Annotated in this window: 40 protein-coding genes (1 of these 40 running past the window's edge); 16 read left to right on the forward strand and 24 right to left on the reverse strand. The window is 63.8% G+C overall.

What is annotated here, in order from left to right:
* Positions 1 to 170 carry the beginning of an SCO family protein gene (locus tag BM338_RS20580; protein ID WP_090454441.1) on the reverse strand. The gene continues 445 nt to the left of window position 1, outside the view, so only the first 170 of its 615 coding nucleotides appear in the window; the start codon lies at positions 168 to 170; the stop codon falls past the left edge of the window.
* Between the two features lie 72 nt (positions 171 to 242).
* Between BM338_RS20580 and BM338_RS20585 the strand changes: the two genes are divergently transcribed.
* Entirely contained in the window at positions 243 to 620 is a 378-nt protein-coding gene (locus BM338_RS20585; protein WP_090454443.1) for a DUF423 domain-containing protein, read from the forward strand.
* Position 621: 1 nt separating this feature from the next.
* Here the strand turns inward: BM338_RS20585 and BM338_RS20590 are convergent, their stop codons facing one another.
* From BM338_RS20590 to BM338_RS20610, 5 genes are all read right to left on the reverse strand, one after another.
* Positions 622 to 1,392 (reverse strand): CPBP family glutamic-type intramembrane protease, encoded by a 771-nt coding sequence (locus tag BM338_RS20590; protein ID WP_090454445.1) that lies wholly within the window; start codon positions 1,390 to 1,392, stop codon positions 622 to 624.
* A gap of 9 nt (positions 1,393 to 1,401) precedes the next feature.
* The gene (locus BM338_RS20595) at positions 1,402 to 1,776 is read right to left on the reverse strand and encodes a DUF3887 domain-containing protein (protein ID WP_090454447.1); all 375 of its coding nucleotides are present in this window, start codon (positions 1,774 to 1,776) and stop codon (positions 1,402 to 1,404) included.
* Between the two features lie 33 nt (positions 1,777 to 1,809).
* Entirely contained in the window at positions 1,810 to 2,001 is a 192-nt protein-coding gene (locus tag BM338_RS20600) for a type II toxin-antitoxin system antitoxin (RefSeq protein WP_090454449.1), read from the reverse strand.
* Positions 2,002 to 2,012: 11 nt separating this feature from the next.
* Positions 2,013 to 2,885: an SPFH domain-containing protein gene (locus BM338_RS20605; protein WP_090454451.1), complete on the reverse strand. Its 873-nt coding sequence runs from the start codon at positions 2,883 to 2,885 to the stop codon at positions 2,013 to 2,015.
* Positions 2,886 to 2,946: 61 nt separating this feature from the next.
* Positions 2,947 to 4,464, reverse strand: coding sequence for a transglutaminase-like domain-containing protein (locus BM338_RS20610; RefSeq protein WP_090454454.1), 1,518 nt, complete (start codon positions 4,462 to 4,464; stop codon positions 2,947 to 2,949).
* A gap of 135 nt (positions 4,465 to 4,599) precedes the next feature.
* Here BM338_RS20610 and purT point away from each other — a divergent pair, with 135 nt between their 5' ends.
* Together purT and BM338_RS20620 are read left to right on the forward strand one after the other, a co-directional pair.
* Positions 4,600 to 5,781 carry a formate-dependent phosphoribosylglycinamide formyltransferase gene (gene purT, locus BM338_RS20615; RefSeq protein ID WP_090454456.1) on the forward strand — a complete coding sequence of 394 codons (1,182 nt, stop codon included), beginning with the start codon at positions 4,600 to 4,602 and terminating at the stop codon, positions 5,779 to 5,781.
* A gap of 88 nt (positions 5,782 to 5,869) precedes the next feature.
* Entirely contained in the window at positions 5,870 to 7,384 is a 1,515-nt protein-coding gene (locus BM338_RS20620) for an FMN-binding glutamate synthase family protein (protein ID WP_090454459.1), read from the forward strand.
* Between the two features lie 9 nt (positions 7,385 to 7,393).
* Here the strand turns inward: BM338_RS20620 and BM338_RS20625 are convergent, their stop codons facing one another.
* The 4 genes from BM338_RS20625 to BM338_RS20640 all read right to left on the reverse strand — a co-directional run bounded on the left by BM338_RS20625 (position 7,394) and on the right by BM338_RS20640 (position 10,102).
* Positions 7,394 to 8,104, reverse strand: coding sequence for an arginyltransferase (locus BM338_RS20625; protein ID WP_090454462.1), 711 nt, complete (start codon positions 8,102 to 8,104; stop codon positions 7,394 to 7,396).
* Positions 8,105 to 8,174: 70 nt separating this feature from the next.
* Entirely contained in the window at positions 8,175 to 8,567 is a 393-nt protein-coding gene (locus tag BM338_RS20630; RefSeq protein ID WP_090454465.1) for a DUF2007 domain-containing protein, read from the reverse strand.
* A 33-nt stretch (positions 8,568 to 8,600) separates the two neighbouring features.
* On the reverse strand, positions 8,601 to 9,464 hold the full coding sequence (gene tesB, locus BM338_RS20635; protein ID WP_090454467.1) for an acyl-CoA thioesterase II: 864 nt from the start codon (positions 9,462 to 9,464) through the stop codon (positions 8,601 to 8,603).
* Between the two features lie 62 nt (positions 9,465 to 9,526).
* Entirely contained in the window at positions 9,527 to 10,102 is a 576-nt protein-coding gene (locus BM338_RS20640; protein WP_090454469.1) for an N-acetylmuramoyl-L-alanine amidase, read from the reverse strand.
* 64 nt (positions 10,103 to 10,166) lie between these two features.
* Between BM338_RS20640 and BM338_RS20645 the strand changes: the two genes are divergently transcribed.
* The 3 genes from BM338_RS20645 (at position 10,167) to BM338_RS20655 (ending at position 13,348) form a co-directional block, all read left to right on the forward strand.
* The gene (locus BM338_RS20645; protein WP_090454471.1) at positions 10,167 to 10,694 is read left to right on the forward strand and encodes an alpha/beta family hydrolase; all 528 of its coding nucleotides are present in this window, start codon (positions 10,167 to 10,169) and stop codon (positions 10,692 to 10,694) included.
* A complete protein-coding gene (gene rlmKL / locus BM338_RS20650; RefSeq protein WP_090454473.1) occupies positions 10,691 to 12,877 on the forward strand; it encodes a bifunctional 23S rRNA (guanine(2069)-N(7))-methyltransferase RlmK/23S rRNA (guanine(2445)-N(2))-methyltransferase RlmL in 2,187 nt (728 codons plus the stop codon). The genes BM338_RS20645 and rlmKL overlap by 4 nt, the downstream gene beginning before the upstream one ends.
* 63 nt (positions 12,878 to 12,940) lie before the next feature.
* The gene (locus BM338_RS20655) at positions 12,941 to 13,348 is read left to right on the forward strand and encodes a hypothetical protein (RefSeq protein ID WP_090454475.1); all 408 of its coding nucleotides are present in this window, start codon (positions 12,941 to 12,943) and stop codon (positions 13,346 to 13,348) included.
* A gap of 69 nt (positions 13,349 to 13,417) precedes the next feature.
* On the opposite strand, the gene BM338_RS20660 is transcribed toward BM338_RS20655, so the two are convergent.
* Positions 13,418 to 13,870, reverse strand: a complete 453-nt coding sequence (locus tag BM338_RS20660) for a DUF6491 family protein (RefSeq protein ID WP_090454477.1) — start codon at positions 13,868 to 13,870, stop codon at positions 13,418 to 13,420.
* 209 nt (positions 13,871 to 14,079) lie between these two features.
* On the opposite strand from BM338_RS20660, the gene egtB reads away from it, so the two are divergent.
* Together egtB and egtD are read left to right on the forward strand one after the other, a co-directional pair.
* Positions 14,080 to 15,330 (forward strand): ergothioneine biosynthesis protein EgtB, encoded by a 1,251-nt coding sequence (egtB, locus tag BM338_RS20665; protein WP_255367400.1) that lies wholly within the window; start codon positions 14,080 to 14,082, stop codon positions 15,328 to 15,330.
* Positions 15,331 to 15,342: 12 nt separating this feature from the next.
* The gene (egtD, locus tag BM338_RS20670) at positions 15,343 to 16,332 is read left to right on the forward strand and encodes an L-histidine N(alpha)-methyltransferase (RefSeq protein WP_090454479.1); all 990 of its coding nucleotides are present in this window, start codon (positions 15,343 to 15,345) and stop codon (positions 16,330 to 16,332) included.
* Positions 16,333 to 16,655: 323 nt separating this feature from the next.
* Here egtD and mfd read toward each other — a convergent pair whose 3' ends face one another.
* The gene (gene mfd / locus BM338_RS20675; protein ID WP_090454481.1) at positions 16,656 to 20,108 is read right to left on the reverse strand and encodes a transcription-repair coupling factor; all 3,453 of its coding nucleotides are present in this window, start codon (positions 20,106 to 20,108) and stop codon (positions 16,656 to 16,658) included.
* A 111-nt stretch (positions 20,109 to 20,219) separates the two neighbouring features.
* Positions 20,220 to 20,831 carry a GNAT family N-acetyltransferase gene (locus BM338_RS20680; RefSeq protein WP_090454559.1) on the reverse strand — a complete coding sequence of 204 codons (612 nt, stop codon included), beginning with the start codon at positions 20,829 to 20,831 and terminating at the stop codon, positions 20,220 to 20,222.
* 213 nt (positions 20,832 to 21,044) lie between these two features.
* Between BM338_RS20680 and BM338_RS20685 the strand changes: the two genes are divergently transcribed.
* A complete protein-coding gene (locus BM338_RS20685; protein ID WP_090454483.1) occupies positions 21,045 to 21,428 on the forward strand; it encodes an MmcQ/YjbR family DNA-binding protein in 384 nt (127 codons plus the stop codon).
* 31 nt (positions 21,429 to 21,459) lie between these two features.
* Entirely contained in the window at positions 21,460 to 21,849 is a 390-nt protein-coding gene (locus tag BM338_RS20690; RefSeq protein WP_090454486.1) for a VOC family protein, read from the forward strand.
* Between the two features lies 1 nt (position 21,850).
* Here BM338_RS20690 and BM338_RS20695 read toward each other — a convergent pair whose 3' ends face one another.
* From BM338_RS20695 to rlmJ, 3 genes are all read right to left on the reverse strand, one after another.
* Positions 21,851 to 22,759: a cation diffusion facilitator family transporter gene (locus BM338_RS20695; RefSeq protein ID WP_090454488.1), complete on the reverse strand. Its 909-nt coding sequence runs from the start codon at positions 22,757 to 22,759 to the stop codon at positions 21,851 to 21,853.
* A 52-nt stretch (positions 22,760 to 22,811) separates the two neighbouring features.
* Positions 22,812 to 23,324 (reverse strand): Slp family lipoprotein, encoded by a 513-nt coding sequence (locus BM338_RS20700; RefSeq protein ID WP_090454491.1) that lies wholly within the window; start codon positions 23,322 to 23,324, stop codon positions 22,812 to 22,814.
* Between the two features lie 111 nt (positions 23,325 to 23,435).
* A complete protein-coding gene (gene rlmJ, locus BM338_RS20705; RefSeq protein ID WP_090454493.1) occupies positions 23,436 to 24,323 on the reverse strand; it encodes a 23S rRNA (adenine(2030)-N(6))-methyltransferase RlmJ in 888 nt (295 codons plus the stop codon).
* 954 nt (positions 24,324 to 25,277) lie between these two features.
* Between rlmJ and BM338_RS20710 the strand changes: the two genes are divergently transcribed.
* From BM338_RS20710 to BM338_RS20720, 3 genes are read left to right on the forward strand one after another with little or no spacing between them, the layout of a single operon-like run.
* Positions 25,278 to 26,996 carry a copper resistance system multicopper oxidase gene (locus BM338_RS20710; protein WP_090454496.1) on the forward strand — a complete coding sequence of 573 codons (1,719 nt, stop codon included), beginning with the start codon at positions 25,278 to 25,280 and terminating at the stop codon, positions 26,994 to 26,996.
* A gap of 11 nt (positions 26,997 to 27,007) precedes the next feature.
* Positions 27,008 to 27,973 carry a copper resistance protein B gene (locus tag BM338_RS20715; RefSeq protein ID WP_255367401.1) on the forward strand — a complete coding sequence of 322 codons (966 nt, stop codon included), beginning with the start codon at positions 27,008 to 27,010 and terminating at the stop codon, positions 27,971 to 27,973.
* Positions 27,974 to 27,982: 9 nt separating this feature from the next.
* A complete protein-coding gene (locus BM338_RS20720; protein WP_090454500.1) occupies positions 27,983 to 28,573 on the forward strand; it encodes a c-type cytochrome in 591 nt (196 codons plus the stop codon).
* 472 nt (positions 28,574 to 29,045) lie between these two features.
* Here BM338_RS20720 and BM338_RS20725 read toward each other — a convergent pair whose 3' ends face one another.
* Together BM338_RS20725 and BM338_RS20730 are read right to left on the reverse strand one after the other, a co-directional pair.
* Positions 29,046 to 29,687, reverse strand: a complete 642-nt coding sequence (locus BM338_RS20725; RefSeq protein ID WP_090454502.1) for an NAD(P)-dependent oxidoreductase — start codon at positions 29,685 to 29,687, stop codon at positions 29,046 to 29,048.
* Positions 29,688 to 29,742: 55 nt separating this feature from the next.
* The gene (locus tag BM338_RS20730) at positions 29,743 to 30,636 is read right to left on the reverse strand and encodes an MBL fold metallo-hydrolase (RefSeq protein WP_090454504.1); all 894 of its coding nucleotides are present in this window, start codon (positions 30,634 to 30,636) and stop codon (positions 29,743 to 29,745) included.
* A 117-nt stretch (positions 30,637 to 30,753) separates the two neighbouring features.
* Between BM338_RS20730 and BM338_RS20735 the strand changes: the two genes are divergently transcribed.
* A complete protein-coding gene (locus tag BM338_RS20735) occupies positions 30,754 to 31,644 on the forward strand; it encodes a LysR family transcriptional regulator (RefSeq protein ID WP_090454506.1) in 891 nt (296 codons plus the stop codon).
* Positions 31,645 to 32,256: 612 nt separating this feature from the next.
* On the opposite strand, the gene BM338_RS20740 is transcribed toward BM338_RS20735, so the two are convergent.
* Complete coding sequence (locus BM338_RS20740; RefSeq protein WP_090454508.1) at positions 32,257 to 33,186, reverse strand: DMT family transporter; 930 nt, start codon at positions 33,184 to 33,186, stop codon at positions 32,257 to 32,259.
* A 116-nt stretch (positions 33,187 to 33,302) separates the two neighbouring features.
* Positions 33,303 to 33,767, reverse strand: a complete 465-nt coding sequence (locus BM338_RS20745) for a PadR family transcriptional regulator (protein WP_255367402.1) — start codon at positions 33,765 to 33,767, stop codon at positions 33,303 to 33,305.
* Between BM338_RS20745 and BM338_RS21845 the strand changes: the two genes are divergently transcribed.
* Both BM338_RS21845 and BM338_RS20750 read left to right on the forward strand, forming a co-directional pair.
* Positions 33,756 to 34,010 (forward strand): hypothetical protein, encoded by a 255-nt coding sequence (locus tag BM338_RS21845; RefSeq protein ID WP_255367403.1) that lies wholly within the window; start codon positions 33,756 to 33,758, stop codon positions 34,008 to 34,010. The genes BM338_RS20745 and BM338_RS21845 overlap by 12 nt on opposite strands.
* A gap of 142 nt (positions 34,011 to 34,152) precedes the next feature.
* Entirely contained in the window at positions 34,153 to 36,024 is a 1,872-nt protein-coding gene (locus BM338_RS20750) for an ABC transporter ATP-binding protein (protein WP_090454562.1), read from the forward strand.
* 143 nt (positions 36,025 to 36,167) lie between these two features.
* On the opposite strand, the gene BM338_RS20755 is transcribed toward BM338_RS20750, so the two are convergent.
* From BM338_RS20755 to BM338_RS20770, 4 genes are all read right to left on the reverse strand, one after another.
* Positions 36,168 to 38,315: an AsmA family protein gene (locus BM338_RS20755; protein ID WP_090454512.1), complete on the reverse strand. Its 2,148-nt coding sequence runs from the start codon at positions 38,313 to 38,315 to the stop codon at positions 36,168 to 36,170.
* Between the two features lie 193 nt (positions 38,316 to 38,508).
* Positions 38,509 to 39,102: a class I SAM-dependent methyltransferase gene (locus tag BM338_RS20760; protein WP_090454514.1), complete on the reverse strand. Its 594-nt coding sequence runs from the start codon at positions 39,100 to 39,102 to the stop codon at positions 38,509 to 38,511.
* Between the two features lie 131 nt (positions 39,103 to 39,233).
* Positions 39,234 to 40,181 (reverse strand): peptidylprolyl isomerase, encoded by a 948-nt coding sequence (locus tag BM338_RS20765; RefSeq protein WP_090454516.1) that lies wholly within the window; start codon positions 40,179 to 40,181, stop codon positions 39,234 to 39,236.
* 571 nt (positions 40,182 to 40,752) lie between these two features.
* Positions 40,753 to 41,850: an alginate lyase family protein gene (locus tag BM338_RS20770; RefSeq protein WP_218156407.1), complete on the reverse strand. Its 1,098-nt coding sequence runs from the start codon at positions 41,848 to 41,850 to the stop codon at positions 40,753 to 40,755.
* Between the last annotated feature and the right edge of the window lie 258 nt (positions 41,851 to 42,108).

Raw genomic sequence — 42,108 nt, forward strand, 5'->3', positions numbered from 1 at the left:
GTTACTGCCTTGCCGTGATCGTCGGTGAGCTTGAAGTCGAGATCCGGCATGTGGCCGGTGACATCGGTCAGGCGCCATGGGGCCGGTTCGCCGCGATGGCAGGCAGCGAGCAGCGTGGTGCAGGCGAGCAGGGCCAGCAGGAGCAGGGTGCGGGTCAGGCGGGGCTTCATGCGAGAATCGTGAGCGGTCATTTCATCAGCATACGACACCGGTCCTGCCGGTGCGCCGAGGAACCGTTCCCGATGCGACAACCTGTCAGTCTTTTCGCTGGCCTGCTGGTGGGCCTGGCAGGTGCCAGCGCAGTGGCCTTGGGTGCGTTCGGAGCTCATGCGTTGCGTGATGTGCTGGACGTTCGCGGCAGCGAGTTGTGGCATACCGCGGTGAGCTATCACTTCTGGCATGCCCTCGCGTTGGCGCTTGCAAGCTTTGCCGCTGCCGGGCGTAGGCGAAGCGTCGCCATGGCGGCTTTCGCGCTGGGTATCGTGCTCTTTAGCGGCAGTCTCTATGCGCTGGCGCTTGGTGCGCCGCGCTGGTGCGGCGCAATCACGCCCTTGGGTGGTTTAGCCTTTATCGTTGGCTGGATCGCGCTGGGTTTGGGGCTGGCACGACGCAATGCATGAGCTAGGCCGTTCCCAGCACTAGCGGGGAGGCAACGTGCAGTATGAGATCTGCACAGAAATGCGCGAGCATCGCGTGCTCAAGGCCGAACTTCCAGAACAACCCGCCACAAACCAGGCCGACCAAACTGTTGAGAAAAATGATCTGGCCAATCGCAAACGGCGTATGCGCTATGCCGGTGGAAAAAGCGAACGGCAGGTGACCCGCGCCGAATAACAGGGCGGCGAGCACGATGGCGACGATGAACATCCATGAACGAGCTTGCTGTCTCCGGGGCCAGGCCAGTAGCCATACGAGCAGGCTGACCGATCCCAGCCGGCACAAGATCTCTTCGGCAGTGCCTCCATAAAGCGAAGCCAGGGCGCCGCGCCAGGTCTGTCCGATGGTATCGAGGACGCGCGGTGTCGGAGGAGGTTGAATCTGCTCAATGCCAGCCACGGCTATTCCGGCCAGAACACCTAGTAGCGCCGCCAACATCCAGTGCGTCCGCCGCGCAGGCATGGGTTGCCGGTAGATCCAGGCGCGCAGCCAGGGGGCATCGAGACCATGCCCGCCACCTAGATAAAGTCCCAACCAGGCAAACAGCCACGTCAACACACCGGTTTGCGCTGCCCCAATCGCGATGGCCTTCCACAGCGGTATCCGCAGCGGCGCGGGCGTCATAGCGATTAGATACGGAAAGAGCGCGGGTGTGGCCAGCGCCGCAGCCACGCCAAGCCACAGTGCAAGTTTGAGGTGAGGGCCGCGTACGACAGATTCGGTCGGACTGGACATGGCTGTGACTCAATGATGTGGCTTGATGAAAAAACCGGTGATCTTGCCGTCCGCGGCGCAGGTTACTTGGGCGTCGATCATTTGCTGGCCGTAATGCAGCGGGGTCAGTACGACAGAGTGCTCGCCGAGCTGAGTGGTCTGTACCGGTTCGCGTGCACCGCGTTCGCCGAACTGCGGCGGTATGGCTTGCCATACCTGAGACAGCGTATCGGCGCTGAGCTTGGCTTTCATCGTTGTGTCGAAGTCCACAGTAGCGCCCGCGTAGTCGCCGCGATCCAGTGCATCGAGCAGACGCGTCGAAGCGGTTTCGCAAGGCGTTTCGCCGTGAGCGGCACCCATGAATGCGCTCAAGCTAAGGCAGACAGCTAGTCCGAACAGTTTCATGTGGACTCCCCCTGAGAGTCGTTGGGTTAGTTATCAGGTTGATTCGTCATCGTCGACGGGCTCGCTGGGGCGGGGCTTGAGGCGTCCGCCCTTGCGCAGCGCGTCGCGCAGCACGTATTCGATCTGCGCGTTCACGCTGCGCAATTCGTCATCGGCCCAGCGCTGCATCGCCTCCAGCACGGCGGCGCTGATGCGCAGCGGATAGGCTTTCTTTTCGGCGGGCACTCGTGAACCGCTCAGCCGCTGTAGAGCGTGCCGGCGTTGACCACCGGTTGCGTCGCGCGGTCACCACACAGCACGACCAGCAAGTTGCTCACCATCGCCGCTTTGCGCTCCTCGTCGAGCTCGACCACACCTTGCTGGCGCAGCCGTTCCAACGCCATGGCCACCATGCCGACGGCGCCTTCCACGATGCGTTCGCGCGCGGCCACGATGGCATTGGCCTGCTGGCGCTGCAGCATGGCCTGAGCAATTTCCTGTGCGTAGGCGAGATGGCTGATGCGCGCTTCGATCACGCTGACACCGGCTTTTTCCAGGCGCGCCTGGATTTCGTCGCGCAGATGGTTGTTGATCACTTCGCCATGGCTACGCAGCGAGGGCTTGCCGTCGTCGTGCGCATCGTAGGGATAGTTCTGCGCCATCTGGCGTAGCGCCGATTCGCTCTGGATATGCACGAAGTTCTCGTAGTCATCCACGCAGAACACGGCCTCGGCGGTATCCACTACCTGCCACACCACGACCGCGGCAATCTCGATCGGATTGCCATCGCTATCGTTGACCTTGAGCTTGCTGCTCTCGAAATTGCGCACGCGCAGCGACACGCGGCGCCGGCTGTAGAAGGGGTTGGTCCAGCGCAGGCCTTCGTTGCGCACGGTGCCGGCGTATTTGCCGAAGAGCTGCACCACCTGACCTTCATTCGGTGCGACCTGGAAAAAGCCTTTGGTGAAAAGCCCGGCGAGCGCGATCAGCACCAGGCCGCCGAAGAAGCGCGACGCGGGCAGCTCGTGCCCCGCGGCGGAGAGCAGCAAAACTGCGCCGCCGCCGGCCAACAGCAGGCAGAACAGGATGAAAGGAATACCGGCGACGGAAAAACCTTGACGTTCGTTCATGACGACACCTCCCTAGATAGGGAGGATTGGATATCAAACTGATATCACATGCAAGTACCTATCAGCCGCCTCCGTTTCCGCCCAAGGCGGGTGGGGCAACCGCGCCGGCCGGTGCGGGACTCATGAACTCCCAGGAAGGCATCACGTCTTCGATCTGCATGCTGCTGAACAGGTCGGTGGCGGAGAAGAAGTGCCATGGGTCGCCATCACCGCTGTCCAGTGCGATGTGGGTGCTGTCGAAACGACGCAGCGCAGCGTCGTAGCTCTGCCAGCGCCCATCGATCCAGGCCTGCACCCAGGCGTGCGGTACGAACACTCGTGACGTATTGGCGTAGCGGTCGGCGTAGACCATGCCGGTGACCACGCGAGCGGGAATGCCTTCGGCGCGCGCCATGGCGGCGAGCAGCACGGAATACTCGGTGCAGTCGCCCTGGCGTGTGCCCACCACTTCCAGCGCCGAGGCATAGCCGACATCCAGGCCATGCTGGGTGATGTAGTGGCTGACGAAGCTGCGCAGGCGACGGATTTTCTGGCGATTGCTAGTGGCACTGCCCACGGCCTGCCGGGCCAGATCGCGGATGGCTGGCGCGTCCGATTGCAGCCAGGAGTTGGCTTGCAGATCCTCCGGCTGCGGCGGGCGCTGCCCGCCGGCATAGGCGGGACCGATATCGATCTGCCACTCGTTGTCGGCCAGCCGGCGCACGCGCTGCTCATCGGTATTGATGATCGGCTGTGAGCTGCCACTGCCTTCGATGCGCACGCGATAGCGCAGGAAGGATTCGCGCAGGTTGGGGGTGAGCGGTCGTGGCGCATCCACCATTGCCGCGCGAAACATGTCGACGTCCTGCACCGGCGCCATGGCGCAGGTCTGGTCGCAGGCCAGCATTTCCAACTGGCGGCCGAGCATGGAGATGATGCCTTTGCGCGCCTGGCCGTGATCATCCAGCCACAGATCCAGGATCTGGTCGCCACGCGTCTGGTGCAGGCGCTGGCGCTGGTGGTTGAGCATTTCCGTGCCGCCCGGCAGCTTCACCTGTTCGTTGCCGATCACCTCGATCGCCACATCCATGACTTGCTGGCTGGCCGGATCGAACATCTGCAGTTGATATTGCAGGCCGGGCTGGCGGCTGGCGGCCAGCATGGCGCGCCGCTGGCCATCGTTGAGCAGGGCACCGGCGGGCCAGTACAGCGAGCTTTCCCGCGTCGCGCCGCCCACGGTGGTAGTGACCTTGTAGCTGCCGTCGGACTGGCGCTGGCCATCGATCACGCTGTCCATGGCCGACATCGAGGTGCGCGAGGCGAAGGCCAGCGGCTCTCCGTCAGTGCTTTCCACGCTGCGGATCATGTTGCTGAGGGGGATGCTCCTACCGGTGCGGTTGAGCATGATCGACAGCGTCTGGGTGGTAGTCACCATGCCTTGGCCGCTTTCGCGGTCGATCTTCAGATGGCCGATCTTGCGGCCACCGAGCAGCACGCTCATCCAGGTGGTGTCGACGGTGGGTGCTGCCGTACTGGCCACGGCCCAAGGGACGGGGCACAGCAACAGCACCAGCAAAAGCATGGCGATCAGTCGGCGCATGTGCGTTATCCGTGGGGACGGCAAGCACAGTGAATGCCGACTTAAGGCCGGCGTCAATGCGCAGTGCAGCGAGGTTTCGCCGGCCTCCTGACGGCCCGCTTACAATGGCTCTTTTATCCGCCCCCGGAGCCCCTGATGAAGCCGTTTGGCACGCCCCTTTCCGACCATACCCTGCGCGTGCTCCTGCTTGGCTCCGGCGAGCTGGGTAAAGAGGTGGCGATCGAGCTGCAGCGCTATGCGGTTGAGGTGATCGCGGTCGACCGTTATGCCCATGCCCCGGCCATGCAGGTGGCGCACCGCAGCCATGTGATCGACATGCTGGACGGCGCCGCCTTGCGCGTGCTGATCGCGCAGGAAAAACCAGATCTGGTCGTGCCGGAGATCGAGGCCATCCACACCCCCACGCTGGTGGAGCTGGAAAAGGAAGGCCTGAAAGTGATCCCCACCGCGCGCGCTGCGTGGCTCACCATGGATCGCGAAGGCATTCGCCGGCTGGCGGCGGAGGAGCTGGGCCTGCCGACCTCGCGCTACCGCTTCTGCGACGATGAGGCGGAGTACCGCGAAGCGGCGAAGACCATCGGCCTGCCTTTCGTGATCAAGCCGGTGATGAGCTCTTCCGGCAAAGGCCAGAGCGTGGTGCGCACCGAGGCCGAACTTCAGCATGCCTGGGACTACGCGCAATCCGGCGGCCGCGCCGGCAAAGGCCGGGTGATCGTCGAAGGCTTCGTCGATTTCGATTATGAGATCACCTTGCTCACGGTGCGGCACAAGGGTGGCACCAGCTTCTGCGCTCCGATCGGCCATCGCCAGGAAGACGGCGACTATCGCGAATCGTGGCAGCCGCAGCCAATGAGCGACAAGGCGATGGTCGAAGCACAGCGTCAGGCCTCGGCGATCACCGGTGCTCTGGGCGGCTGGGGTGTGTTCGGTGTGGAGTTCTTCGTGAAGGGCGACAGCGTGATCTTCTCCGAGGTCAGCCCGCGTCCGCACGATACCGGTCTGGTCACGCTGATCTCGCAGGACCTGTCGGAATTCGCATTGCACGCGCGCGCCATTCTGGGATTGCCGATTCCGGCGATCCGTCAGTTGGGCCCCGCAGCATCGTGCGCAGTACTGGTTGAAGGCGATGGCGAAGCGCCGCGCTATCACGGTGTGGCTGAAGCGCTGGCCGAACCCGACACGCAGCTGCGTATCTTCGGCAAGCCTGCGGTCAAGGGCCGCCGTCGTATGGCGGTGACGCTTGCACGCGATGAGAGCATCGAGGCGGCCAAGGCCAAGGCCATTCGCGCCGCAGGAAAGTTGCGCGTAGAACTCTGAAACAGGGTTGCCGGTTATGCGAGCATGACCGACAACTTCATCCAACCCACGGCGCGGATCGATCCGTGCTCATAGGCAGGGAGCAGGTATGCAGACATCGGCGTTCGCGCATTGGCTGGTAGTCCTGGTGGAAACGCTGGCGGCACTTTTCATGGTGCTGCTTGCGGTAGCGGTGATGGTGGTGCTGGTGGTGTGGCTGGTGGACCGCAACCAGACGGCCAACTCGGTGTTGCGCAACTTTCCAGTCATCGGGCACTTCCGTTACTGGTTTCTGCATTTGGGTGAGTTCTTCCGTCAGTACCTGTATTCCAGCGATCGCGAAGAAATGCCATTCAACCGCGCGCAACGCACCTGGGTGTATCGCGCGGCGAAGAATGTGGATAACACCAATGCCTTCGGTTCCAGTCGCGACCTGCGCGCGGAAGGTGTGCCGTTCTTCGTCAACGCGCCATTCCCTTCACTGGGCGAACAGCACGTCAAGCCGAAGCCGGTGACGCTGGGACCGTATGCGCGCGAGCCCTACAGCCACGCTGCGTTCTTCAACATCTCCGCGATGAGTTTCGGTGCGCTCTCCGCGCCAGCGGTACGTGCGCTGTCCATTGGTGCGGCCAAGGCCGGCATCTGGATGGATACAGGTGAGGGGGGTCTTGCGCCGTATCACCTCGAAGGCGGCTGCGACATCATTTTCGAGATTGGCACCGCCAAGTACGGTGTGCGCACGCCCGACGGCAAGCTGGACGACCAGAAGCTGCTGGCGATCTGTGCGCATCCGCAGGTGAAGATGGTCAGCATCAAACTAGGGCAGGGTGCCAAGCCGGGCATGGGTGGCTTGCTGCCCGGCGTCAAGGTGACGCCGGAAATCGCCGCCATCCGCGGCATCCCGGTGGGCGAGGACTCGCAGAGTCCCAACCGCCATCTCGACATCGGCAATGTAACGGAGCTGATGAATGCGGTCCGTCATATTCGTGACCTCACCGGCAAGCCCACCGGCTTCAAGGCGGTGATGGGTGGCCTGGACTGGATCGACGAGCTGTGTGAGGAAGTGCATCGCCGCGGTATCGAGAGCGCGCCTGATTTCATCATCGTCGACGGTTCTGAGGGCGGCACCGGTGCCGCGCCGCAAACCTTGATGGAAGGTGTCGGCCTGCCGCTGCGCGAATCGTTGCCGGCGCTGGTGAACACATTGATTCGACACGGACTGCGTGACCGCATCAAAGTGATCTGCTCGGGCAAGTGCATCACGGCGTACGATGTGGCGTGGGCGCTCTCGATGGGCGCGGATTTCGTCAACTCCGCGCGCGGCTTCATGCTGGCGCTGGGCTGCATCCAGTCGCTGCAGTGCAACCGCAATACCTGTCCCACTGGCATCACCACGCAGAACACCAAGCTGCAGCGCGGCCTCGTCGTCACTGACAAGAGCGAGCGCGTTTATCACTACGCCAAAAATGTGATGCAGGAGGTCGGCATCATCGCGCACAGCTGTGGCGTGGAAGAACCGCGCCAGCTCGACCGCACGCATTGCCGCGTGATGGGTGACGACGGCGTGTCGGTGCCGCTGGTGAAATTGTTTCCCTATCCGCAGACACCCGCGTCGCGGGTATAAGCCACGCCGTCAGGGCTGCTGCATATCCGCCCAGCCCTCGATGGTGCGGATCTGCAGCGGCTGGAAGCGGCGCTTGTAGTCCATCTTGGGGTGGCCTTCGATCCAGAAGCCCAGATAGATCCAGGGCAGGCCTCGGCGGCGGGCCAGCTCCACCTGCTGCAGGATGGCGAAGGTGCCCAGGCTGCGCGCCGTCTCGTCGGGATCGAAGAAGGTGTAGACCGCCGACAGGCCGTGCAGGCAGACATCCGTCACGGCCACGCCGAGCAGGCGCGCACCTAGGCGGAATTCCAGGAACAGGGTGGGGCTCCACGGCGCGGTCAAGAAGCGTCGGAAATCGCTGGCGTCAGCTTCGTCCATGCCGCCACCGGGATGGCGATGGCGCAGGTAGCGTTCGTACAGCGCGTGGCGCTCGGCGTTGTAGCCGGCCATGGATTCGATCACTTGCAAGTCGGCGTTGCGTTTAAGACAGCGGCGCTGCGAGCGGTCGGGACGGAAGCGCTCGGCGTCGATCCGGCACGGCGTGCAGGCACGGCAGCTGGAGCAGTATGGGAAATACAGATGGCCGCCCGCCCGGCGGAAGCCGCGCTCCAGCGCCGGCCCATATAACTGGTCCAGCTGCGGCGCGGCCGGATCGATCACCAGGTTCTGCGCCGTGCGGTCGGCAAAGTAGCCGCAAGCGTGGGGCAAGGTCTGGAACAGTCGGACGCGGTCGGAGCGCATGCGCTGATTCTATGACCGCAACGGTCGACTGTGACAAGCGTCTCGTTTCGGCTTGAACGGTCCTGGCCGGCTAGAGCACGCCCATATAGCGCAGCATCAGGACCACAAAGGCCCCGGCCACAGCCAGCATTACTATCCGGCGGGCGCGGACGGCCACACTCTGCCGGCGCAGATCCGGGCTGGGGTTGCGCGCCATGGCCAGTTCCTCGGCGTGGCGGATCACTGGCTCAATGCCCAGCTCGCGCAGCAGGGCGCGGGCACGGGTGTAGTCGTCGGCCCTGGTGATCCACACCTGCGGCCAGCGGTCCCGGTTTTCCTTGCGCTGCGAGTAGCTGAAGCGCTCGTAGCTGGGTTTATTCCAGTTGGAGCGGTTGGTGACCGTGCTTTCGATGCCGTGCTCGTTGAGCAGGGCGATCACACGGTCGATGTTTTCGGGGCGGGGCGATGTATAGAGCTGGCGCATGGCGGTATTTTAGCGCCGCTGGCGCTCAACAGCTCAGCCGCGCAGGCGAATCAGTCCTTCCTGTGCGGTGGAAGCCACCAGCCGGCCGTCGCGGCTGAAGATCTGGCCGCGCGCCAGCCCGCGCGAACCCTGGGCAGTCGGGCTGTCGAACGAGTACAGCAGCCATTCGTCCACGCGGAAGGGGCGGTGGAACCACAGCGCATGGTCCAGGCTCGCCATCTGCACGTTGTGCGTGTAGTACGAGATGCCGTGCGGCAGGGTGGCGGTACCGATCAGGTTGAAGTCCGAGGCGTAAGCCAGCAGTGCGCGGTGCAGCACTGGCGAGTCATCCACCGGCGCGGTGAGCCGGAACCAGATGTGCTGGTAGGGCGGCCGCTTGCTGGGGTGCAGCTTGTTCTGCGGCCACACGTGGCGGAACTCGATGGGTGCGTCCACGCCCAGCCAGCGCTGCAGTTTCTCCGGCAGCTTGGCCAGCTTTTCGGGCGGCAGCGGCTGCATCGGTTCGATGTCTTCCGGCGCCGGCACTTCCGGCATGGGGGTCTGGTGCTCGAAACCCTCTTCCTCGATCTGGAACGAGACCGAGCCGTTCAAGATCGGCTGGCCGTGTTGGATCGCCACCACCCGGCGCGAGGAAAAAGTGCCGCCGTCGCGGGTGCGCTCCACGTTGTAGACGATGGGCGCGTTAATATCGCCGGCACGCAGGAAATAGGCATGCAGCGAATGCGCGGCACGCCCCTGGTCGACGGTCTGCTGGGCGGCCGACAAGGCCTGGCCGAGCACCTGCCCGCCGAACACGAAATGCGTGCCGATGTCACGGCTCTGGCCGCGGAACAGGTTGTCTTCCAGGCGTTCGAGTTGCAGCAGGTCGACCAGTTCGCGGACGTGGTTTTCCGTCATGGCGGGGGGATCCGGGTGATGGGCGCGATCGGCCGCGCGGCAGGCGGCGATTATAGCCGGCGCTAGCCTTGCGCCGGCCTGGCCGGAAGCCGATGCAGCCCATTGCCTTCCAGCACTACCGGCCACGGAAACAGCGGGCCGGGATCGAGCTTGCGCGGCACTTCCAGCGCGGGATCGTCGCTGGCCGGCAGGCGGGCCGTATCCAGATCCTCATGCCCGGCGATATCGCGCAGGTTGGGGAACTCGACGCGCAACCGTGCCAGCACTGCCCGCAGGGCGTCGATCTGAGCGGCCGGGTAGGGCTCGGTCATGGTCTGGTGGCGGGAATCCCACCAATGCGGGTAGCGCCCCAGGTTCACCAGTTCGATGCCGATCGAGTTCGGGTTGTGGCCGCGTACGTGGTTGGCCACGCGCGTCCCGGGCACATAGCGGTACACCGCGCCATCGCGATCGATGTAGTAATGCCCGCAATTGCCGGCGCCGCTGGGGTGCAATACGCGCTCGCCGTATTCACGGGCAGTGGCTAGGTCGGGGAGTTCGGTGCAGTGAATGACCACCAATTCCACCGCATCGACGGAGCGTTCGGGCAGACAATCGACGTAGGGCAGGGGCTGGTCGTGGATGTTGAGCGTGGACATGCGGGCGAGTCTCGCACGCGGCCAGCTATCATGTGCAGCCTTGTAGCTGTCCCCGGAGACCGCGATGCGCGGCCAGATCATTCTTTCCCACGGTTCGGATTCCGGTCCGGATGCCACCAAGGTCAGCGTGCTGGCCGCACTGGCCGAAGCGCTGGGCTGGTCCACGCAGCGGCTCGATTACCGCGATGACGACCGTCACGGGCACGCCGGCTCGGTAGCGCCGCGCATCGCCCGCCTGCGCGCCGCGATGGAGCCGCTCGTGGCACCACCGGTGCTGGTGGGTTCGAGCATGGGTGCTTTCGTGTCCGGGCTGGCTTCGCTGGAGCGTCCGGTGGCCGGGCTGTTCCTGCTGGCGACGCCAGCGGCGATTCCTGGTTTCGAATCGGCATTCGACCTGCGCCTGGACGTGCCCACCGTGCTGATCCACGGCTGGCGCGACGAGGTATGCCCGCTGGATGAAATGTACGAGTTCGCCGGGCGCCGGCAGCTGCCCTTGCTGATACTGGATGATGACCATCGGCTCAGCGCCAGCGTGCACACGATCTCGCAGCAGTTCCGCATGTTCCTGGAACAGTTGGCGGTGGCCGCGTGAGCGCCTACTTCGCTACCTGCCCCAAGGGCCTGGAATATCTGCTGCGCGACGAGCTGATCGCGCTGGGTGCCGCCGATGTGCGCGAGGTACTGGCTGGCGTGCATTTCTCCGGCACGCTGGAAACCGCTTATCGCGCCTGTCTGTGGTCGCGCCTGGCCAGCCGCGTGTTGTTGCCGCTGGCGGAGTTCGACGCCGCGACGGATGACGCGCTTTACGCCGGTGTGCAGAACATCGACTGGTCCACGCACCTCGCCGCCCATGCCACGCTCGCCGTGGATGCAGGCACTGCGATGAGCAAACTCACGCACAGTCAGTTCATCGCCCAGCGCGTGAAAGATGCCGTGGTCGACCAGTTCCGCCAGCGCGACGGCTCGCGTCCGGGCGTGGATACCGAAGAGCCTGACGTGCGCATCAACCTGCGTCTTCGTCGCGACCGCGCCACCTTGTCGCTCGACCTCGCCGGTTCGCCGCTGCATCGCCGCGGTTGGCGCGAAGTACAGGGCGAAGCGCCGCTGAAGGAAAATCTGGCCGCCGCCATGCTGCTGCGCGCGCGCTGGCCGGAAATGTATGCACAAGGCGGCGCCTTGCTCGATCCGATGTGCGGTTCCGGCACCTTGCTGATCGAAGGCGCGTTGATGGTGGCTGACGTGGCGCCCGGTATGCGTCGCGATTACTTCGGCTTCCTTGGCTGGCAGCAACATGACATTGCCTTGTGGCGAGGTCTGCTGGAAGAAGCTCGCCAACGTGCCGATACAGGTCTGCGCGCCTTGCGCAGCTGCTTCTTCGGCAGCGATGCCGATGCCCGCATGGTGCAGACCGCCAAACGCAATGCGCAGGAAGCCGGCGTGGCCGGTTTCTTTACCCTGGACAAGCACGACGCCTTGCACGTATCGCCGCCACCCGGCGTGACGAGCGGGTTGGTGATCACCAATCCGCCTTACGGCGAGCGCCTGGGCGAACGCGAGGAGATGCCCCGGCTCTACCGTGCCTTGGGCGAAACCTTGCGCGCGCGCTTCGCGGGTTGGCGCGCCGCCGTGTTGGCGGGCGATGCCGAACTGGGGCGTGCTATGCCGTTGCGTGCCGACAAGAAATACGCGCTCTACAACGGTGCGCTGGAAACCGTGCTGTTGTTGTTCGAACTGCATGCGCGCGACGAAACTCTGCGCGAAGCCAAGCCGCTGTCGGCCGGCGCGCAGATGCTCAAGAACCGTCTGGAGAAAAACACCAAGCATCTGCGCAAGCGTTTGGAGCGCGAAGAGATCCATTGCTGGCGCGCCTACGACCAGGACATGCCCGAATACGCGGCGGCCATCGATGTCTATGGCAACGCCAAGGGCGACGTCTGGCTGCATATCCAGGAGTACCGCGCTCCCGCGGAAATTCCCGCCGAGACGGCGCGCCAGCGTCTGCGCGAGATCGTGCGCGTGGCGGGCGAAGTATTCGGCGTGTCGCGCGACCGCGTCGCGCTGAAGACCCGCGAACGCGGCAAGGGTGGTTCCAAGTACGGCCACTTCGACCAGCGCGGCGAGTTCATCGAAGTGGAAGAGGGTGGGCTCGGTTTCCTGGTCAATCTCACCGATTACCTGGATACGGGGCTATTCCTGGATCATCGACTGGTGCGAGCCAAGCTGCGCGAGCTGGCCGACGGGCGGCGCTTCCTGAATCTGTTTGCCTACACCGCCACGGCTAGTGTCTATGCCGCCGCTGGTGGTGCGCGTGACACGACCAGTGTGGATTTGTCCGGGACTTATCTGGATTGGGCTTCGCGCAATCTGTCCCTGAACGGATTCACCGGTACCAAGCACCGGCTGATGCAGTCCGATGCGATGGAATTCCTGCAGCGCGAACGCGAACGCTATGGCTTGATCTATGTCGATCCGCCCACGTTCTCCAATTCCAAGCGTGCCGAGGATTTCGACGTACAGCGCGATCATGTGCGCCTGTTGATGGCCTGCGCAGAGCGGCTGACGAGCGACGGGATCATCGTGTTCTCCAACAATTTCCGGCGTTTCATACTTGACCGGAATGCGTTGGAAGAGCGGTTCCAGATCGAGGATTGGAGTGCCGCCAGCATCCCCTTCGACTTTGCCCGCCGGTCCGACATTCACGGTTGCTGGCTGCTGCGGCTTCACCGCGCTGACGCCGGGGTGAATCCGTGGAGTACCGCGCGTATTAAAAAGTAAACCTTTCAGTTCACATTAAGCGCGTCAGGCCCAGCATAAAGTCGTACTTCACGGAGGTGTGTCATGACCAAGCGTTTTAGTGGTGCAGGCAAGCTGATGGCCCTCGGCCTGGCGATGGCAGCTGCTGTAGCGGCTCCGATGGCTGCATCCGCGCACGATGGCTGGGGCGGTGGTTACCGTGGCGGCTATCACGGTGGCTATCACGGCGGTTACTACCGCGGCGGCGGCGGGCATTGGTCCGGCGGTCGCTGGGTGGCCGGCGCGATCGTTACCGGCGTTGTCGCTGGAGTGGTCGCTGACGCGCTGCGTCCGGCGCCGGTGTACTACGGTCCCCCGGTGGTCTATCGCCAGCCGGCAACGGTGTACTACGAAGACGAGCCGGTGGTGACCCGCCGCGTCGTGGAAACCCGTACGGTGACGTATGACGACGGTTACCGCAGCACGCGCTATATCCGCGACGACGGTTATTGATCTTCAGTAAGGTTCGTTAAAAAGCCCGGCCTTTGGCCGGGCTTTTTTATGCCTCAACGATCGTCGCACTCAGGGATGAGGTGGCGGCACGGTAGGCTGGTCGGCGCCGCTGCCGTGATGGATGGCTTTCTTTTCAAGTTGTTTGAACTGACTCTTGTCGATCTTGCTTACCGACTGGATCGCGCACGGCGGCTGGTGCGGTAATGAGTGCACCGTCTCGCCGGTTTCGCCGCAGATCGCGCCCATGCCGGCGGCCTGATTGGACTCGTTTGCCCTGAAGCGCAGGCTCTGGCCCATGCCGAGCCGCGGGCACTCCGACTGCAGCTTGATCAGGTAATAGTTAGGGCCGTTGCTGACGATCGCGGTGCGCGTATCTACGACGTACCACGCGTTGATGCGGTCCGGGCGCATGCAGTCGCTGACTGGGCGCAGGGGCTGGTGCGTTTCCGCCGGGTTGTCGGCGTGCGCCCATCCACTGGCGGCGGCTATCGCAACGACCAGTAGGGTGGTGATAGTTTTCATGGGACCACCTCGTGAGTTGAGTGAAACTCCATGGACTGCTGTGGTACTGCGCCCGCATTTGAGCGTCGTGTGACAGGTGCCTGTCAAGCATCTGCCATCGTCGTATCACGCAATGTGAACGAGGGCTCCGGCAAGGTAGCGGCCATGCGGTCCCGGCGACTTTCCCCACTCACCGATATGGCCCGGCAGGCGATGGACGGAGGTCGCTCGTGACCCTCTCCGATACGGCCTTGCGGGCGGAAAGCTTGCTGCAGCGCTTCCGCCAGGTGCGGGCGCGCAGCTTGGCCTTGTGCCAGGGCCTCAGCGCCGAGGACATGATGGTGCAGTCCATGCCCGACGCCAGCCCGGCGAAGTGGCACCTGGCGCATACCACCTGGTTCTTCGAACAGTTCGTGCTGGGGCGGGATCCGGCTTTCCGGCCACGCCACCCCGAGTGGCATTACCTGTTCAACTCCTACTACCAGACCGTCGGCCCGATGCACGCGCGGCCACAGCGCGGGCTGCTCTCACGCCCCAGCCTGGATGAGGTGCTTGGCTACCGCCAGCGGGTCGAGGCAGCCATGGAGGAACGGCTATCGCGCGAACTCGAACCCGCGCTGGCCGGCATCGTCGAACTCGGCCTGCAGCACGAACAGCAACATCAGGAATTGTTGCTTACCGATATCAAGCACGCGCTGTGGATGAACCCGCTGCGGCCCGCGTATGACGACAGCCTGGTGGCCAACTCGCCAGGTACGTCCGCCGCACTGAGTTACGTCGCTGGCCGCGACGGCATCGTGGAGATCGGTCACGCCGGCGATGGTTTCGCCTTCGACAACGAGGGCCCGCGCCACCGCACTTTGTTGCAACCACACCAACTTGCCAATCGTCCGGTCAGCAACGCGGAATACCGCATGTTCGTGCAGGACGGCGGCTACCGCGAACCGCTGCTATGGCTCTCCGATGGCTGGGCCACTGTGCAAACGGAAGGCTGGCGGCAGCCGCTGTACTGGCAGGACGACCTGGATAGCGCTTTCACCCTGGGTGGCGTGCAGGCGTTCGATCCGGCGGCGCCGGTCGCCCACCTCAGTTACTACGAAGCCGACGCCTTTGCTCGCTGGGCCGATGCACGGCTGCCCACCGAGGCCGAGTGGGAGAGCGCTGCCGAGCACCTGCCGGTGCGCGGCCATCTGTTGGACGAGCGGCCGCATCATCCACGCGCCGCCTCCGGCGAAGGCCTGCTGCAGATGTATGGCGACGTGTGGGAATGGACCGCTTCGCCCTATGTCAGCTATCCCGGCTTCAAGCCATTGCCCGGCGCGCTGGGCGAATACAACGGCAAGTTCATGAGCGGTCAGTGGGTCCTGCGCGGGGGCTCCTGTGCCACGCCGCATGACCATATCCGCGCCAGCTACCGCAACTTTTTTCCGCCACAGGCCCGCTGGCAGTTCGCCGGCCTGCGCTTGGCCCGCGATCGGTGAGAGAACGTATCGATGAGTCTGCAAGCTTTTGAACCGCGCGACGACGACCGTCGCCCACCCGCCAGCGAACTGCTGGAAATCGTCCAGCGCGGTCTACGCGCCAAGTTGAAACAGCTGCCGTCGTGGCTGTTCTACGACGAACGTGGCTCGCAATTGTTCGAGCAGATCTGCGAACAGCCCGAGTACTACCTGACGCGTGCCGAGATCGCCTTGCTCGACGTGCACGCGGCGGAGATCGCCGACGTGCTTGGCCCCGATGTGCGCCTGGTCGAATACGGCAGCGGCAACGCGATCAAGACGCGCCTGCTGCTCGAACATCTATCGTCGCCAGTGTCCTACGTGCCGGTGGAAATCGCCTCGGCTTCGCTGAAGGCAAGCGTTGAGCGCATGGCCGAGCAGTTTCCACGCTTGCCCATGCAACCACTGTATGCCGACTTCACTCGGCCGCTGCGTCTGCCCATTCCGCCGCGCGCCCCGCGCCGCACGATTGTCTATTTCCCCGGTTCCACCATCGGCAACTTCGAGCAGCGCGACGCGATCCAGCTGCTGCGCAAGATGCGCGACGAGATGGGTATGGCCGGCGGCATCCTGGTCGGCGCGGATCTAAAGAAAGACGTGGCATTGATCGAAGCGGCTTATAACGATCGCGCCGGCGTCACCGCCGAGTTCACTCTAAACATGCTGGCGCGAATCAATCGCGAGCTGGGCAGCAATTTCAATCTCGATGCCTTCCGCCATCGCTCGCACTACAACCCGCTGGCGGGGCGCATCGAGACGCACATCATCAGTTTGTGCGAGCAGAAGGTGCGCATTGGACGCATGCAGGCCAGCTTTGCCGAAGGTGAGGCGATGCTGGTGGAATACAGCTGCAAGTATTCGCCTACGGATTTTGCGGCGATAGCGGCCAAGGCCGGCCTGGAGGTTGCGCAGGTTTGGTTCGATCCGGAGGTGCTTTTCAGCGTGCAGTATTTGGTGCGAAAGGGTCCTGCGGTGCAGGCGTAGTTCGACGGTCCCTGCGACATTCCTTCCTACTCGTCATTCCGGCGGAGGCCGGAATCCAGTAGTGAAGCGCTTCGATGGTCGCGTCTGCGTGCCCTGGCTCGCCTGCCGCGGGCTTCCGAACCGCTGCCGCGGCTCGGGTCACTTTCTCTTTGCTGGCCCACGCACCCGCAGGAGTGGGTGCGAACAGCGCAGCTGGCCCGAAGGGCGGAGGGCATGGATGCCCGGAGTAAAGAGAAAGTAACCAAAGAGAAATGGCCTGAAGTGCAGGCGGTGTGCTCTGTAGCTACGTCTTTTCCGGTGTCAGGCTTTGGGATGGTTTTCTTTCAGCCCGGCCGCCGTGCTCCGAGCGCCACCAGCACTTCCTGCGCGGCGCGGATACGCTCGCTGGCGCCGGGTAGTTCCAGGATCACCCTGAGCTTGTCCTGGCCGTCCAGCTTGTATACGCGTGGCTGGCTCTGGATCAGGCGGATGATCGCCATCGGCTCTACCTCGGGTTTCTCGCGGAAGGTGATGCGGCCGCCGTTGGCGCCGAAGTCGAGCTTGCGAATACCCAATGGTGTAGCCATCAGCTTGAGATCTGCTACGGCGAATAGGTGCTTGGTGGCATCTGGCAGCAGGCCGAAGCGATCGATCATCTCCACCTGCAGGTCACGCAGGGCATCCTGGTTGCGTGCGCTGGCGATGCGTTTGTACAGGGTCAGGCGCGTGTGTACGTCGGGCAGGTAGTCGTCGGGGATCAGCGCCGGGAGGTGCAATTCCACTTCGGTCTCGTGCTCTGAACTGAGATCGAAATCGGGCACCTTGCCGGACTTGAGTGCGCGCACCGCGCGTTCCAGCAATTCGGTGTAGAGGCCGAAGCCGATCTCCTGAATCTGTCCGGACTGCTCATCGCCCAGCAGTTCGCCGGCACCGCGGATTTCCAGATCGTGCGTGGCCAGCGTGAAGCCCGCACCGAGTTCTTCCAGCGAAGCCAGTGCTTCCAGTCGCTTTTCCGCATCGGCCGTCATCGCCTTGCGATCAGGTACGACCAGATACGCATAAGCACGGTGATGCGAGCGACCCACACGTCCGCGCAGCTGATGCAGCTGGGCCAGGCCGAAGCGGTCGGCGCGGTTGATGACGATGGTGTTGGCGGTCGGAATATCGATGCCGGTTTCGATAATGGTGGTACACACCAGCACGTTGAAGCGCTGGCGATGGAAGTCCGCCATCACCTGTTCCAGCTCGCGCTCGGCCATCTGGCCGTGGGCAATGCCGATGCGCGCTTCGGGAATCAATTCCCCCAGTTCGCGCGCGCTGCGCTCGATGCTGTCCACTTCGTTATGCAGGAAATACACCTGTCCACCGCGCTGCAGCTCGCGCTGGAATGCCTCGCGGATGGTCGCCGGGTCCCACACCGAGACAAAGGTGCGCACGGCCATGCGGTGTGCGGGCGGCGTGGCGATCAGCGATAGATCGCGCAGGCCGCTCATCGCCATATTGAGCGTGCGCGGGATCGGCGTGGCGGTCATGGTGAGCAGGTCCACTTCCGCGCGCAGCTTTTTCAGCTGCTCTTTCTGGCGCACACCGAAGCGCTGCTCTTCGTCCACGATCACCAAACCAAGTTGCTTGAACTTGATGTCCGGCTGCAGCAGCTTGTGCGTGCCGATGATCACGTCGATCTGGCCATCGGCCAGTCGCTTGAGCGCGTCGTTCACTTCCTTGGTGGATTTGAAGCGCGAGAGTACGTCCACGCGCACCGGCCAGTCGGCGAAGCGGTCGGCGAAGTTGCGATAGTGCTGCTGAGCGAGCAGGGTGGTGGGCACCAGCACGGCGACCTGCTTGCCAGCAGTAGCCGCGGCGAAGGCGGCGCGCAGCGCTACCTCGGTCTTGCCGAAGCCCACGTCGCCGCAGATCACACGATCCATCGCGCGTGGCGCGGCAAGGTCACCCAGCACGGCCTCGATGGCCTGTTCCTGGTCTGGCGTTTCTTCGAACGGGAAGCTGGAGCCGAATTCTTCCACCAGCTGGCGGTCGATCGGCAATGACTCGCCACCGCGTGCTTCGCGCTGCGCATAAATCGCCAGCAGTTCGGCGGCAACGTCGCGCACCTTCTCCGCCGCTTTCTTACGCGCACGCTCCCACGCATCGCCACCCAGTGAATGCAGCGGCGCCAGTTCCGGCGCGGTGCCGGTGTAGCGGCTGACCAGGCCGAGCTGCGCCACCGGCACGTAGAGCTTGTCGCCCTTGGCGTATTCGATGGTGAGGAACTCGCCCTCCATCCCACCCAGCTCCATCGAAACCAGACCCTGGTAGCGACCCACGCCATGATCGACATGCACGATGGGCGCGCCGATGGTCAGCTCGGTGAGGTCGCGGATGATGCTGTCGGGATCACGTGCCGCGCCGCGTCGCCGCTTGCGCTCGCTGCGCACACGCTCGCCGTACAACTCGCGCTCGGTCAGTACGGTGATGGCCGGCTGCGTGAGTGCGAAGCCCTGTTCCAGCGTGGCTATAGTGATGGCGAATTTCGCGCCGCTCGCCGGCACGAAGCTTTGCCAGCCTTCGATGTTGTCCGGCTTCAATCCGGCGGCAGCCAGGGTTTCGATCAACGCTTCGCGCCGGCCGGCCGAATCGGCGGCAATCAGCACGCGGCCCGGATAGCTGGCCATGAAATGCCGCAGCGAAGTGCCCGGTTCCTCACCCTTGCGATTGAGCGGAAGCTCCGGCGCCGGCTGTGTGCCTATCGCTACGGCATGCTCGTGACCGCTTTCCACGATTTCCACGCGCAGACGCCGGTTGAGCTGCTCGCGCAGCTGCTCCGGTGGCAGATAGATTTCCGCGGGCGGCAGCACCGGACGTTCGATGTCGTGCGCGCGCTGGTCGTAGCGTTCGCCGGTCTGGTTCCAGAATTGATCGGCCGCATCCAGCGCGCCTTCGCCAAGCACGAACACGGCGTTGTCGGCGAGGTAGTCGAACAGCGTGGCCGTCTGCTTGAAGAACAGCGGCAAGTAATACTCGATGCCGCCCGGTGTCACGCCTTCCTTCATGTCCTGGTAGAGCGGACAGCGGCGGATATCGATGGGGAAGCGCTCGCGCAGGTTGCCGCGGAATTCTTTGGCGGCCTCTTCAGTCAGCGGGAATTCGCGTGCGGGCAACAGCTCCACACGATCCACCGTATGCTGCGAGCGCTGGGTTTCCGGATCGAAGCTGCGGATCGATTCGACTTCGTCGTCGAACAACTCGATGCGGTACGGCTCGACCGTGCCCATCGGGAAAATATCGATCAGCGCGCCGCGCACGGCGAAGTCGCCCGGCTCAGCCACCTGCGGCACATGGCGATAGCCGGCCGCTTCCAGCCGGCGCTGCTCGGCGGAGAGATCGAGCTTCTGCCCCTTCTTCAACACCAGTCCCGCGCCCGTGATATGGCTATGCGGGGCGATGCGCTGCATCAGGGTGGCGATCGGCACCACCAGCACGCCGCTCTGTGTCGATGGCAGGCTGAACAGGGTGGCGATGCGCTGCGAGACGATCTCCGGGTGCGGACTGAAGATGTCGTAGGGCAGGGTTTCCCAATCCGGGAAATGCAGCACCGGCAAGCCGCCGGCGAAGATGCGCAACTCATCCTCCAGCGCATGTGCACGCTGGGTGTCGCGTGTCACCGCCACCAGCAGGCCGCTATGCGAACGGGCTGCCTCGGCCACCAGCAGGGCGCGGGCTGAGCCGTGGGGCGGCGTCCAGTAACGGCGCTGCTTGGGCGTGGTGGGAAGGGGTGGATGCGGGATCAGGCTGGGCATGGGCAACGCTGCGTTCCGGGGCGCCGCCGTAGGCCGCGCCGGTGAAAGCGGGCAAGTGTAACGCGACCGCCCCGGAAGACCGGGGCGGCGCGCATACAAAACCAGAAGGAGTTAAAGGCGCAGCGAGATCTGCGCGGTACCGGGTTCGTCCGGCATCAGGCGCCGGGTGAAGCCCAGCTCCTTGCACAGCTCGAGCATCGGGCGGTTTTCCTGCAGAACATAGCCCCAGATCTCCGACAAACCACGGCGGCGGCAATCGTCGACCAAGCGCTGCAGTAGCAGCGCGCCCAGACCGAGGCGGGTCCAGTCCTGCTCCACCAGCACCGAGAACTCGGCGCTGTCGGCTGCCTCATCCACGTAGATGCGGCCCACGCCGCGCATCTCGGCCGGCCGCTCTGACTCGTCCATCAGCACATAAGCGGTCTCGATCTGCGGATCGATGCGGCACAGGCGCTGCGCCATCGGCGCCGGCAGTTCCGACATGGCATGCAGGAAGCGGCGTCGGATGTCCTCAGGCGACAGCCGCCTGAAGCAGCGTTGCAGGGCGGCGACGTCACCCGGCTCGATGGTGCGCAGGCACAACTCGCGTCCGTCGCGAGTCGTCACCTGCTCGCCCTTGGCCGGGGCGGTGGCCGTGGTGAGCTGGGGCCGGCCAAAGCGCTCGCGGCTGCGCGGTGGCAGTGGGCGCTTGGTGGCGTTGGCGAGATCGGAGAGAGGGATCATGAGCATGTCCATACTTTACCGTACTGTGTGCAGTGCAGCATGAATGAAGCCCCACGGTTTAGCCCTATTTCATGCGGCTTTGCGACGCAGTCCGTGCCCGCGATGTTGCGGCCCCGCATGGTTCGGCAGCCCGGCCGGGGCAGACAGCGCCGGACCCGGCCGTCAGAATGCTCCACCCGGCCGTCGGCCGGCGTCAGCAGGGAGTGAACGGCGATGGGCAAGACAGGCAAGGGCCTCACGGTGAAGCAGCTGGAAGCGCTCTGCGGGCATTGGCCAGGGGTTACCCGCGACATCAAGTGGGGCGCAGACCTGGTGTTTAGCGTCGGCGGCAAGATGTTCGTGGTCACCCCGGCAGATGGCTCGGAAGGCGGTCGCTTCTCCCTCAAGGTTGCCGACGAGCGCTTTCTGGAGCTTACCGACCAGCCCGGCATGGCGCCGTCGCCGTACTTGGCGCGGGCGCACTGGATCGCGGTCATCGAGCCGCGGCGCTTCGACACGCCCGAACTGGAGGCGCTCGTCCGCGCCTCCTACACCCTGGTGCGCTCCAAACTCACCAAGAAACTGCAGGCCGAACTGGCACAACTGCCGCCAACCTGATCCCACCGGTCTAATCCAACTCGGAGCACTCATGAAGCAACATATTGGCGGCCTCGCCCTGGTCGTGGCCGACTACGACGAGGCGATCGCCTGGTACACGCGCGTACTCGGTTTTGAATTGCTGGAAGACACCAAGCTGGGCGAAGACAAGCGCTGGGTGCTGCTGGCACCGCCCGGCTCGCAGGAAACACGCTTGCTGTTGGCGAAGGCCGCCACATCCGAGCAACAGGCCAGCGTCGGCAACCAGGCCGGTGGCCGGGTCTTCCTGTTCCTGCATACCGACGATTTCTGGCGCGACTACCGGCGCATGCAGGCGGCTGGCGCCGTGTTCTGCGAAGAACCGCGCGAAGAGGTCTATGGCACCGTGGTGGTGTTCCAGGACTTGTACGGCAACAAGTGGGACTTGCTGCAGCGCAAGTGATTCAGTCGGTCAGGTCCGGCTCGAAGAAACTCCACAGCACATCCGGAAACTGCGCCTTCATCGCGCGCTCCACTGCGTTGATGTTGTGGATCAGCGTGCGGTTGTCCACCGTAGGATTCATGCGGGCCTTGACCGACACCATCACGTCGGGGCCCAGCTGCAACGTGATCAGGTTGAGTACCACTTCCACCTCGGGGCGCGCGTTGAGAAAGCTCAATAGCTCCTCGCGACGGCGCGGCTCGACGCCCTGGCCGATCAACAGTGCTTTCACTTCCACCGCCACGGCGATGGCGACCACCACCAGCAGTACGCCGATAGCAATCGTGCCAAGCGCATCGAACACTAGGTTGCCGGTAAGGATGGTTGCCAACACCGCGAGCAGCGCCAGGGCCAGGCCGAGCAGGGCGGCCATGTCTTCGCCGAAGATCACCAGCAGTTCGCTCGAACGCGTCTCGCGGAACCACTGCCACAGGCTGCGGCCTTCGCGCGCCTTGTTCACTTCCTGCATGCAGCCGCGCATGGAAATGCCTTCCATGACGAGACCGAACACCAGCACGCCCACCGCCAGCCACGGCCGCTGCAACGGCTCGGGCGAGCCGAGCTTGTGCACGCCTTCGTAGATCGAGAACACACCGCCCACACTGAACAACAGGATCGCCACCAGGAACGACCAGAAATATAGCGCGCGTCCCCATCCCAGTGGGTATTCCTCGGTCGGCGCGCGCCGTGCCTGGCGCATACCGAACAACAGCAGGCCTTGATTGCCACAATCAGCCAGCGAATGCACCGCCTCGGCCAACATGGCGCTGGAACCCGTGAGAATCGCCGCCGCGAGCTTGCTGACGAAAATGGCGAAGTTGGCGCCGAGCGCGAGCAGGATCGCCTTCGTCGAATTGGCGTGGCCGGACATCGAGTTCCTTTCCTTGAAACAGTGCGTGTCAAATCATGCCCGGCGGGCAGACTCAGCGGATACCCACGCCCAGGCCAACGCCGAAGTGCACATTGTTCTTGCCGCTATCCATCTCGCTGGCCGTCCACACATGCGATTGCCCCACGCCGACCAGCGGGAACACATAGCTGGCCTCGCCAACTTTGCCCGCACGGCTGCCGGTAAGGCGGCCCTGCACGGTCATCAAGGCGCCGTCCGGGTAATTCAGCGGCTCGACGAAGCCCGGCATGATCGCGATAAAGCGGCCGGTGCCGCTGTCGCCAGCCTTGGGCCGTTGCGAGCCATCCAATGGGAAAGCCAGCATTTCGATCTCGCTGCGATCGGCCAGCGTATGCACAGACACGATGCGGCCGCCCCAGACCACATCGGCATTGGCATAACGCTCGGGCGCCTCGGCCACATTGAACGGCGCGGCGGCGATGGTGCCGGTGGCCTTGTAGATGGGCGCCGGCGCACAAGCCGCGAGCCACAGCAGCGAAGCGGGCAGGGCCGCGCGAAGGAGTGATTTGGCAAGGAAGGCGCGCATGATCGATCTCCGGTTCGCTTTATCGAGGGACGACACACAAAGCTTAGCCTCCGCCGCACACGTGCGGTAGACGCCCTGTAGGAGCGCACCCCGTGCGCTCCTACCTATCAGTCAGCTGGCGGTGGAATCTGCCATGAGCCAGTCCAGATGCCAGGTGGCCGGACGTTCTTTCGACAGCAGGCGACTCATGGCGCGCAAGGGTTCGCGCAATGCTTCGTCCAGCTTCCACGGCGCGTTGAGAATCACCATGCCCGAGCCGTTGAGGCGCAGCGGCGAGTCGTCAGGATGCACCAGCAACTCGGCGCGCAGCACGCGGCGCGCGCCGCAGCGTTGCGCCCAGCGCAGGAACGGTTGCACCTGGCTGCGCTGCTTGATCGGATACCACACCGCGTAGACGCCCGTCGGCCAGCGCAGTAGCGCTGCCTTCAAGGTCTGCTCGATGACGCGGTATTCCGCTTCCTGCGCTTCATAGGGCGGATCGATCAGCACCAGTCCGCGCTTTTCCTTCGGCGGCAGCAACGCCTTCAAAGCTTCATAACCATTGCGCTCATGCACGTGCACTCGCTGGTCGTTGCGGAACAGTTCGCGCAGGCGTGTCGCTTCTTCGGGGTGCAGTTCGCATAGCTGTGCACTGTCTTCCGCGCGCATGGCGTTGGCTGCCTGCAAGGGTGAGCCCGGATAGAGCTTCAGCCCGTCCTGGTTGCCGGGCAGGTCGAGGATCGCGTCCAGCCAGCGCCGCAGCAGCGGCGGCAGGGCGCCAGCCTGGGCGCCATCGGTCTGGTACATGTCGGGAAACAGCAGCCGCACGATGCCGTCTTTGTACTCGCCGGTCTTGCCGGCCTCGACGCCGTCCAGTGCATAGCAGCCGCTGCCGGCGTGGGTGTCGATCACGCAGAAGGGGGTGGGCTTGGCTTGCAGGGCTTCGATCAGCGCGAGCAGGACGGTGTGTTTGAGGACGTCGGCGAAGTTGCCGGCGTGGTAGGCGTGGCGGTAATTCATGGGGGGCTGCTGCGCCTGGGAGGGTTGGCAATTATAGGTTGCGTTTGGGGGTGGGTGCTCGAGACGACCTTTCGTGCTTCGTCATCCCTGCGTAGGCAGGGATCCAGTAGTGGTGCGCTCGGTTGTTGCGCCTGTGTGCCCTGGCTCGCCTGCCGCGGGCTTCCGAACCGCTGCCGCGGTCCGGGTCACTTTCTCTTTGCTGGCCCAAAGAGAAAGTAACCAAAGAGAAATGGCCTGAGAGCAGGCGGTGTGCTTTGTAGCTACGCATCTTCCAGTGTCAGACGTCGGGATCGTTTTCTTTAGGGCCTTTGCTGGCACATAGGTCCCGTTACCGACTAGCTTCGCATCGCCTAATGCAGCAGTGCTCCCTCCCCTGCTCGCAGGGGAGGGCTGGGGAGGGGTGGTGGGTGCTCGGCTTGCCGTTTCTAGTGAAACGCAAGCCGCTGCATTCGCATGGAGCCACCTCCAGAGTTGTTCGGGTTGGCGCAGGCTGGCTATGCTCACCTTATGCCCCGCCGTTTCCTCCCGCATCTGCGTCGCCGTCGCCTGCCTTTGGTGCTGGCGCTGTGTGCGTGGTTGATGTTGGTGGGGATGGCGTGGGCGCAGGGTGGTTGCTGTGATGAGCCGGCTGGCGGCGCGACTGTGATGTCGATGGATGGTCACGCTGGCATGCATGGCATAGATCATCATGGGGATCATCCGATGAGTCATGCGGCGGGTGATTGCGCCTGTACGCATGCGCCGGCAACGCTGCCTGGTGTGCCGGCTCTTGCTGCTTCGTCGGTCTTGCCGCGAGCGCAGGGATTGCCGCAGCCGCGAAACGATATGCCGCAACCGGCAAGCAGACCTCCTTTAAGGCCTCCGGCCGCCTGATTTCCGTAGCGTTGCGGCCGGGTTTGTTTCGGCCGTCTTCCCCTGCTCGTGTGGCAGGTGTGTGCATGACGGAGTCATTTCATGAATAAGCAGGATCCCCGCGGCATCTATTTGCCGCGTCGGCAGTTCGTGCAGGGTCTGGTGTTGGGCGGTGTGGCCGCCGGGCTGGGTTTGTGGCGCGGCAGTGCATTCGCACAGGCAGCAGCGACGCCACGCGCTGAGTTGAGCGGCAATCATTTTGAACTGGAGATCGGTGAGCTGCCGGTGGATTACACCGGGCGCAAGCGCATCGCCACCGTGGTTAATGGTCAATTGCCGGCGCCGCTATTGCGCTGGCGCCAGGGCGAGACGGTGACTTTGCGCGTGCGCAATCGTCTCGCGGTAACCAGTTCCATCCATTGGCACGGCATCATCCTGCCGGCGGATATGGATGGCGTGCCGGGTGTGAGTTTCGAAGGCATTCCGCCCGGTGGCGAATATCTCTATCGCTTCACCGTGAATCAGGCGGGCACGTATTGGTATCACAGCCATTCGCGCTTCCAGGAGCAGGTCGGGCTGTATGGCCCCATCGTGATTGAGCCACGCGATGGTGAGCGCCATCCCGCGCAACGCGACTACACGATTCTGCTGAGCGAGTGGACGGATACCGATCCCGAGCGGATCTACGCCAACCTCAAGAAACAGAGCGACTACTACAACATTGGCAAGCAGACCGCCGGCGATTTTCTGCGCGATGCGCGGCGTCAGGGTTTATCGCAGGCGCTCGCCGAGCGGCGCATGTGGCAGCAGATGCGCATGGACCCGAGCGATCTGGCCGACGTCTCCGCCATGACCTACACCTATCTCGCAAACGGGCACGCGCCGGCCGGCAACTGGACCGGCCTGTTCAACGCAGGCGAAAAGGTGCGGCTGCGCTTTATCAACGGCTCGTCGATGACCTTCTTCGACGTGCGCATTCCCGGTTTGAAGATGACCGTGGTCGCTGCGGACGGTCAGCCGGTGGAGCCGGTGAGCGTCGACGAGTTCCGCATCGGCACGGCAGAGACTTATGACGTGATCGTCGAGCCTTCAGCCGACCGTGCATGGACCATCTTCGCGCAAAGCATGGACCGCACCGGCTACGCACGCGCCACGCTGGCGCCGCGCGTCGGCATGGTTGCGGAGGTGCCGCCGCTCGATCCACGTCCGCTGCTGAGCATGGGCGACATGATGGGCTCGATGTCGCACGGCGGCATGGGCCATGACATGGCCGGCATGGATCATGCGGCGATGGGGCACACCATGGGTGCGTCCATGCAGCCGCTGAAGACTGGCGTAGAAGTGGACATGCGCGTGCCGCAACCACGCACCAATCTCGACGATCCCGGCGTCGGCCTACGCAACACCGGTCGGCGCGCGTTGACCTATGCTGATCTGCACGCCATCGACGCGCCGATCTCTCCGCGCGTGGACCGCGATATGACGCTACGCCTCACAGGCAATATGGAGCGCTATCTGTGGTCCTTCGACGGCACGCGTTTCTCCAACGCGGAACCGTTGCGGCTGAAGTATGGCGAGCATGTGCGGATCACCCTGGTGAATGACACCATGATGACCCACCCCATCCATCTGCATGGCATGTGGAGCGAGCTGGAAAATCCGCACGGCGAATTCCAGGTGCGCAAGCACACGCTGGTGGTGCAGCCCGCGCAACAAATCAGCTATCGGGTAAGCGCCGATGCGCTGGGGCGCTGGGCCTATCACTGCCATCTGCTCTACCACATGGAAGCGGGCATGTTCCGCGAAGTGGTGGTGGCATGAGCCGGATAACCATGAGCATCGCTGCCTTGTGCCTGGCCATATCAGGACATGCTGCTGCGCAGGACACGATGGCGGGGCATGAGCACCATCACGCGGAGACCCCGCCGGCCAAGAAGAAAACTGCTACGCACGAGCACATGTCGCACGACGGTATGGATATGCAAGGCGTGCCCGGCATGGAGCAGGCGAAGCCGGAAGCTACCGCGCCGATAGCAGACCACGCTGGGCATGCGATGGATAGGCCTGCTCCATCGGTGTTGCCGCCGAACGGGCACATTCCGCCACCGCCGCCCGCGACGCAGTTGGGCGCTATGTCACCCGAGCACATGTCCGACATGATGCAGATGGACGATCTTGCCCACCGCGGCATGTGGCTGTTCGATCGCCTCGAACGGACGCGTAGCATCCGCGGCGACTACGCCACGGCCTGGCAGGCCGAAGGCTGGTGGGGCGGCGACATCGATCGCGTATGGCTGCGCACCGAAGGCGAGCGCAGCAACGAAGGTACGCGTGATGCGCGTGCCGAAGTGCTATGGGGCCACGCCTGGAGTACGTTCTGGGACTGGCAGCTCGGCGTGCGCCACGATTTCGGGCAGGGGCCGAACCGGCAATGGCTGGCTGCCGGTGTGCAAGGATTGGCGCCGTACTGGTTCGAAACCCAGGCGACGTTCTACGCCGGGCCGCAGGGCAGAACCGCCTTGCGACTGGAAGCCAGCTACGACCTGCGTTTCACTCAGCGGCTGATTCTCGCGCCGGAGCTGGAGCTGAATTTCTACGGCAAGGACGACCCGCGTCGCGGTATTCGCTCGGGCCTGTCCGACATGGAGGCCGGTCTGCGCCTTCGCTACGAGTTCAGCCGCCGCTTCGCACCGTATGTCGGCGTGAACTGGACACGGCGCTTCACGGGTCGCGACATGCTTGGCGATGAATCTGCACGTGAAACCACCTGGGTTGCCGGCGTCCGGCTTTGGTTCTGAGGAGTGATCATGAAAACGTTCAAGATGCTGCTTGTTCTTGCCCTGCTGGTGCTGATCGTTACTGCAGGCTTTGTCGCTTCCGGAGTTTATGACATCGGTGCCGACAAACCGCACTGGTCGCTCACCGAGAAATTGGTGGGTGCTTTGCGCGATCGTTCAATCGCCCGCCAATCCGCGGGCATCGTGGTGCCCGACCTGGACGATCCCGCGCGCATCCGCAGCGGCGCACGCCGCTATGCCGAAATGTGCGCGGCCTGCCACCTCACTCCCGGTATGCGCAGCACTGAGTTGCGCGAGGGGTTGTATCCGCAGCCGCCGGATCTTGCACGGCATGGTGTGCATGACCCGGCGCAGGCGTTCTGGGCGATCAAGCACGGTATCAAGATGAGTGCGATGCCGGCGTGGGGGCGCAGTCATGACGATGCGGCGATCTGGGAGATGGTGGCGTTTGTGAAGCGGTTGCCGGAACTGGATGAGGCGGGGTTTGAGGGGTTGGCGGGGATGGCGGGGGATGATGGGCATGGGATGCATCATGACGATGATGATCATCCGGCGGGGGCGGCTTCTGTGCCTGATGGGGATGCTGATCACGCGCACTGATGCGCTGGTTTTTCTCTCTCCCTCCGGGAGAAGATTAGGCCCTCGCGATATCGCTTCTACATCGTCATTCCGGCGAAGGCCGGAATCCAGAGTGGTGCGCTCCGGTTTTAGCGTCTGCGTGCCCTGGCTCGCCTGCCGCGGGCTTCCGAACCGCAGCCGCGGCTCGGGTCACTTTCTCTTTGCTGGCCCAAAGAGAAAGTAACCAAAGAGAAATGGCCTGAGAGCAGGCGGTGCGCTCCGTAGCCATGCTGTTTCCAGTGTCAGAAGTCGGGATGGTTTTCTTCTAGGTCGGCCCTCATCGAAGCGCCACATCTCCCTCTCCCCTCCGGGAAGAGGGTTGGGGTGAGGGGTGGGTGCTCGGTGCAGCGTCGCTACTTCGCAGGCTTTTTCACTGCACCTTCGTCATCGCTGCATCTAGAAACTTCGAGAAAGGAAGAACACCGGGCGGCGAGATGCCGCCCAGCATAGGCGCTTAGTAAGCAACGGTAATGCGACGATTTGCAGCGTCTTGCTTCTCGATGCGATCAAGCAGGGCGACGGCGTAGTCGGCGATGGAGATTTTGCTGTTGCCTTCGGCATCGACCAGCAGTTGCTCGCCGCCGACGCGGTAGTGGCCGGTGCGGTCGCCGGGCTGGATCATGGCGGCGGGGCTGATGTAGGTCCATTCCACCGGGGACTTGCTGGCGCGGAACACTTCCAGTGCCTTGCCTTGGGCCTCAGCTTCCGGCTTCCACTCGGCGGGGAAGTGCGGGTCGTCGATGACGCGTTTGCCGGGGGCGACTTCCAGTGTGCCGGCGCCGCCGACCCACAGCAGGCGCTTCACGCCGGCTTTCGGCAGGTTGTCGAGCAGCACGCTGGCGTTGGCGGGCACGCTGTCGAGGTTGCCGTCGCGACGGGCGGAAAGGCTGGCGACGACGGCGTCGGTGCCGTGCACCGCGTCGAGCCAGGTGGAAGCGTTGGCGACGTCGCCGGTCACGATCTTGAGCTTGGCGTTCTTCTGCGGCAGGCGGGCCGGGTCGCGCACGATGGCGACCACGTCATAGCCGCGCGACAGTGCTTCGTCGAGGATGCCTTGGCCGATGTGGCCGGTAGCGCCGAACAGTGCGATTTTCATGACGATCTCCTGGGACGAACGGGTTGGGATGTGTGGGAGTGGGTGATGTCGTGGCTCAAGGCCACTTCATCTCGCCCTTGCTGACTTTGGCGCTGAGTTCCAGCGAGGACTTCTCGCCGGCCTGCGGATAGCGTTTTTCCATCGCGGCGACCAGCGCGGGGGCATCTTTGGCCTTGGCGGCTTCGGCGTCGTAGGCCTTGATGTAGTCGCGGGTGTAGCGCACCTGGCTGAGGTCGAACGCGCTGCCGGCCTGGTAGTGGCCGGGTACGACCTTGACCGGCTTCAGTGCATCGATGCGGTCGAGTGTCGCCAGCCACTGCTTGTGCGATTCCGGTGTCTGCGTATCGGCCATCCACACATGCAGATTGCCGAATACCACCACGCCGCCGACCACCGCCTTGAGCGAAGGAATCCACACGAAGCTGCGGTCGGGTGTGCGGCCGTCGAGACCGATCACGTCCAGCTTGCGGCCTTCCAGCGTAAGGCTGTTGCCGGGGAGCACTTCGGGCGTCACCGTCGCCGCAGGCGCATCCTGTTTCAGGATCGGGCCCCAATAGGCGAGTTTGGCTTTCGCAGTTTGCTGGATGTGTTCCACCGTTGGCTGGCTGGCGACGATCTTTGCGTCGGGGAACGCAGCATGCAGTACGTCGAGGCCGAAGTAATAGTCCGGATCGCCATGGCTGATGTAGATGGTGGCGAGGTGCTTGCCGGAAGCCTTGATCTTGTCGACCAGCTTCTGCGCATCGCCGCGGGCGAACTGCGCGTCGATCAGCACGGCATCGTGCTCGCCTTCGACCAGCACCGAGGTGACCGGGAAGATCGCCTTGTCGCCGGCGTTGTAGACGTCGAGCGTGAGCGGCCGGTTTGGAGCGCATTCCTTCGCCTGCGCCATGCCGGCGATGCCGGCCAGGGTGAGCGAGAGCAGCAGGGCGGTGCGAAGCGTACGCATGGAAGACCTCGGTCCAGGGGCTTTGAAGTGGGCATAGCATGCGCTGATCATTGATACGGATATACGTATCAAATGGGAATTCACTGTAAAGTGTGAATTGACAGTGGAGTTTGCCCCATGGCGCACGAGATCAACCTCAACCGGCTGGCGGTGTTTACGGCCTTGGTACGTGCGGGTTCCTTCACCGCGGCGGCCGAACAGCTGGGTATGACCAAGGCGATGGTCAGCCAGCATGTGGCGCGGCTGGAGCAGGAGCTTGGTGTGACCTTGCTGGTGCGCAGTACGCGGCGCATGTCGCTGACTGAGGCTGGCGCCACCTTTCACGCCGACTGTGTGCGCATCCTGGCCGACGCTGAGGCGGCCATTGAGCGCGTCGGCGAAGGCCACGACATGCCGCGCGGCACGCTGCGACTCACTACCTCGCTCGATTACGGCATCGCGGTGGTTGCGCCCAAACTGGCGAGCTTCATGCGGCTGTATCCCGCGGTGCAGGTGGATCTGGTGCTCAGCGATCACATCAGCGATGTGATCGCTGAGCGTTTCGATCTCGCGATTCGCGGCGGCTGGCTGCGCGATTCCACATTGCGCGCCACGCGGCTTGGCGGTTTTCGTCAGCTTCTGGTGGCGTCGCCTGCTTATCTTGCCGAGCAGGGCACGCCGCGCCGGCCGGAAGATCTCGCCGCACATCGCAGTATTGCCATGTCGGCGCTGCCGGCGCCGCTGCGCTGGACCTTCACCGCACAGGGCGGCACGCGGCGCACCGTGCGCATGCGCCAGACCGCACAAGCCAACAGCGCCGCCGCGGTGCGTTGTCTGGTGCTGGCGGGCGCCGGTGTGGCTGTGTTGCCGGACTATTTGGTGGAGGAGGACATCCGCGCCGGTCACTTGGTCGCTTTGCTGGCGCAGTACCGGCTGCCGGAAGGCGGCATCCATGCGGTGTATCCAGGGCGCAAGGCGCCCGCGAAAGTGCGCGCTTTCATTGACCACTTGCAAGGTAAGACGCCTTAGATCCTGCGAAAAATCGCTGATCAGGCCCTTGATTGGTGCTCTCCGGGTTGGGTTATCGCGACCTGGCCGCTTATGCAGCGGGCATTCCGCCTCGCTGCCGCGAGCCGGGTCACTTTCTCTTTGCTGGCCCAAAGAGAAAGTAACCAAAGAGAAATGGCCTGAGAGCAGGCGGTGTGCTCTGTAGATGCGCTTTTTCCAGTGTCAGACGTCTGGAGGATTTCTCTGCTTGCTCCCTCTCTCCTCTGGATCCGATTGGCGTCGAGTCAGAGCTATGCGCGCTTTTCTCCTCCCCCTGCTCGCAGGGGGAGGTCGGGAGGGGGTAAGCCCTTGCGACAACCTCTCCCGATACGCTTTCTCAAGTACTCACCCCTCCCCAACCCTCCCCTGCGAGCAGGGGAGGGGGCAAGAGCAAACCCGACGTCTGACACTGGGAAAGGCGTAGCTACAAAGCACGTCGCGCTCTTCCGACCATTTCTCTTTGGTTACTTTCTCTTTGGGTCAGCAAAGAGAAAGTGACTCGGGCGCCGGCAGGCGTCCGAAATGCCCGCTGCATAAGCGGCCAGGTCGCGACACCCCAACGATTGTCGCGAACACAAAGAACAACCCTCAGCACTACTCCACGACGCTGTGGCTTTCCGCGGTACCGAGCAGTTCGGTCTGCGTGGGCTCCTCACGCTTGCGATGGAGCAGCGGATGCATGAACACGGCCGCCAGGATGATGGCCACGCCGATATAGAACTTCCCGTTCAACTCATGCTGTTCGCCGAGCATCAGGATCGCCAGCACGATGGCGTACACCGGCTCCAGGTTGGTCACCATCTGCGTGCCGAACGCGCTCATGTGGCGCAGGGCTACCAGCGCCAGCGCGAACGGCAGCAGAGTACAGCCGAAGGAAAGCAGCAACAGCAACGAGGCATCGTGCAGGCTCGGGATCACGAACGCCGGGCCGACATGCGGCAGCAGCGGTGCGAGCAGGGTAAGGAAGATCGTGCCAGTGCCCAGTTCGATACACGTCACCGTGAGCGGATCGGCATGTTCCACGAAGCGCTTGTTGAGCGAGCCGAACAACGCGACCAGCAACGCGGACACCGTGCCCACCGCAATACCGAGCCGCATGTCGCTCGGCACACCGCCGACAACCATCGCTACACCCGGTACCACGGCCACGCCGATCAACAACTCGCGCGGATCGAACTTGCGCCGTGCGATCCACGGCTCCACCAGGGCGAGGAACACTGGCCCAAGCGCGATACACGTCGCCGCCACCGAAGCATTCGCCAGCTTGATCGCAGCGTAGAAGGTCAGCCAGTGCAGCGACACCAGCGCGCCGATGCCCGCATACGCCCAGCGCAGCCGCGCGGACATGGCCTTCAGTTCGCGCCACACCTTGGGCACCAGCAGCAGGGCCGATGCCACCAGCAGCATGCGCCACCACACCAGCGGCAGGGCCGGCAGCGTGATCAGCTTGCCGAGGATGGCGGTGAAGCCCCACAGCATGACGCAGAAGTGAATCTGCAGGCGGGCCTTGGTAACGGCTTGCATGGGGAGCGTTCGCGCAAAGATGGCCTGACATTCTAGCCGGGCCCATGCCCCCGCGCCGTGCCATGTAGGAGCGCACAGGGTGCGCTCCTACATGTCTCTGTCACGCCGGTGGGGCGTCACTCTTTATGGCGAGGACCCGCAGCAATCTCTGCCGCAGCCTTTTCAAGGATCGCCGCGATGCGCTGGGTTTCTTCCTTGCTCCACTCCGCGCCGCGCATCAGCAGGGCGTGCTTGATCGCATGCATGGTGTGGCGTATCGCCATCGGCAAAGCCATCTTGGCCGCCATGCGCGCGCTCTGCTCGGTGCGGCTCATCACGGCGTTGACCGCCTCCCGGTTTTCCTCGAGAAAGGCGCTGCCGGCTGCGGTGATCGCGTAGAGCTTGCGGCCGCCCTGTTCGTTTTCGACCTGGGCGTAGCCCAGCTCTTCCAGCATGGTCAGGGTGGGGTAGATCGCGCCGGGGCTGGGCGAGTAGTTGCCATGGAACATCTCCTCGATAGTGCGGATCAGTTCGTAGCCATGGCGCGGCTGCTGTTCGATCAGCGCCAGCAGTAGTAGCTTGAGGTCGCCGTGGCCGAACATGCGACCGCCGCCGCGCCGCCCGCCACCGCGCAAGCCGCTCCAGTCAGCGAAGAAATCTCCGCCACGAGGGCCGCCGAAATGGCCGCGCCCGGCATGGCGTGGTTCGTGGTCGCCCTCGTCGCCATCAAACGGGTCGTCATGCCTGAAGGGATGGGGACCATGGCCATGGCCGTGCCAACCCTGCCGCATGGCCCGGAAAAAGAAATGATGTCTATGCATTTGCGTAACTCCGATATATCGTAAGTACGGATTTGACGATATATCGTAAGAATATCTTTTGACAAGTGCCCGTTGCGGGGCGCCCGAATCCTTCCTCTGCAAGCATGGGGAGGAGAACAATGCACCGCTCAAGGAAGGACCCCACCCGATGTCGCGTGAAAACCGCATGGGCGGCGGCAGTAGCCGCCGCGCCGAGTCACCGCCCAAACAAAGCCTGCGCGAGCGCTTCGTCGCCATGCGCAACCTGCCGCCGTTCCTACGCGGGGTGTGGCAGACCAGTCCGTTCCTGAGCGTCTGCACCGTGGTGCTGCGGCTGCTGCGCGCGTTGCTGCCGGTGGCGACGCTGTATGTCGGCAAGCTGATCATCGATGAGGTGACTCACCTTATTCGCGCCGGCGTATTTCATGGCGACCTCTCCGCATGGTGGGACAGCGGCGATCTGAACCGGCTGGGCGGGCTGTTGTTGCTGGAGTTCGCGCTGGCGGTGGGCGCGGACGTCCTCGGCCGCATAGTGGCGCTGATCGACTCGCTGCTGTCGGAGCTTTACGCCAACACCACCAGCGTGCAGCTGATGGAGCACGCAGCTTCGCTCGACTTGGAAGATTTCGAGGATGCCGATCTGCAGGATCGGCTCGACCGCGCACGCCGCCAGGTAGCCGGACGCAGTTCGCTACTGTCGCAACTGCTGGGGCAGGCGCAGGACATCGTCACCATCATCAGCTTCGCCGTGGGCTTGGCGGTGTATGCGCCGTGGCTGATCGTGTTGCTGCTAGTCGCGCTGGTGCCGGTGTTTATCGGCGAGCTGCATTTCAATGCGCAGAGCTACGCGGTGAATTATCAGTGGACGCCGGAGCGCCGCGAGTTGGACTACCTGCGCATGATCGGCGCCAGCGCCACCACCGCCAAGGAAGTGAAGAGCTTCGGCCTCAACCGCTTCCTGATCGATCGCTATCGCGTGCTGTCGAAATCGATCTACCACGCCAACCGCGCTATCGCCTTGCGCCGGGCCGGCTGGGGCGGGTTGTTCACCACCATCGGCACCATCGGCTACTACGCCGCCTACGCAATCATCGCGTTCCGCACGGTGCAGGGGCATTTCAGCATTGGCGACCTTACCTTTCTGTCGGCCTCGTTCCGCCGCCTGCGCACCTTGCTGGAAGGCCTGCTGGTGGGCTTCTCACAGGTCGCGGGGCAGGCGCTGTATCTCGATGACCTGTTCTCGTTCTTCCTGATCAAACCAGAGATATTTACGCCCGAGCATCCGCGTCCGTTCCCGCATCCGATCCGCGAAGGTTTCGTGTTCGAGAACGTGGGCTTTCGCTATCCGGATGCGGAGCGCTGGGCGGTGCGGCATCTGAATTTCCATTTGCGCGCGGGCGAAGTGCTGGCCCTGGTGGGTGAGAACGGTGCCGGCAAGACCACCCTGGTCAAGCTGCTGTCACGGCTGTACGACCCCGACGAAGGCCGCATCCTGCTCGACGGCCATCCGCTGGCAGAATACGACCTGCAGGAGCTGCGCGCGAACATCGGCGTGATCTTCCAGGACTTTGTGCGCTATTACCTCAGCGCGGCGGACAACATCGCAGTGGGCCGCATCGAGGCGCGCGAAGATCATCCACGCATCCAAGCCTCGGCCCGCCGCAGCATGGCGAATGAAGTGATCGACCGCCTGCCGAAGGGGTATCAACAGATGCTCGGCAAGCTGTTCAAGGGCGGCGTGGATCTGTCGGGCGGCGAATGGCAGAAGATCGCCATCGCGCGTGCCTATATGCGCGATGCCCAGCTGCTGATTCTCGACGAGCCTACCGCCGCGCTGGATGCGCGCTCGGAGTACGAGGTGTTCCAGCGCTTCAAGGAGCTATCGCACGGCAAGACCGCGGTGATCATCTCGCACCGCTTCTCCACCGTGCGTATGGCCGACCGCATCATCGTGCTCGATCAGGGGCGGATCGAAGAAGTTGGCAGCCATCAGGAACTGATCGAGAAGAGCGGGCACTACGCGGAGCTGTTCGAGTTGCAGGCGGCGGGATATCGCTGAGGGGCTTGACCCCACCCCAGCCCTCCCCTGCTTCACGCAGGGGAGGGAGTTTTTGCTCCTCTCCCTGCTTGCGACGCGAAGCTAGTCCCGTGGGACAGGGGGAGGTTGGGAGGGGGTAAACCCTTGCGATACGGCCTCAATACTCAGGCTTTTTTTCCCTTAACCGGCGCCACCACTTTCGCCGGCGCCCGCATCTGCTCCAGCACGGTCGTGCAGGTATTCGGCGCATCCTGATGACTCATCGCCACCAGCGGCAGCAAGGCCGCCGCCGGTGCCGCGAGCACACCCAGCGCCAGCGCACCGCCGCCGCGCAGCAGCAGCGGGCCGGTCTGCACGCCTACGTCCGGATTCTTCAGTGTGCCCTTCACGTACAGCGGCGAACGCAGCGAGAACACGCGGAAGCCCTTGGTGTGTGGTTTCACGTCCAGATTCAGCCGTTCGTCGGTGAAGTTCACCGTGCCTTCGATATTGATCACCGCGTCTTCCGTGTCGAACACGAACAGGCGCGTGTCGAAGAGGCCGTTGTTGGCACCGAGGTCGGCGGCGGCGCAATTGATCTTGACCACCTTGTCGCCGAACAGTTTGCCGATGACGATGTTGCCGACATTGAGGCCTGCGGTTTCGAGCAGATTCTTGCTGATCGCGCCGTCGTTCATTAGCAGCTTGAGTTCGCCATTGGCGCTGCCGAGCAGGGCGGCCACCGAATTACCGCGCGCGGCGAGGGATGCGTCGCCGTTGATCTCACCGAAGCTGGTGTTCATCACATCGACGGTGGGAAATAGCTGCTTGATCTTGAGCCGGCGCGCATTGAGCTTGAGCGCGCCGCGCATTGCCGCCTGGCTGCCATCAAGCTGGATATTGCTGGTCACCGTGCCGCCGGCCATGCCGAAATTCAGTGGATCCAGACGCAGCACGCCGTTGTCCAGCAGCAGATGCGTGTTGAGGCTGTCGATCGGCAGATCCTTGCCGCGCACGATGCGCGCGCCGGTGAAGTTCACGTCGGCATCCATGGTCTTCCAGCGCTCGGTACGGAACGGCTCCACCGGCAGCACTTTGTCCGCCGGTTGTGGTGTGGCGTCGCCGCGCTGTTGCTTCTCGGCATTGCTGTCGGCGCCGATCAGCGGCGCCAGGTCGGCGAACTGCAGCAGCTGTGAGCGCAATTTGCCGCTCAGCTTGGGACGGTCACCGCCGGTGGCAAATTCCAGGCTGCCGGCCAGGTCGCTGCCGCCGACGCGGCCATGGAAATCGCGATAGCTGAAGTGGCTGCTGTTGCGATGCAGCTCCGCCTGCAGCCGGCCCTCGGTGGCATACGGTGGCGTGTCGGGCAGGGTGAGGCCGGTGATCGGATACAGCTTGGCCATACTGCTGCCGGAGAACCACAGCTTCAGATCGAGCGCACCCAGATGCACCGGATCGGTCAGCGTGCCGACCAGGGCGATATGGCTGTCGCCGATGTGCACATCCGCCTGCACCGGGAAGGGGCGGTCGGCTTCCTGCAGCGCGATCACGCCACCGGTCCTGCCGTTGCCCTTCAGCGGGGTGCCCTGATAAGTGCCCTCTACCTGCCACGCGAACAGATAGCTGGTGGCCGATGCCGCGCCGCCGAGTTTGTCTTCCTCTTTTTCCTTGGCATTCGCCAGCGCTTTCTTCGCGGCGCTGCCCGCGCTGCGGCCGGCTTGCTCGCGTGCATCGGTGGCCTGCTGCGCCATGATCTGATCGAAGGGGATCGCCTGTTGTAACGGCTCCACCGTTACCTTGAGCTTGACCTTGCTGGCCGCGTCGTCGACGGTGATCAGGCCGCGGTCGAAACCGATGGCACGCAGATCAAGCTGCCAGGCGGACGGTTCGCTGCTCTGCGGCAAGGCGAAGTCCCAGCTCGCACGCCCCTTGGCATCGCGCTCGGCATCCACCACCGGATGCTCCAGCTGCAGGCTGGGAATCACAATGCGATGCGTGAGCAAGGGCAGGGGCGCCAGACGGAAACGCACAGCATCGAGCTGCGCGAACTGTGGCTGCTTCGCCCAATCGGGGTTGGCCACGCGGATATCGCGCGCTACGAACTCCGGCCATGGCACCAGCGCGCGGAGTCCGCCTTCGGTCGGTTCGCGCCGCCATGCCACGGAGAGATCGCCCTGGATCGCAAAAGACCGGCCGATGGCCTGGCTCACTTTCTCGTTGATGCCCGGCTTGATGCGGTTCCAGTCGTAAGTGGCGACCACCACCACGGCGATGGCCAGCACCATGAATGGCACGGCGGCGATCCATAACAACACCTTGCGGCTGCGCTTCATGCTTTTCTCCCGCGCGCTGCAGAGCGCGTTCTTCCGAATGCGACAGATAACCGCAAGCGCGAAAAAATTGTGTATGCGTGGCTTTCCCTGCTCAGTAGGGATTCACGCTATAGCAGTGGATGGATTCAGCTCGGGCGCTGACATGCACGATGCACAGCGTTCGCCGGAAGCGTGGAAATCGCGGAGCGGATTTCTATATCGCGACGCTGACCGACAAGCGTCGGCGGAAACGATAGACCGAAGCCGGCGGCAAATTCAGCACGGCGCTGCCGATGCGTATCGCCTCCAGCCCAAGGTGTCGTAGCTCGTCGGCCGGCAGGGGACAGCGCGGGCCATAGGTGAACTGGTGAAACGCGCCGTCCTTGCGCAGCTGGCGCGAGAAAGCGCCCTCGACAATCGCCAGCGCCTTGTCGCGCGGCATCGATAGCAGCGGCAGGCCGCTCACCACCACACCCGCGCGCTCCTCGCCAAAGATCGGCGCGGCCTCGCCCAGATGGGCCGCATCCATGCTCAACACCTGTGCATGCGGAAAGCGCTGCAGCAACTGGCCGGCAAAACCCTGGTCCGCTTCGATCAGCGCCAGCCGATGGGCCAGCACACCCCGGCTCAGCAAGGCCTGGGTAAACACGCCGGTGCCCGGCCCCAACTCGATCACCGGGCCGCTATGCGGCCCGATATCCATCGTAATCAAGCGCGCCAGTGCAGGGCCGGAAGGCGCCACGGCGCCAACCCGCGCCGGATTGCGCAGCCAGGCTCGAAAGAACAGCAAGCTATCGGTGAGGCTCATCGTGCGAGGTTCCGTATCCAGTAGCGTCCGGGGTACCTGGTAGCCGGGCGGTGCCCAAGGACACCGTCCGCTTCCATCCGCCGCCTAGCTGTATAGCCGATGTCGATGAATAAAATGTTTGCGGGCCGGCCTCAGGGCGCCGCCTTGGCCTCGCGTACCGGAATGGAAATGCCGCACAGGTCGATCTTGCCCGCCGGGTTCCGGTAGAAGTCGTCGCGGCGATTGCGCTTGGCCTCGATCAATGCCGCGAACGTCGTGCTATCCGTGCGCAGCACTTCGATCTTGGCGCGTTCGCTTTCCGGCAAGTCGGATGCCAACCGCACCGACTCGATCGTCACGCGCTGCTCCGGCTTGTCATAGAAACCCAGGGGCCCCGTACCGCGCGGCAAGGCCGAGAGAAACTCCATGCCCTGCAACACCCGGCCCGCCACGGCCAGGTTGCGATCCAGTCCGCGCGGCGCCTGGCCGATCACCGCATACAGCGAACTGCCGCTACCCGTTTCCGGCCCCACATCGCGCGCCACGCCGACCATGCCATAGCAGTGCGTCAGCCACTCCTGGCCGGTGGCCTTGTCGCGCGCCACCGGAAAACCCTCCGAAAAACCCACTTCGGGTGCGTATACATCGCCATCCGGCAACGCCGTCCACGGCAGCTTGGCATCGATGGCGCGCGTGTATTCCGGCGGCAACGTCTTCTTCGCCTTGCCCAGCGGACGCAGCTTGTTCTTGTCGCCCTTGTCGTCGTCCTCAGGATCCGCCCACTGCGTAACGAAATTGTCCTGCACCCGCACAATCGCCAGCTTGTCGAAGTAGTGCTCCTTCACCAGCGTTCGGATGTTCTCCGCATGCAACGGCGTGAAATCCGGCGCCAACTCAATCAACACCTTGCCCTGCGGCAACTGCATCTGCAGCAGATTCTTCGGATCCGGCTTGCGCCACTCCTCCGGCCTGGACTTCTCCAGCAACTCCTTAGGCGTCGGCGTTTTCGTCGCCGGAGCAGGGGTATCCGCCTGCGCCGCCGGCAAAGCCAGCGCGCAAAGCAGAGAGAAGCCGAGCAACTTCGGAGCGAATCTGGACATGACGGACCCTGGCTGTGGTGAATCGCGATCCGCAAAGTAACAGAGATTCCGGGGCGGATTTAAAGGTCTTTTGGCATATCGGCCGGGGCGGCGAGCAGCTGATACGGGGGAACCCTTCCATGCAATAGCAACCTCGTCCCGAGCACCCACCCCTCACCCCAACCCTCTCCCAGAGGGGAGAGGGAGATGTGGCGCTTCGATAAAGGCTAGGCGATCAGGCCTCGAAGAAAACCATCCCGAGGTCTGACACTGGAAAAGGCGTAGCTACAGAGCGCACCGCCTGCTTTCAGGCCATTTCTCTTTGGTTACTTTCTCTTTGGGCCAGCAAAGAGAAAGTGACTCGGACCGCGGCAGCGGTTCGAAAGCCCGCGGCAGGCGAGCCAGGGCACGCAGATGCTAAAACCGAGCGACAACGCCACTGGATGACCAGCTTCGCTGTTGAAAAGCTCCTCCGGCCGTCGCCGGAATGACGAATAGGAGAGGGCATCGCAAGGGCCGAAACCTCACCCAACCCCCCTCTCTCTCGCACAAGGACTACCTTCGGGTTGCCAACGGGAGAGGAGCTAAAAGCTCAATGACAAGCCCCCACCCAATCCGGCGGCAAGGCCGCCAACTGCCGAGCCACCGGCAAATACCGATCATCCACCTGCGCCGCCAACCAATACAGCGTGCTGCTGGTCTTGGGGTCCCACTGGCCGCCATACCCCTTCTCCCCAACCTGCGCCCGATCCCGATCAAACTTCACCGACGTATGCACAAACTCCTCATGCGTGCGCTCGCCAACAGCAAACGGCCGCAACCAATCCAGCGCCTTGGCCACCGAAGCCCCCTCCGGTGTGGTGTAGCGCAGCCAATCCGGATCAAACGGTTGCGCCGCGATGGCTGCCACCACCAGCGGCTGCAAGTCGTACACCACATAGTGCAGCGCATCGCGCTCCTGGAAATCGATCACCGTGCCATCGGGCCGGATGTTGTCCGCCACCTGTTTCTGGAACAGCTCACGTGCCGTCTTCAGCATCGCCGGGTCGCCAAGCGCCGCCGCCGTCATGGTGATCAGCTTGATGCGATGGCTCTGCCAATTATTGATCTGCGTGCCATGCGCAGGACTACGGAACTGATGGACGCGCGCGATATAACCCTCGCCCAGTTTGCGCAGCAGCGCACGGGTGGCATCGCGGGTCGCCGGACTCAGGCCGTTCGAGGTCAGCACATAGGCATCGATCAGGCCGTCCAGGTTGGTCTCGTCGATAGGATTGAAATCGGGCTCATACGTATGTGCCCACGCCGCGAGGTAGGCATCGACCTGTTGCAGATAGCGCCCGTCGGCACTTAGTCGCCACGCCAGCGCGGCCTGCCGCATCAATGGCCAATCCTTCTCCGCCGCAATGCTTTCATCGCGAATGCCCTGATGCGGCAGCGTACCTTCCGTATGCAGGTGGGGCAGGGGATGTGGCTGGTCGCCGAGATGTTTTTCGGCGTCGGCCAGAATCTGCCGGGCGGAAGCATTCGGTTCACCCGCACCTGGCGCCACTGGCTGGCACATACTCACCGCGCGCGGCGGTGTCATGTCGCGGCGCACATACATCGCGGTGGCCATCGAGAGCACGGTGGTCAACCCCGCGAGTGCGCCGAATGTCAGCGCAATCTTCCTTCGGGAAACACGTCGCATGCGGCTTCGTTCCGTTCCGTGGGGGAGTGGTTAGTGTGCCGCGTGGCGGCGTGCATCGGTGCCGCGGCAAGTTTCTGCGGTCAGCGAAGAGACATCGGTGGGGCGGTGCTCTTAGAGCCCTCCAGGTTGGTGTATATCGACCTGGCCGCTTACGCAGCGGGCGTTCCGCCTCGCTGCCGCGAGCCGGGTCACGTTCTCTTTGTTGGCCCAAAGAGAAAGTAACCAAAGAGAAATGGCCTGAGAGCAGGCGGCGTGCTC

Source organism: Dyella sp. OK004, assembly GCF_900114495.1.
Classification (GTDB): Bacteria; Pseudomonadota; Gammaproteobacteria; order Xanthomonadales; family Rhodanobacteraceae; genus Dyella_D.

Excerpts from the sequence above, each read along its gene's own strand:
- BM338_RS20620 (WP_090454459.1), top strand. The coding sequence starts at position 5,870 with ATGCAGACATCGGCGTTCGCGCATTGGCTGGTAGTCCTGGTGGAAACG.
- BM338_RS20745 (WP_255367402.1), bottom strand. The coding sequence starts at position 33,767 with ATGTTCGGCCACGGCGACCTCAAGCTACTACTGCTGGCGCTGATCGAA.
- BM338_RS20630 (WP_090454465.1), bottom strand. The coding sequence starts at position 8,567 with ATGCGCCAGCTCTATACATCGCCCCGCCCCGAAAACATCGACCGTGTG.
- purT (WP_090454456.1), top strand. The coding sequence starts at position 4,600 with ATGAAGCCGTTTGGCACGCCCCTTTCCGACCATACCCTGCGCGTGCTC.
- BM338_RS20700 (WP_090454491.1), bottom strand. The coding sequence starts at position 23,324 with ATGCGCGCCTTCCTTGCCAAATCACTCCTTCGCGCGGCCCTGCCCGCT.
- BM338_RS20765 (WP_090454516.1), bottom strand. The coding sequence starts at position 40,181 with ATGTCCAGATTCGCTCCGAAGTTGCTCGGCTTCTCTCTGCTTTGCGCG.
- mfd (WP_090454481.1), bottom strand. The coding sequence starts at position 20,108 with ATGCCCAGCCTGATCCCGCATCCACCCCTTCCCACCACGCCCAAGCAG.
- BM338_RS20625 (WP_090454462.1), bottom strand. The coding sequence starts at position 8,104 with ATGCGCTCCGACCGCGTCCGACTGTTCCAGACCTTGCCCCACGCTTGC.
- BM338_RS20645 (WP_090454471.1), top strand. The coding sequence starts at position 10,167 with ATGCGCGGCCAGATCATTCTTTCCCACGGTTCGGATTCCGGTCCGGAT.
- BM338_RS20695 (WP_090454488.1), bottom strand. The coding sequence starts at position 22,759 with ATGTCCGGCCACGCCAATTCGACGAAGGCGATCCTGCTCGCGCTCGGC.
- BM338_RS20725 (WP_090454502.1), bottom strand. The coding sequence starts at position 29,687 with ATGAAAATCGCACTGTTCGGCGCTACCGGCCACATCGGCCAAGGCATC.
- BM338_RS20770 (WP_218156407.1), bottom strand. The coding sequence starts at position 41,850 with ATGCGACGTGTTTCCCGAAGGAAGATTGCGCTGACATTCGGCGCACTC.
- BM338_RS20640 (WP_090454469.1), bottom strand. The coding sequence starts at position 10,102 with ATGTCCACGCTCAACATCCACGACCAGCCCCTGCCCTACGTCGATTGT.
- BM338_RS20585 (WP_090454443.1), top strand. The coding sequence starts at position 243 with ATGCGACAACCTGTCAGTCTTTTCGCTGGCCTGCTGGTGGGCCTGGCA.
- BM338_RS20680 (WP_090454559.1), bottom strand. The coding sequence starts at position 20,831 with ATGATCCCTCTCTCCGATCTCGCCAACGCCACCAAGCGCCCACTGCCA.
- BM338_RS20715 (WP_255367401.1), top strand. The coding sequence starts at position 27,008 with ATGAGCATCGCTGCCTTGTGCCTGGCCATATCAGGACATGCTGCTGCG.
- BM338_RS20740 (WP_090454508.1), bottom strand. The coding sequence starts at position 33,186 with ATGCAAGCCGTTACCAAGGCCCGCCTGCAGATTCACTTCTGCGTCATG.
- BM338_RS20610 (WP_090454454.1), bottom strand. The coding sequence starts at position 4,464 with ATGCGCCGACTGATCGCCATGCTTTTGCTGGTGCTGTTGCTGTGCCCC.
- BM338_RS20750 (WP_090454562.1), top strand. The coding sequence starts at position 34,153 with ATGGGCGGCGGCAGTAGCCGCCGCGCCGAGTCACCGCCCAAACAAAGC.
- BM338_RS20605 (WP_090454451.1), bottom strand. The coding sequence starts at position 2,885 with ATGAACGAACGTCAAGGTTTTTCCGTCGCCGGTATTCCTTTCATCCTG.
- BM338_RS20755 (WP_090454512.1), bottom strand. The coding sequence starts at position 38,315 with ATGAAGCGCAGCCGCAAGGTGTTGTTATGGATCGCCGCCGTGCCATTC.
- BM338_RS20690 (WP_090454486.1), top strand. The coding sequence starts at position 21,460 with ATGAAGCAACATATTGGCGGCCTCGCCCTGGTCGTGGCCGACTACGAC.
- BM338_RS20730 (WP_090454504.1), bottom strand. The coding sequence starts at position 30,636 with ATGCGTACGCTTCGCACCGCCCTGCTGCTCTCGCTCACCCTGGCCGGC.
- BM338_RS20590 (WP_090454445.1), bottom strand. The coding sequence starts at position 1,392 with ATGTCCAGTCCGACCGAATCTGTCGTACGCGGCCCTCACCTCAAACTT.
- BM338_RS20595 (WP_090454447.1), bottom strand. The coding sequence starts at position 1,776 with ATGAAACTGTTCGGACTAGCTGTCTGCCTTAGCTTGAGCGCATTCATG.
- BM338_RS20685 (WP_090454483.1), top strand. The coding sequence starts at position 21,045 with ATGGGCAAGACAGGCAAGGGCCTCACGGTGAAGCAGCTGGAAGCGCTC.
- BM338_RS20720 (WP_090454500.1), top strand. The coding sequence starts at position 27,983 with ATGAAAACGTTCAAGATGCTGCTTGTTCTTGCCCTGCTGGTGCTGATC.
- BM338_RS20710 (WP_090454496.1), top strand. The coding sequence starts at position 25,278 with ATGAATAAGCAGGATCCCCGCGGCATCTATTTGCCGCGTCGGCAGTTC.
- BM338_RS20760 (WP_090454514.1), bottom strand. The coding sequence starts at position 39,102 with ATGAGCCTCACCGATAGCTTGCTGTTCTTTCGAGCCTGGCTGCGCAAT.
- egtD (WP_090454479.1), top strand. The coding sequence starts at position 15,343 with ATGAGTCTGCAAGCTTTTGAACCGCGCGACGACGACCGTCGCCCACCC.
- BM338_RS20655 (WP_090454475.1), top strand. The coding sequence starts at position 12,941 with ATGACCAAGCGTTTTAGTGGTGCAGGCAAGCTGATGGCCCTCGGCCTG.
- BM338_RS20735 (WP_090454506.1), top strand. The coding sequence starts at position 30,754 with ATGGCGCACGAGATCAACCTCAACCGGCTGGCGGTGTTTACGGCCTTG.
- rlmJ (WP_090454493.1), bottom strand. The coding sequence starts at position 24,323 with ATGAATTACCGCCACGCCTACCACGCCGGCAACTTCGCCGACGTCCTC.
- BM338_RS20660 (WP_090454477.1), bottom strand. The coding sequence starts at position 13,870 with ATGAAAACTATCACCACCCTACTGGTCGTTGCGATAGCCGCCGCCAGT.
- tesB (WP_090454467.1), bottom strand. The coding sequence starts at position 9,464 with ATGACGGAAAACCACGTCCGCGAACTGGTCGACCTGCTGCAACTCGAA.